We start from the raw sequence: 56,857 nt of genomic DNA on the forward strand, positions 1-56,857 counted from the left end.
TCACCCGGACCGGGCCGTCCCGCGCACGGATCTGGGTGGACGGCTGGGGAGAGTCCTTCTTCGGCTGCCAGGAGCTGCGCTGGGCCGCGTACACCGCGGGCGCCCGGCGCGTCGACGGCCCCGCCGTCCGGCGGTCCGGCGTGTGGGCGTCGGAGGCCGGGGAGGACGGGAGCCGGGCGTGGGAGCGGCGGCCGGGCCCCTGAACGCGGCCGACGCGGGCCGGCCCGGGGACCGCCGCCGGGGAGGCGCGGACGTGCACCCCGGCGTCGCGCGGCTCGCCGCGGCCGTCCCCCCTCCCGCCGGCGTCCGCCCCAGGGACCGGCGGCGGGTGGAGAGCATGCTCGGCACCCCGCTCCCGGCGGACTGCAAGCAGCTCGTGGACCTCTGCGGCGGAGGCGTCTTCGACGACACGGTCCGGCTCCTGGAGCCCGGTTGCGCCAACAGGCACTACGACCTGCTGACCAGGAACGCGAACTGCCCCGGGGAGCTGGAGTCCCTCCGGGAAGCGGGCGAGCCCAGGCCCGCGGAACCCGACGAGCCCGGCAGCCGCCTCGTGTCCTGGGCCGTGACGGGGAACGGCGAGTACCTGGTCTGGCTCGCCCGCCCCGGCCGGCGCCCCGACGACTGGACCGTCATGGTCGACGAGGGACGCGGACCCGAGTGGGAGAGCCACCCGTTGTCGTGCACCGGATTCCTGAACGCCGTCCTCCTGACCGGGGACGCCGAGTCCGAGGCGTTCTACGGCATGCCCTTCGAGCAGCACGGTTTCCGGCCGAGCGCCGACTTCCTCTGACCCCACTCTCCCCCACCGCACCCGCCCCACGAGGAGCCCCGGACCATGCCGCGCACCACTCCCGACCGCCCGGTGGACATCGAGGCGTTGTTCCCCGAACTGTCCCACCACCGGCGCACCGCCACACGCCTCCACCCGCGCCCCGGCACGCCCACCGCGCACCACAGCTCGGTGGGCGGCCCCTTCCTGTGGCCCGCGGACGAGCCGTGGCCGGTGTGCCGGGAGCGCCACCGGCGCAGCCACGGCGAGCGGCCGGCGGACGTCCGGCTCCGCCGGCACGTCCTGGCCGAGGCGTGGAGCCGGCGGACGGAGACCGGTGAGCGACCGGGCCCCACCGAGGCGGAGCGGACGCTCCTCGACGGCCTGGAGCCGGGCGAGCACGCCCCCTGACCGGGGGAGACCGACCCCGTTCCCCTGCTGCCCGTCGCCCAGCTGTTCCGCCGGGACGTCCCCGATCTGAAGGCGCCCAGGGGGTGCGACCTCCTCCAGCTCCTGTGGTGCCCGTACGACGGGCACCGGGAGCTGGGCACCGTCGGCGTCCACCTGCGGTGGCGCGCCGCCTCGGACGTCCTCTTCCGCTGGACGCTCGGCCGTGGCTGAGAGGACACCATGGATCCTGTGATGGAGTACTGGCGGGTCGAGTGGCACCACGACTTCGGCGGGGAGCCCGTGCTCTTCTTCCACGAGATCGGCCCCGACCGGTGGGAGACGCGGAGAGTCCAGGGCTACCAGGACGGCCGTCTGCTGCGGGCGGACGCCGGGCACGAGGCGGGTGACGTCCTCCTCGCCGAAGTCCCGTTCGGCGACATCGCCGACGTGGCGGCCCAGGAGGAGTTCTCCGCCCGCGTGATCGACCGCCACGAGTTCGAGGCCGTCTGGCGGCGGGCCCGTTGGCCGGCGTCCGGCTCCGGCGGGCATCCGGCCGGGGGTCAGCGACCTGCCGTGTAGGACACGAAGCTGTCCCACGCCTCCGGCGTGAAGGCGAGCCGCGGCCCCTGCACGTCCTTGGAGTCGCGGACGTGGACGGTGCCGGGGGTGGCCGCGACCTCGACGCAGTCGGGGCCGTCGTTGCTGCTGTGGCTGCTCTTGATCCACTCCAGCTCGGAGCCGTCTCCGGCGGAAGGCTTGAAGGTCATGTCTCTCCCAGCGCTTTCTCGATGAAGGCCAGCGACTCCCGTGGCGTGAGAGCCTGCGCTCGGATCATTCCGTACCGCATCTCAAGGATCTGGACCTCCTTGGGATCGGAAACCAGGCGGCTTGTGAGCTGGGCTTCCGAGTACCCCACCGCCGAGCCGTCCCTGAGCTTCAGCACACGCAGTTCGCCGGCCATCCCGGCGTGTTCTTCACAGCTCGTCGGCATCACCTGGATCTCGACGTGCCGCAACTGCCCGACTTCCAACAGGCGTTCGAGTTGGCGTCGCAGGACCATTCTGCCCCCGAGCGGGCGTCGGAGCGTGACCTCTTCCTGGACAAAGGTCAGCAGAGGTGCGGGCTGCCGCTCGAAGATCTTCTGTCGGGCCATGCGAGCGGCCACGTGTCGTTCGATGTCGTCCGCGCTGTACGCGGGGCGCCGCATCTCGAACAGCGCCCGCGCGTACTCCTCGGTCTGCAACAGACCGTGCATGTTGTGGTTGCCGTAGGCGCCCAGCTCGACGGCCTCGGCCTCCAGCCTGGCCAGGTCGCGGACCTTCTTGGGGTAGCGGGCCTCCGCCACGTCGTCCTTCAGCGCCGCCAGCTTGCCGCCCGCGTTCAGCACCCGATCCGCCCTGGCCAGGAACTCCGGGTGCGGCAGTCGTTTGGCCCGCTCCACCGCCGAGACCATGCCCAGGCTGTAGCCGATGGCCCTGCCCAGCTCCTCCTGGGTCAGCCCGGCCGCCTCCCGCCACAGCTTGATCTGGCGGCCGGCGGCCCTCACCACCGCCCCGTACTCGTCGTCCCAGCCCTCGCCCCAGGAAGCGCCGTCCGCGCCGTCCGTCGTGTGGTCCGTGCGGCTCGTGTGCTCGTTGTCCACAGTCATGTGCATCAGCCCTCCGTCCGCGCCCGTGTCCAACGGCGTCCGCCCTCGGCCCGTCACCCCGCACAGGCCGCACAGAACCGGACCGCGCCCGCACAACCGCCCCCTGCTCGAACGCCGTTGCCGACCACGTTAGGTGCGGAATCACCGCTTCACGTCACACAGGGCAGGAAATCACCCGAACCGGAAATTCCACTCCCGTCGGGCGCTCACCGCCCGGAACCGTCGTGCGGCCCGGCCCGCCGGGGACGCCCCCGGCGGGCCGGGTGCGGTCCCTCACGGTGCCTCGCGGTGCCTCACTTCGAGGACGGGCCGACGTCCTCCGTGGTCAGCGGTACGCGCGTGACGGAGGGTTCCGCCTCGAACTGCTCGGCCCCGGCGTGCGCGGCCGACGGCCGGGGGCGTCCGTTGATGTCGTTCCTCAACTGCGGGAAGGAGTCCGGCACCCGCCCCACGGCCGGGATCTTCACGGACTCCCGGGTGAGCCGCAGCACCCCCGCCCGGTCGGCCTTCAGCCGGGGGTCGGCCTGCACGCCGCCGGAGGTGGGCAGGTCGCCCTGCGGCTTGGTCGTCACATTGCCCCGCCAGGTGAACCCCTTGGCCGCGGGCACCTGCACCGCCTTGCCGTCGGAGACCAGGATGTTGGCGGCCACCGTCACCGACGACGGCGGCACCTCGCCGCTCTTGACCCGCAGCGCGGCCTGCCCGGCGGTGGCGACGACGGTGTTGTGGACGACGAGCGCCCGCCGGGCCGGCCGGTGCTCCCCCTTGGCGTCCCCGGGACCGATGATCAGCTGGCCCTCGCCCTGGATGTGGTTGTTGAACACCTCGTGGTCGTCGCCGTAGATCCGGATTCCGGCCGTGCCGAGCAGGAAGTTGCCGCTGACCGTGGTGTTGTCGCCCGAGCGCAGCACGATCGACCCGCGGCTGCCGCCGATCACCGTGTTGTTCCGCACCACGTTGCCGGAGCACTTGACGGAGACCACCTCGTCGTCCCCGCTCGCCGCCAGGAAGAGGTTGTCCTCGATCACCGCTTCGGCGACCGCCGGTCCCTTCACCCCGTAGCCCAGCCGGATGGCCTCGCCGCCGTTGCCGCCGGTGAAACGGTGGTCGTGGAAGAGGTTGCGGTCCACCCGCACCCGGCGCGCCACGGTGTCGCCGGGCCCGTCGATCTGGAGGAAGACGCCCTGGGCGGACTTGTGCCGGAAGGCGTTGCGGTCCACGCGGGTGTGGTCGGCCCTCACGATCAGCCAGCTGTTCTTGCCGGCCGGTTCGTCGAACTCGAAGAGGTTGCGGGTGATCCTGATGTGCCGGGCGGTGTGCGGAACCTCCATCGGGGTGCGCTGCCGGAACTGGAACCCCTGGATCACCAGATGCTCGGCCCTGCCGAAGGCGAAGCCCGCCGTCCCGTCGAGGACGGCCTTGCCGCGCCGGGCGGAGGCGACGGTGATGGGCGCCTCCTTCGTGCCGGCCGCCTGGAGCGTCACCGGCTCGTTCCAGCGGTAGCTGCCCGGAGCCAGCTCGACCCGGTCGCCGGGCGCGGCCCCGGCCAGGGCTTTCAGCAGCTCCTTGGCGCTGTCCACCGTGATCGTCCGGCCCGCGGTCGCGCCGGTCGCGGTGGCCACGCCGGCCGCGGTGGTCGTCATGTCGTCCTGGGCGGACGGAGCCTCGGTCATCGGAATTCCCCCTGCTGCGACGGCCGCGTGCACGCGTCCGGCGGCAGGCGTCCTGCGGCGGTCCGGTGCGGTACGGGCGACTCGTGCGGTTTCTGCGGTCCGGGCCATTGTTTCCGGGTCCGCCGCCGTCCTCCCGGGGTTTCACCGGCGCGCCGGGGTTTCCGTCCGCCGGGCCGCCGCCCCACCCGCCACCGGACCCCCGCACCGGGGTCCCGCCGGTTCCGCCTCGCCGCCGCCCGGGCAGACCCCGAGCGGGCACCGAGCGGAACGACGCCGAGTACACCGGGTGCGGCGGAACCCAACCCCGGCGGAACCGCCCGGGAACGGACCGGGTTCCTCCTCGATGATCACGATCGATACGATCCCGCCGCCGGTGGCCGAAACCGTCCGTCGCCGGTTCGCGTGGTGTACGACGCCGACGGAGGAACGCGACGATGACATGGCAGAACACGGCCCAGCCCGGACCCCGTCCCGGCGAGGCGTCCCAGTACGGGGCACCGCGTCCGGAGCCGGCCACGGGCCCGCTGGGCGTCATCGGCCCGTTCTACGTCGCGCGGCTGATCTTCACCCCTTCACGTTCCGACCTGCTCGTGGACCCGCTGCTGAGGAAGGTGCAGCTCCTCCGCGCCTGGACCGGCATCCTGATGACCGTCTGGCTCGCCCACACCTACCGGACCGCGGACTCCACCACCGAGTTCCTGGGTGAACGCCTCAACCAGCTCGGGCTGGGCGTCCTGCTGCTGGCGATCACCTTTCCGCTCGTGATCGGGGCGTTCATCACGGCGGCGCGCCCCCCGCGCCGCGCCCTGTACGCCCGGCGCACCCTCAAACCGCTGGGCGCGCTGCTCGCCTTCGCCGCCTGCTGGGCGTTCTTCAGCGAATTCATGAGGCCCATGGCCGACGCGATCGTGTCGGCCGCGCCCATCATCGGCCACCTGGCGATGGTCGTCGTAGTGCTGTGGTTCGTCCTCTTCACCGTCCGCAGCATGCTGCTGGCCGTCAGCCACGTCCTGCGGGTCGCCGACGTCCACGAGTTGCTGGCACCGCTGCTCAGCACGGTGCTGGTCTGGGAGCTGGCCGTCGCCGACCTGTTCCTCGGCGACTTCGGCGACGCGCCGCTCGCCGTGCGCCTGCTGTTCATACTGGGCGCCCCCCTGTCGGTGACCGCCCTGTCCCTGTGGGAGGCCCGGCGGCTGCAAACCCGCCACGGCATCACCCTGCGCGGTGCCCTGCTGCGCTGAGGGGCGGGAAGGGAGGCGGCGGCCATGCCGGGAACGCCGCCGGGCGCGGAAGTCCTCCGCGTCCCGCGTGTCCGCCGTCATGGGGTTCCGGACAACCCGCGGCACGCCGCCGGTCCGGCCCCGGCGCGCCGCGCACCGCACAGAGCCGCGCACCGCACAGAGCCGCACCGGCGGGCACGCGATTCGACAACCGTCCGCTGACCGCAGGTCACCACTGGCCGGATGCGCCACCGAGCGGCCACGCTGCGTGAGGTGAGCCCAGAGACCACCCGAACCCAAAACCCCGCCCCCGTCCGGGAGTTCACCGTGCTGCTCTCCCCCACCCGCCGGGGCGCCCGGCTGGCCCGGCTCCTCACCGTCGCGCACCTGGCCGACTGGGGACTGCCCACCGAGACGGCCGCGCAGATCGTCGCCGAACTCGCCGGCAACGCCGTCCGCCACGGACGTGTCCCCGGCCGGGACTTCCGCCTCAGACTGCGCGTCACCGGCGACGGCACCCCCCACGTCCTCCGCGTCGAGGTGGCCGACGCGCGCGGCGACCGCCTCCCCGCCGTCCCCCGCCCGCCGGCGCCCGGCGACGCGGAGGGCGGGCGCGGGCTGCTGCTGGTCGAGGCGCTGGCCGACCGCTGGGGCGTCGAGACCGGGCCGGTGCCCCGCAAGACGGTCTGGGCCGAGATCGCCCTCACCCCCTGAGCCGCCCCGCCGCACGCGCACCGCACCGCATCGCACCGCCCCGGGGACATGCCCCCGCAGGGCCTCCGCCACGGGCCCCCACCGGATCGCGGCGGAACGCGAGCCGGTACGGGAGGACCCGGCGGGGCACGGCGTCAAAAGCTTCGAAGAACCGGGAAAGAACCCCACCCGACCCAACCCCCGCCCCCGTCACACGTACGGGTGAGACGAGCCGACTGAGCCGATATGCACGCCGGTCGCCCGGCATAGTCGTCGCCACGACGAGCACCACCACACCCCACACATGCGACGGCCCCCGACGGGACTGGCATCCCGGCCGAGGGCCTGACCACCGAGGAAGAGTAGGACTTCCCCTGATGGCTGAGCCGCAGCTTAGCGCGCCCTCGCGCACACCATCCGGCGTTCCGCGAAGCGGCGTCGTCCATGTCACCGTCCGCCACACCGAGCGCTTCACGGTCGTCGGCAACCACCTCGCCCAGCACGGCGAACTGTCCCTGACCGCGATCGGGCTCGCCGTCCACATCCAGTCCCTCCCCCAGGGCGCGCGGGTGGACATCCGCACCCTCGCCGCCCGCTTCCCCGAGGGCGAGACGCGCATCGCCGCCGCCCTGCGCGAACTGGAGGCCCACGGCTACCTGGAGCGGACGCGGACACGGCTGCCGGGCGGCCGGATCGTCACGCGCACGGTGTCGTACAACAACCCGGCGGCGCGGGCGGGCATCCCGCGATCGTCCGTATGCCTCACCCGGCCTGCGCCGGTGCCGGTTCGGGTGCCGGTGGCGTCCGCCGTTCCGGACCGTCCCGCCGAACCCGCACCCGCGCCCGCCGTGCCCGCGCCCCCACCCGTGCCGCCTTCGCCGCTGCCGGAACCGCGCACCACCGGCAACCCCGTCCGCGAGCGCGCCGCCACCGCGATCCTCGTCGAGCTGCGCCGCGACGACCCCCGGCTGCTGCTCTCCGAACGGGACGTGAGACGCCTCGCCCCCGCCGTCGCGGCCTGGCTGGAACGCGGTGCCGCGCCCGACGCCGTACGCCGCACCCTCACCGCCGGTCTGCCCGCCGAGCCGCTGCGCCACCCCGCCGCCCTGCTCGCCCACCGCCTCACCGCGCTCCTGCCGCCACCGCTCCCGGCCGCCCCGCCGTCCGCGCCGCCGCCACCGCGCCCCGACCCGCTCCGGAACTGCGACGGCTGCGACCGCGCCTTCCGCTCCCCCGACCCCGGCCTCTGCCGCGACTGCCGCGAGACCTCGACGGCCGAACCGCCCCTGGCCGCCTGATGGACACGATCAGGCCATTCATCTGTTGCGACTGTTTCGAATGCTGCGAATAATGGAAGAGTGTCGAAGAAGGCCCCTGCCGGCATACACCCGCACCCGAGGGAGCCACACATGAGCAAGACAGACATCCGCCCCGTCGGCCTCCCCCCGGAGGAGACGGAAACGGCCAACCGAGCCTTGTCCCGGGTCCGCAGCTATCTGGAGAAGCACCGTGACGTGCCGAAAATCGACGTCACAGTCGAAGGGGAAGGAGCCGAACCACTCACACTGCCGCGAGAAGCGGTCGAGCTGCTGGCCACCACGCTCGCCCACCTGGCAGCCGGCCGCAGCGTCTCCATCGTTCCGCAGAACGCGGAACTCACCACCCAGCAGGCAGCCGACCTGCTCAACGTCTCACGCCCCTTCCTCATCGGGCTCCTACAAGCCGGAGAGATCGAGTACCGCAAGGTCGGCAAACACCGGAGGATTCCGGCGTCCTCACTGATGGACTACAAGCGGCGGGACGACGAACGCCGCCGTCAAGCCGCAGAAGAGCTCACCCAACTGGGCCAAGAGATGGGACTGATCTGACGCATGGCCTTCGTTGCCCTGTACGACGCCAACGTGCTGTACCCGAGCACCCTGCGTGACCTGCTCATATCCATGGCGCAGGACGGCCTCGTGCAGGCCAAGTGGACCGATCGCATCCTTGATGAGACGTTCCGCAACCTGAAGGCCAAACGGCCCGATCTCGACCCCGTCCGGCTCGACCGGACCAGGGAGGCCATGATGAGGGCCGTGCGTGACTGCATGGTCAAGGGCTACGAGCCCCTCATCGAGGCCCAGCCAAGCACCCCGACGCGTTCGTCGAGGACCAGATCGACCTGGACCCGGCCGCCATGTACGCGGCGGTGCGTCGGATCGCGGACAGACGGAAGAACCCGCCGGGGACCGTGCAGGACGTGCTCGCCTCGCTGGAGCGAGACGGCATGGTCGCCGCCGCGGCGGCCCTGCGAGCGCTCTGACCCGACCCGAGAGCCCCCTGCCGGCCACCGCCCCCACGACCGCGGCCACCCCTGCCCGCAACGCACGGCCCGACCTCGCCCCTGTCCTCACCCCCGCCCGGACCGCTGGAGGGCACCGTCCCCGGCGAACGCGACCGGGGCCGCCCCTGGCTGGGGCGGCCCCGGTCATGCGTCTGCCGACGGTCACTTGACGTCGACGTAGTCTCCGGTGGCCTTGACGGCCGGAGTGGTGGAGGTGCCGGCGAAGTTCCAGCGCCAGTAGCCGTCCACCGACGCGGTGCGGGTGGTCTTCAGGCTGCCGGTGCTGTCGGTGTACACCGTCTTGAGGGTGGTGTACGTGTCCGTGCCCTTCTTCCGGAACTGCAGCTTCACGGGCTGCTTGGTGTAGCCCTTGTAGGTGCTCGTGTCCCAGTTGGCGCGGGTGAGCTTGCCGGTGATGGTGATGGTCTTGCCCTTGGCCACCGGCTCCGGGGAGGCGTTGACCGTCAGCTTGGAGTAGCGCTGGAGCTTGGTGGTGGCCAGGCCGCTGTCCTGATCGGTGTACCCGACCCGGCTGAGGTCCAGGGGCTCCTCCGGGTTCTGGCCGTTGAAGTCGATCGCGTAGCCGACCGCCTTCCAGGTGGCGGCGTCCTCGTTGAAGAGCTGCTCGTACGGGTAGACGTCGATCGTGCCCTTGCAGTTGGCGACCGTGTCGGAGACCGACGTGCAGGTCGGCCAGTAGTCGCCCTCGAGCACGTTCTCCGCCTCCGCGTACGACGCGCCGCGGTAGATCGCGACGTCCGCGAAGAAGTCCTCGGCGTGGATGTCGACGTCGGCGCCGTGGGTCAGGGTGAAGGAGAGCGGAACGGTCACCTGGTTCTTGGTGCCCGCCACGATCGGCTTGCCGTTGTTCACCTTCACCTTGGAGAAGGTGACGTCGATCGCGTACGGGACGTCGTCCTCCGCGGAGGCGACGCGCGACTTCCCGGTCGTCTCGGGAGAGCCCGTCTGCTGGGCATCGCGGGCGGCCTGTGCGATCTCCGCGACGTCCGCGCGCTCCGGGCGGTCGGAGTCGCCGGCCTGCGCGGCCGGAACGGAGAGAGCGGACAGGGCCAGGGCGCCGGTGACGGCGGCCACGGTGGCACGTATGCGCATGCGATTCCTCGGATGGGAAGAGGCCGCGGCGGAAACTGAGCCGGGCCGGTGATCGGGAGTCTGCTGACTCCACATCACCAGACCAATAACTGTGGCCACTGGTTGCACAGAGGGTGAAGTTTTTGTGTACGGGTCGCCGGAAGCGCGCGGGGCGGCCCGGATGCCCGCGGACGGTCCGGCCGATACGGTCCCGCAGCCGGCGGCTTCGTCCGCCGCCGGCCCCTGCGCGCCGTTCCCGCCGGGCGCCACCGGGCGTTCCCTGCGCGGGCGCCCTGCGGGGCCGAGCGGCACACCGCAGGGCACGGCCCGCTCATCGGGCGGGCCGTGCCCACGCGGACCCCGCGCCGGGAGCGTCCGCTACTTGACCTTGTACTTGCAGCCGGAGACGTCCTTGCCGTCCCCGTTGTCGTCGACCTTCTTCCCGTCGACCTTGATCACGCACGACGCGGCCGTGAGCTGCCCGTCGTCGCCCTGCACCGAGCCGGGCACGATCGTCACCAGGACGCCGACCTTCTGCTCGGCGGGAGTCAGGGAGAGCTCGACCGTCTTGCTCCACGGGAGCGTGACCTGCTCGGTCTTGTTGGTGTCCGCCGTGTAGAAGACCTGGGTCCTGCCGTCACCGCCGACTTCCAGGGTCACCTCGCGCGTGACCTCACCGCCGCCGGACCCGCCGGAACCGCCCTCGGCGCCGTCCTCGGAGGAACCCCCCGAGGCACCGTCCGACGACTCCTCCGCTCCCCCGTCCTGCTGCCCGTCGCCGGCCGAGGGCCGGGCGGACGCCTCGGCCGCGCCGTCCTTCTTCCCCGGCTCCGCGCCCGTGTCCTCACCGCCACCGCCGCCGCAGCCCGCCAGCAGAGCCGCCGCCGCGGCGAGAGCCAGTCCGGTGACCTTCCTGCGCATGTCTCCCCCTCGTGGATCGGAACCGGTCCGGCGATCCTAGCCAGCCGCTCCCGACCGGGCGCGGGGCATCCCGCCCGGAGCCGCACGGATTCCATCGGCATATGCCGCAGCTTCGCACGAGACACCGCAGAGGAACCGATGCCCACCCGTACCCGCAAAACCATCACTTTCCGTCAGTGCCGAGGTGTACGGTCGTCGCCGGTGACGGCACGTCGGGGGGATGGTCGAGGATGGGAATCCGCTACCGGGCCGAGCAGATCGTGCTGGCCGTGATGGCCGCGACGGGCATCGTCGTCGTCCCCGCCGACCTCCTCGGCTGGCTCGACGAACTGGCACCGGGCGGCACCCTCCCGAAGGTCACCCTGCTCATCCTGAGCACGGTCACCCTCTTCCTCTTCCTGGAGTTCGACCGGCTGCGCGTCCTCGACAACGTCAACCTCCAGCTCTCCAAACTCGACATCGACGGCATCGCGCGCGACCTCAGGCAGGAGCACTACGGCGGCGTGGTCCAGGTCCACCGGCGCTTCCCGGAGGAGAGGTTCACCCACCTCCTCGGCGAGGCCGACCGCGAGATATGCGTCCTCCAGACCTGGATCCCCAACCTCCACCGGTTCGACTCGGAACTGGAGAGGGCCGTCACCGAGCGGCGGGCCCGGGTGCGCGTCCTGCTGCTGCACCCGGCCTCGCCCGTGGCGCGGCTGCGCGACGAGGCCCTGCGCACCGTCCGGGACCCGGCCATGGAGGAGGACGTGCGGGCGGGCGTCGAGCGGTGCCTGTCCATCCTGGAGTCCCTCCACCGCGCCCTCCGGGAGGAGGACCGGGAACGCCTCCAGGTGCGCGTGTACAACTCCCTGCCGTCGATCGCCGTGTACAAGACCGACGACCACTACCTGGTCAGCTCGTTCCTCCACGGCCGGCTCGCCATCGACTCCACCCAGCTGGAGATCCGCGGCGGCGACACCGTGATGGGCCGGGAAATCCAGCAGGAGCTGGACACGCTGTGGCGGATCGGCCGCGACGTGGACCTCCGCGACTGGCGCGGCTCGGTCGGCACCATCAACCTGTGATCCGAGAAGAGGTTACGGCCATGCGAGAACTGGACGAGTTCGAGGACGGACTGATCGAACGGTTCCGGGAACACCCGGTCCTGGCGAACATCCCGCTCCTGCCGGACGGCGACTTCGCCGCGCTCCTGCTCCAGCGCCGCTTCGTGTCGCTGGCCTTCACCCCGGCCTACGACCTGGCGATCGACCTGCTCCGCGACGAGACCGGGCTGCGGATCGCCCGGGTCATCCTCCGCGAGGAGTACCCGGACGGCAGCGGAAGCACCCGCTCCCACCGCGAGGACATGAAGGACGACCTCCTCCGGCTGGGAATCCCCCGGCGGGCCCTGGTCGAGAGCAGACCGACCGAGGCGACACGGCGGGTCCTCGACGAGACCTTCGAGCTGATCGCCGACGCGGGCCGCCACGACGACGCCGACCTGCGGCTGCTGACGATCCTGCGGTTCTGGGGCGAGGTCCTGGTCTCGGTCGAGTACGGGCGGCTGTGGGAGCGGATGGAGCCCCTGCTGACGCAGAACGGCGAGAACCGTTCGCGTTTCTACTACCCGCACCACGTCCACGACGCCAAGGCCCACCCGCTCACGGACGCGTCCCTGCTGTCCACCACGCACTCCGACCGGCTCGCCACCCGGATCAGCGAGCTCCTGGCCCGCGGCGAGGGGTCGGCCGACTGCTTCCGCGAGACGGAGGAACGGGCCCTCCGCCTCAAGACGTCCTTCTACGACCAGTTCCTGCCGGCGCTGGAGCGCGCCCCGGCCTGACCCGGCCGGGATCCGGCCGCCCCCGCGCCGAACGGGACGCCGGAGACGCCGAGAGGGCCCGTACGACACGAGGTCGTACGGGCCCTCTCACCAGCCGAGGCTGGGAATCCGCCTAGGGCGGCGTCCCTCCTCCCCTGTTCCGGGCAGGAGGGGACCAGATCACTTGAGGATCTTGGTGACCTGGCCGGCGCCGACGGTCCGGCCACCCTCACGGATGGCGAACTTCAGGCCCTCCTCCATGGCGACCGGCTGGATCAGCTGGACGGTCATGGCGGTGTTGTCGCCCGGCATGACCATCTCGGTGCCCTCGGGGAGGGTCACGACGCCGGTCACGTCGGTGGTCCGGAAGTAGAACTGCGGACGGTAGTTGTTGAAGAACGGGGTGTGGCGGCCACCCTCGTCCTTCGACAGGATGTAGGCCGTGGCCTCGAACTCGGTGTGCGGGGTGACCGAACCCGGCTTGATGATGACCTGGCCGCGCTCGACGTCCTCGCGCTTGACACCACGGAGCAGCAGACCGACGTTCTCACCGGCCTGGCCCTCGTCGAGCAGCTTGCGGAACATCTCGATGCCGGTGACCGTGGTCTTGGTCTTCTCTTCCCGGATGCCGATGATCTCGACTTCCTCGTTCACCTTGAGCACACCGCGCTCGATACGGCCGGTGACGACCGTACCGCGACCGGTGATGGTGAAGACGTCCTCGATCGGCATCAGGAACGGCTTGTCGACCTCGCGCTCCGGCTCCGGGATCGACTCGTCGACGGCCTTCATCAGGTCGAGGACGGACTGCGCCCACTTCTCGTCGCCCTCCAGCGCCTTCAGCGCGGAGACGCGGACGACCGGGACGTCGTCGCCCGGGAACTCGTACTCGGAGAGCAGCTCACGGACCTCGAGCTCGACGAGCTCCATGATCTCCTCGTCGTCCACCATGTCGGCCTTGTTCAGGGCGACGACGATGTAGGGGACGCCGACCTGGCGGGCCAGGAGCACGTGCTCCTTGGTCTGCGGCATCGGGCCGTCGGTGGCGGCGACCACGAGGATGGCGCCGTCCATCTGGGCAGCACCGGTGATCATGTTCTTGATGTAGTCCGCGTGACCCGGGCAGTCGACGTGGGCGTAGTGACGGGACTCCGTCTGGTACTCGACGTGCGCGATGGAGATGGTGATACCGCGCTGACGCTCCTCGGGAGCCTTGTCGATGTTCTCGAACGCCGAGACCTCGTTGATGTCGGGGTAGGCGTCGTGCAGCACCTTGGTGATCGCCGCGGTAAGGGTGGTCTTACCGTGGTCGATGTGACCGATGGTGCCGATGTTGACGTGCGGCTTAGTCCGCTCGAACTTCGCCTTCGCCACTGGGGTCCTCCTGTGGACTGGTGCTGTACTCCCCCGCGCTCTGCGGAGGGGTTCAGGTGGTCGTGCCGAACCGGTCAGGACCCCGAGGGGGACGCCCTTGACCGCTTCGTATCTGGGGCGGGGCGCCGGGGCCCCCGCCACCGGACCGGTACGGTCCGGCGGCGGGACGCCCCGAATGCCTTGTTGTGCTCCAGCCTAATGGGTGGATAGCACCGCGAAACGCGTGCTACTCGCCCTTGGCCTTCGCGACGATCTCCTCGGCGACGTTCCTGGGAACCTCGGCGTAGGAGTCGAACTGCATCGAGTAGCTCGCGCGACCGGAGGTCTTGCTGCGCAGGTCACCGACGTAGCCGAACATCTCCGACAGCGGAACCAGGCCCTTGACGACCTTGGCGCCGGCGCGGTCCTCCATGGCCTGGATCTGGCCACGGCGGGAGTTGATGTCACCGATCACGTCGCCCATGTAGTCCTCGGGCGTGGTGACCTCGACGGCCATCATCGGCTCCAGCAGGGCCGGGCTGGCCTTGCGGGCGGCCTCCTTGAAGGCCATGGAACCGGCGATCTTGAACGCCATCTCGGAGGAGTCGACGTCGTGGTAGGCGCCGTCGAGCAGCGTCACCCGCACACCGGTGAGCGGGTAGCCCGCCAGCACGCCGAACTCCATGGCCTCCTGGCAGCCGGCGTCCACCGAGGGGATGTACTCCTTGGGGATGCGGCCACCGGTGACCTTGTTGACGAACTCGTAGCCGTCGCCCTCGAGAGGCTCGACCGAGATCTGCACCTTCGCGAACTGGCCGGAACCACCAGTCTGCTTCTTGTGCGTGTAGTCGACCTTCTCGACGGCCTTGCGCAGGGTCTCGCGGTAGGCCACCTGCGGCTTGCCGACGTTGGCCTCGACCTTGAACTCGCGCTTCATCCGGTCGACCAGCACATCGAGGTGCAGCTCGCCCATGCCGGCGATGATGGTCTGCCCGGTCTCCTCGTTGGTCTTGACCTGGAAGGACGGGTCCTCCTCGGCCAGACGCTGGATGGCGACACCCAGCTTCTCCTGGTCGCCCTTGGACTTCGGCTCGATGGCGACCTCGATCACCGGGGCCGGGAAGTCCATGGACTCCAGGATCACCGGAGCCGACGCGTCGCAGAGGGTCTCGCCCGTGGTGGTCTGCTTCAGACCCATGACGGCGACGATGTCGCCGGCACCCACGTTGTCGATCTCCTCACGCTTGTTCGCGTGCATCCGGTAGATCTTGCCGATGCGCTCCTTCTTGCCCTTCACGGAGTTCAGCACCTGGGTGCCGGACTCCAGACGGCCCGAGTAGACCCGGATGAAGGTGAGCTTGCCCAGGTGCGGGTCGCTCGCGATCTTGAAGGCCAGCGCGGAGAGCGGCTCCTCGTCGGACGGCTTCCGCTTGACGATCTCGTCGGCGTCGGACGGGGACTGGCCCTCGATCGCCTCGATGTCGACCGGCGACGGCAGGTACCGCACGACCGCGTCGAGCAGGGGCTGGACGCCCTTGTTCTTGAACGCGGTGCCGCAGAACACCGGGGTGACGGTGGTGCCGCCGCCCTTGCCGGAGTCGATGGTGATGCGGCGGATCGCCGCGTACAGCTGCTCCTCGCTGGGCTCCTCGCCCTCGAGGTACAGCTCCATCAGCTCCTCGTCGTTCTCGGCGACGGCCTCGACGAGCTTGCTCCGCCACTCCGCGGCGGTGTCGGCGAGGTCGGCCGGGATGTCGACGACGTCGTACATCTCGCCCTTGGCGGCCTCGGCGGACCAGACCAGGGCCTTCATGCGGACCAGGTCCACGACGCCCTGGAAGTCGGCCTCGGCGCCGATCGGGACCTGCATGACCAGCGGCTGCGCGCCGAGGCGGTCCACGATCATCTGGACGCAGCGGAAGAAGTCCGCACCGGTGCGGTCCAGCTTGTTGACGAAGCAGATGCGCGGAACGCCGTAGCGGTCCGCCTGACGCCACACCGTCTCGGACTGCGGCTCGACACCGGCCACGCCGTCGAACACCGTCACGGCACCGTCGAGCACGCGCAGCGAGCGCTCCACCTCGACGGTGAAGTCGACGTGGCCCGGGGTGTCGATGATGTTGATGGTGTGGTCCACGTCGTCGAGCGACCAGTGACAGGTCGTGGCCGCCGACGTGATGGTGATGCCGCGCTCCTGCTCCTGCTCCATCCAGTCCATGGTGGCGGAGCCCTCGTGGGTCTCACCGATCTTGTAGTTCACACCGGTGTAGAACAGGATCCGCTCGGTGGTGGTCGTCTTGCCCGCGTCGATGTGGGCCATGATCCCGATGTTCCGGACCTTGGCCAGGTCAAGTGAAGTGGTAGCCATAAGGCTCAGTCTTCTCTCGGTTCTCGATGGGGAAGCGACTACCAGCGGTAGTGCGCGAAGGCCTTGTTGGACTCGGCCATCTTGTGCGTGTCCTCGCGCTTCTTCACGGCGGCGCCGAGGCCGTTGGAGGCATCGAGCAGCTCGTTCATCAGACGCTCGGTCATGGTCTTCTCACGGCGCGCGCGGGCGTAGCCCACGATCCAGCGCAGCGCGAGAGTGGAGGAACGGCCGGGGCGGACCTCGACCGGAACCTGGTAGGTGGCGCCACCGACGCGGCGGGAGCGGACCTCGAGGGTCGGCTTCACGTTCTCGAGCGCGCGCTTGAGCGTGATGACCGGGTCGTTGCCGGTCTTCTCACGCAGGCCCTCCATGGCGCCGTACACGATGCGCTCGGCGGTGGAGCGCTTGCCGTGCAGCAGCACCTTGTTGATGAGGGAGGTCACCAGAGGAGAGCCGTAGACCGGGTCGACGATGACCGGCCGCTTCGGGGCGGGGCCCTTACGAGGCATGCTTACTTCTCCTTCTTGGCGCCGTAGCGGCTGCGAGCCTGCTTGCGGTTCTTGACGCCCTGGGTGTCGAGGGAGCCGCGGATGATCTTGTAACGAACACCCGGCAGGTCCTTCACACGGCCACCGCGCACGAGCACGATGGAGTGCTCCTGCAGGTTGTGGCCCTCACCCGGAATGTAAGCGGTGACCTCGATGCCGCTGGTCAGACGCACACGCGCGACCTTACGGAGGGCCGAGTTCGGCTTCTTGGGGGTGGTGGTGAAAACGCGCGTGCAGACGCCGCGGCGCTGGGGCGAACCCTCGAGTGCGGGCGTCTTGTTCTTCTCGACCTTGTCCTGCCGGCCCTTGCGGACCAACTGCTGGATCGTAGGCACCGTTTCTCCGGTTTCTGTGTGCCAGTCTCGGTACAACTAACCCGGGCCACTCGCCGACCCACGCGGTCGGGCGTGTCGAAGGCTGCACACTCCCGTCAGCACGGGGCCCTCTGGGTGAGAAGCATGCAGATTTCGGTGTCCCCGTTCTCACTTCCCTGCGCGTCGTGGCGCGTACGGGAGCGCAGGGGATACCCCAGGCACAAGGTCAGAGCGTACCTACCGCATCGGCTCCGGTCAAAACAAATGCCCATGCCACCGTAGTCGGCGCGGAGCGGCGGGGGAAGGGCTCCCCGACCGCCCCCGGCGCTTCCCGCGAGCCGTCCGCTCCGGGTCTTCGAAGCCTCCCCGAGGCCGTTGTCCGGCCCCTCCGTCAGGGGCCGGCGGCCACTACCAGCACCAGGACGAGGAGAGCGAAGAACCCGATCGCCAGCCAGCCCAGGACCAGCCCGGCCATGGCCAGCCCGTCGCCCTTCTCGCCCGTCCGCCGGATCTCCGCACGCGCCTTGTGACCGAGGATCACCGCGGGGATGGCGGTGACCCCGTAGAAGGGGGTGAGCACACCGCAGATCAGGGCCGCGGTGGCGGAGTTGTTCGTCTGGGGAGGAGGCGGCAGGAAGGTGCGCGGCACCGCCTGCTGGTACGGCTGCGCGTACTGCTGCGGCGCGGGCGCCGGCACCGCCATCGGCCCCTGCGGCAGATCGGCGATGAGCGTGTGCAACTCCCCGTACGTCTGCGCCTGCTGGGCGCGGACCAGGCGCTGCTCGTACTCCGTCTTGCCCAGCCGCCCCTCGACGAAACCGGCCTTGAGCACGTCGATCGTGCGCTCGCGGTCCGCATGGGACGCCCTCATCATCGGCATCTGGCTCGACACCTGCTGGGCCTGCCGCGGATACGGGCCCGAACCCGCCTGCCCCGGCGGACCGGGTCTGCCCCATGGCTGCGGCTGGTACGACACCGGCTTCACCTCCCCGCTTCCGAACGTCTCCCCATCATCCATGACGTTCGTGCGCCATGGGGAGTTCCGGGCGGTAACGAGCGCCGTGACGGCGCCCCGCGGCGACGACACCGCGGGGCGGCCCCCGGAAAGGGGACCGCCCCGCGGGCGTCACAGGACCGTACCGCCGGCCTCAGCCGTTGTACGGGCCGTAGTCGTAGTCCTCCAGCGGAACCGCCTGGCCGGAGCCCGTGCCGAAGGGCGAGTAGTCGATGTCGTCGTACCCGACGGCCGAGTACATCGCCGCCTTGGCCTCCTCGGTCGGCTCGACCCGGATGTTGCGGTAGCGGGACAGGCCCGTACCGGCCGGGATGAGCTTACCGATGATGACGTTCTCCTTGAGGCCGATCAGGGAGTCCGACTTGGCGTTGATCGCCGCGTCGGTCAGGACCCTGGTCGTCTCCTGGAAGGACGCCGCCGACAGCCACGACTCGGTGGCCAGCGAGGCCTTGGTGATACCCATGAGCTGCGGACGTCCGGAAGCCGGCTGGCCGCCCTCCGCCACGACGCGGCGGTTCTCGGCCTCGAACTTCGAACGCTCCACCAGCTCGCCGGGCAGCAGCTCGGCGTCGCCGGACTCGATGATCGTCACACGGCGCAGCATCTGCCGGATGATGATCTCGATGTGCTTGTCGTGGATCGACACACCCTGCGAGTTGTAGACCTTCTGAACCTCCCCCACCAGGTGCACCTGGACCGCGCGCTGGCCGAGGATGCGCAGCACGTCGTGCGGGTTGGTGGCACCGACGGTCAGCGGCTGGCCGACCTCGACGTGGTCGCCCTCGGAGACCAGCAGACGGGCGCGCTTGGAGACGCCGTAGGAGGTCTCGTCGGAACCGTCGTCGGGGGTGACGACGATCTTCTTGGTCTTCTCGGTCTCCTCGATCCGGACGCGGCCGGCCGCCTCCGAGATCGGGGCGACACCCTTGGGCGTACGGGCCTCGAAGAGCTCGACGACACGCGGCAGACCCTGGGTGATGTCGTCACCGGCCACACCACCGGTGTGGAAGGTGCGCATCGTCAGCTGGGTGCCGGGCTCACCGATGGACTGGGCGGCGATGATGCCGACGGCCTCGCCGATGTCCACCAGCTTGCCGGTCGCCAGCGAGCGGCCGTAGCACATGGCGCAGGTGCCGACGGCGGACTCGCAGGTGAGGACCGAGCGGGTCTTGACCGTCTCCACCCCGTGCTGGATGAGCTCGTCGATGAGCACGTCGCCCAGGTCGGTGCCGGCCGGGGCCAGCACCTTGCCGTCGACGACGACGTCCTCGGCGAGGCAGCGGGCGTACACGCTGGTCTCGACGTTGTCCTCCTTGCGGAGCACGCCGTCGGCGCCCCTGCTCGCGATCACCAGGCGCAGACCGCGGTCGGTGCCGCAGTCCTCCTCGCGGATGATCACGTCCTGCGAGACGTCCACCAGACGACGGGTGAGGTAACCCGAGTCGGCGGTGCGCAGCGCGGTGTCCGCCAGACCCTTTCGGGCACCGTGCGTGGAGATGAAGTACTCCAGCACGGACAGACCCTCGCGGAACGACGCCTTGATCGGACGCGGGATGGTCTCGTTCTTGGCGTTGGACACCAGACCGCGCATACCGGCGATCTGGCGCATCTGCATCATGTTTCCGCGCGCGCCCGAGTCGACCATCATGAAGATCGGGTTGGTCTTCGGGAAGTTCTCCGACATCGCCTCGGCGACCTCGTTGGTCGCCTTGGTCCAGATGGCGATGAGCTCCTGGGACCGCTCGTCCTTCGTGATCAGACCGCGCTCGTACTGCTTCTGGACCTTCTCGTCCTGGGCCTCGTACCTCGCGATGATCTCCTTCTTGGCCTCGGGGACCACGACGTCGGAGATGGCGATGGTGACGCCGGAACGGGTCGCCCAGTGGAAACCGGCCGACTTGAGGTTGTCCAGCGTGGCCGCGACGACGACCTTGGGGTAGCGCTCGGCGAGGTCGTTGACGATCCCGGAGAGCTGCTTCTTGCCCACGGTCTGGTCGACGAACGGGTAGTCCTCGGGCAGCAGCTCGTTGAAGAGCGCGCGGCCCAGGGTCGTCCGCAGCCGGAACGGGTCGCCGGGCTGCCACTCGCCCGCGGGGCCGCTGCCGTCCGCGGCGCCCTCCTCGGCGGCCGGCGGGGTCCAGCCGCGGGGCGGGACCGAGCCGACGGGGAAGCGGATGTCGATCTTCGCCTGGAGCGACAGCTCCTTGGCGTCGAACGCCATGATCGCCTCGGCGACCGAGTTGAAGGACCGCCCCTCGCCCTTGAGTTCGCCCTCCACCTCGTCGGTGGTGAGGAAGAACAGGCCCAGCACCATGTCCTGGGTCGGCATGGTCACGGGGCGGCCGTCGGCCGGCTTGAGGATGTTGTTCGAGGACAGCATCAGGATGCGGGCCTCGGCCTGGGCCTCCGCCGACAGCGGCAGGTGCACGGCCATCTGGTCGCCGTCGAAGTCCGCGTTGAACGCGGTGCACACGAGCGGGTGGATCTGGATGGCCTTGCCCTCGACCAGCTGCGGCTCGAAGGCCTGGATGCCCAGACGGTGCAGGGTCGGCGCACGGTTGAGCAGCACCGGGTGCTCGGCGATGACCTCTTCCAGCACGTCGTACACGACCGTGCGGCCGCGCTCGACCATGCGCTTGGCCGACTTGATGTTCTGCGCGTGGTTGAGGTCCACCAGGCGCTTCATCACGAACGGCTTGAACAGCTCCAGCGCCATGGCCTTGGGCAGACCGCACTGGTGCAGCTTCAGCTGCGGGCCGACGACGATCACGGAACGGGCCGAGTAGTCGACGCGCTTGCCCAGCAGGTTCTGGCGGAAGCGGCCCTGCTTGCCCTTGAGCATGTCGGACAGCGACTTCAGCGGGCGGTTGCCCGGACCCGTCACCGGCCGGCCGCGGCGGCCGTTGTCGAACAGCGCGTCGACGGCCTCCTGGAGCATCCGCTTCTCGTTGTTCACGATGATCTCGGGCGCGCCGAGGTCGAGAAGCCGCTTCAGGCGGTTGTTGCGGTTGATGACGCGGCGGTACAGGTCGTTGAGGTCACTGGTCGCGAAGCGGCCACCGTCGAGCTGCACCATCGGGCGCAGGTCCGGCGGGATGACCGGAACGCAGTCCAGCACCATGCCCTTGGGGCTGTTGCGGGTGTTCAGGAAGGCGGAGACGACCTTGAGGCGCTTGAGCGCACGGGTCTTCTTCTGGCCCTTGCCCGTGCGGATGATCTCGCGGAGCTTCTCGGCCTCCTCCTCCAGGTCGAAGGTCTCCAGGCGCTTCTGCAGCGCCGCGGCACCCATCGAGCCGTCGAAGTAGGTCCCGAAGCGGTCGCGCAGCTCGCGGTAGAGCAGCTCGTCGCCCTCCAGGTCCTGGACCTTGAGGTTCTTGAAGCGGTTCCACACCTCGTCCAGGCGGTCGATCTCGCGCTGGGCGCGGTCGCGGATCTGCTTCATCTCCCGCTCGGCGCTCTCGCGCACCTTGCGGCGGGCGTCGGCCTTGGCGCCCTCGGCCTCCAGCTCGGCCAGGTCCGACTCGAGCTTCTTGGCGCGGGCCTCCAGGTCGGCGTCGCGGCGCTGCTCGATCTGCTGGCGCTCCACGGAGACGTGGGCCTCCAGCGAGGGCAGGTCGCGCTGGCGGCGCTCCTCGTCCACCCACGTGATCATGTAGGCGGCGAAGTAGATGACCTTCTCCAGGTCCTTCGGGGCGAGGTCGAGGAGGTAGCCCAGACGGGAGGGCACGCCCTTGAAGTACCAGATGTGGGTGACGGGGGCGGCCAGTTCGATGTGGCCCATCCGCTCACGGCGCACCTTGGCGCGGGTCACCTCGACGCCGCAGCGCTCACAGATGATGCCCTTGAAGCGGACGCGCTTGTACTTGCCGCAGTAGCACTCCCAGTCCCGGGTGGGGCCGAAGATCTTCTCGCAGAAGAGCCCGTCCTTTTCCGGCTTGAGGGTGCGGTAGTTGATGGTCTCCGGCTTCTTGACCTCGCCGTGGGACCACTGACGGATGTCGTCAGCGGTGGCCAGGCCGATTCGCAGCTCGTCGAAGAAGTTGACGTCGAGCACTCTCGTCAATCCCTCTCAGGGTTGTGCCCCTCGCGTCAGCGAGGCAAGGGGCTCTGTAATGGTCTGAACGGGGGTCCCGGGGAGGCCGGAGAGCCGCCCTTCCTCCCCCGGTGGGGAGGGGTGCGGCGCTCCGGCCGACCCGTCAGACCTCTTCGACGCTGCTCGGCTCCCGCCGGGACAGGTCGATACCGAGCTCTTCCGCGGCGCGGAAGACGTCCTCGTCGGTGTCACGCATCTCGATGGACATACCGTCGCTGGACAGCACCTCCACGTTGAGGCACAGGGACTGCATCTCCTTGATGAGCACCTTGAAGGACTCGGGAATTCCCGGCTCGGGGATGTTCTCGCCCTTGACGATGGCCTCGTAGACCTTCACGCGGCCGGTGACGTCGTCGGACTTGATCGTCAGCAGCTCCTGGAGGGCGTACGCCGCGCCATAGGCCTCCAGCGCCCACACCTCCATCTCACCGAAGCGCTGGCCACCGAACTGGGCCTTACCACCCAGCGGCTGCTGGGTGATCATCGAGTACGGACCGGTCGAGCGGGCGTGCAGCTTGTCGTCGACCAGGTGGTGCAGCTTCAGGATGTACATGTAGCCGACCGAGATCGGCTCCGGGAACGGCTCGCCGGAGCGGCCGTCGAAGAGCCGGGCCTTGCCGGACGGCAGGACCAGCCGGTCCCCGTCGCGGTTCGGCAGGGTGGCCTCGAAGAGACCGGCGATCTCGTCCTCGCGGGCACCGTCGAACACCGGGGTGGCGACGTTGGTGCGCGGGGCGACCTCGTCGGCGCCGATCGCGGCCAGGCGCTTCTTCCACTCCTCTTCGATGCCCTCGACCTTCCAGCCCTGGGAGGCGAGCCAGCCCAGGTGGATCTCCAGGACCTGGCCCGGGTTCATCCGGGACGGGACGCCGAGCGGGTTGAGGATGACGTCGACCGGGGTGCCGTCCTCCATGAACGGCATGTCCTCGATCGGCAGGATCTTGGAGATGACGCCCTTGTTGCCGTGGCGGCCCGCGAGCTTGTCACCGTCGGTGATCTTGCGCTTCTGGGCCACGTAGACGCGGACGAGCTGGTTGACGCCCGGGGGCAGTTCGTCGCCCTCCTCGCGGTCGAAGACGCGGACGCCGATGACCTTGCCGGTCTCGCCGTGCGGCACCTTCAGCGAGGTGTCGCGGACCTCGCGGGCCTTCTCGCCGAAGATCGCGCGGAGCAGACGCTCCTCCGGGGTCAGCTCGGTCTCACCCTTCGGGGTGACCTTGCCGACCAGGATGTCGCCGGCCTCGACCTCGGCGCCGATGCGGATGATGCCGCGCTCGTCGAGGTCGGCCAGGACCTCCTCGGAGACGTTCGGGATGTCCCGGGTGATCTCCTCGGGGCCGAGCTTGGTGTCACGGGCGTCGACCTCGTGCTCCTCGATGTGGATCGAGGAGAGGACGTCGTCCTGGACGAGGCGCTGCGACAGGATGATCGCGTCCTCGTAGTTGTGGCCCTCCCACGGCATGAACGCCACGAGCAGGTTCTTGCCGAGCGCCATCTCGCCCTGGTCGGTCGAGGGGCCGTCGGCGAGGACCTGGCCGGTGACCACGCGGTCGCCCTCGTCCACGATCACCTTCTGGTTGAAGGAGGTGCCCTGGTTGGAGCGGAAGAACTTGGCGACCCGGTACGTGGTGTACGTGCCGTCGTCGTTGGCCACCGTGATGTAGTCGGCGGAGACCTCCTGGACCACGCCGTCCTTCTCGGCCTTGATGACGTCACCGGCGTCGACCGCGGAGCGGTACTCCATGCCGGTGCCGACCAGCGGGGCCTCGGCCCGGATCAGCGGGACGGCCTGGCGCATCATGTTCGAGCCCATGAGCGCGCGGTTGGCGTCGTCGTGCTCCAGGAACGGGATCATGGCGGTCGCGACCGACACCATCTGGCGCGGCGAGACGTCCATGTAGTCGACCTCGTCGCCGGGGACGTAGTCGACCTCGCCGCCGCGGCGGCGGACCAGCACACGGCCCTCGGCGAACCGCATGTCCTCGGTCAGCGGCGCGTTGGCCTGCGCGATGACGTAGCGGTCCTCCTCGTCGGCGGTCAGGTAGTGCACCTCGTCGGTGACCTGGCCGTCGACGACCTTGCGGTACGGGGTCTCGACGAAACCGAACGCGTTGACCCGGCCGTAGGAGGCGAGCGAGCCGATCAGGCCGATGTTCGGGCCTTCAGGGGTCTCGATCGGGCACATGCGGCCGTAGTGCGACGGGTGCACGTCGCGGACCTCGAAGCCCGCCCGCTCACGGGACAGACCGCCCGGGCCCAGCGCCGACAGGCGGCGCTTGTGGGTCAGACCCGACAGCGGGTTCGTCTGGTCCATGAACTGGGAGAGCTGGCTGGTGCCGAAGAACTCCTTGATGGAGGCGACGACCGGCCGGATGTTGATCAGGGTCTGCGGCGTGATCGCCTCGACGTCCTGGGTCGTCATCCGCTCGCGGACGACGCGCTCCATACGGGCCAGACCGGTGCGGACCTGGTTCTGGATCAGCTCGCCGACGTTGCGCAGGCGGCGGTTGCCGAAGTGGTCGATGTCGTCGGTCTCGACGACGACCGTCTGGCCGCTGTCGCCGGCCATCTCGGTCTCACCGGCGTGCAGCTTCACCAGGTACTTGATCGTCGCGATGATGTCCTCGACGGTCAGCACGCCGGCGTCCAGCGGCTGGTCGATGCCCAGCTTCCGGTTGACCTTGTAACGGCCGACCTTGGCCAGGTCGTAGCGCTTGGGGTTGAAGTACAGGTTGTCCAGCAGCGTCTGCGCGGCCTCGCGCGTCGGGGGCTCGCCCGGACGGAGCTTGCGGTAGATGTCGAGCAGCGCGTCGTCCTGGCCCTGGGTGTGGTCCTTCTCCAGGGTGGCGCGCATGGACTCGTACTGGCCGAACTCCTCCAGGATCTGGTCGGTGGTCCAGCCCAGGGCCTTGAGGAGGACGGTGACGGACTGCTTGCGCTTGCGGTCGATGCGGACACCGACCATGTCGCGCTTGTCGATCTCCATCTCCAGCCAGGCGCCCCGCGAGGGGATGATCTTGGCGGAGAAGATGTCCTTGTCGGACGTCTTGTCGATGCTGCTGTCGAAGTACACGCCGGGCGAGCGCACCAGCTGCGAGACGACGACACGCTCGGTGCCGTTGATGACGAAGGTGCCCTTGTTGGTCATGAGCGGGAAGTCGCCCATGAAGACCGTCTGGGACTTGATCTCGCCGGTCTCGTTGTTGGTGAACTCGGCGGTGACGAACAGCGGCGCGGCGTAGGTGAAGTCGCGCTCCTTGCACTCGTCGATCGAGTTCTTCGGCGGCTCGAAGCGGTGGTCGCGGAAGGTGAGCGACATCGACCCGGAGAAGTCCTCGATCGGGGAGATCTCCTCGAAGATCTCCTCCAGACCGGACTTGGTGGGGACATCCTCACCGCGGGCCAGCGCGGCCTCGACGCGAGCCTTCCATGCGTCGTTGCCGAGCAGCCAGTCAAAACTCTCGGTCTGCAGCGCAAGGAGGTTCGGAACCTCGAGGGGCTCCTTGATCTTCGCAAAGGAGATACGCAGCGGGGCGGTGCTGGCGCCGTTGGTCGAATTGGCGGTCGAGGCGTTGCGCGAGGCGGCCAAGAGGGGGTCCTTCCGAGGGCTCGGACTCACTACGCGCATGCCGTGCCCCTGGTGACGGGCAGGGGGCAGTTAATAGGCAGCGCAAAGGGTCAGTGTAGCCATAAGGCCCACTGATGTCCAGTACGGAACCCGGAGACCGGCAGCGCGTACCAATCTCTCCCTCCGGAGGGGCGAGCCCCTCGTTGTTCAACACCTGCCGCAAGGTTTCCCGCTTCGTCGGCGATCCATGCCTCGGATCGTGGATCGATGTGACGACGCGTCCCGAGAATTGCGCGCTACGTGCTGTTCGTCAAGGCCCCCACCCCCGTGGGCGTCACCGGGAGGCGTATGGCCGGGCAGCGGTGATCACCTTACCTGCCGTGCTCGGCCAGGCAAGACGACAGCCGCGGAAACGGCCGGAGGCGACCACCCGCATGGGTGGCCGCCTCCGGTGAACGCGGAGTCAGCGGACTCCGGGTGTGACCGAAGTCACCGGGGAGTGCCCGAGGTCACTTGACCTCGACGGAGGCGCCGGCGCCCTCCAGGGCCTCCTTGGCCTTGTCCGCGGCCTCCTTGTTGACCTTCTCCAGGACGGGCTTCGGAGCACCGTCGACCAGGTCCTTGGCCTCCTTCAGGCCCAGGGAGGTCAGCTCGCGCACGACCTTGATGACCTGGATCTTCTTGTCGCCGGCGCCGGCGAGGATGACGTCGAACTCGTCCTTCTCCTCGGCGGCGGCGGCACCCTCGCCACCACCCTGGGCGGGAGCGGCGGCGACGGCGACCGGGGCGGCGGCCTCGACGTCGAACTTCTCCTCGAAGGCCTTCACGAACTCGGAGAGCTCGATGAGGGTCATCTCCTCGAACTGCGCGAGCAGCTCTTCCTGGCTGAGCTTCGCCATGATGGCGGTCCTTCCACTAAGTCGGCTGGTGCCGGGTTGTACATGTCGGCGGGCGTACTGTGGCCCGCTGCGACCGAGTGCGCCGTGTGGTTACTCGGCCTCGGCGGGAGCCGGCGTACCGGCACCGCCCTGCTCGACCTTGCTGCGAAGGGCGTCCGCGGTGCGGACGAACTTCGAGAGCGGGGCCTGGAAGGTCGCCGCGGCCTTCGCCATGGACGCCTTCATGCCACCGGCCAGCTTGGCGAGCAGCACCTCGCGGGACTCGAGGTCCGCGAGCTTCTTGATGTCGTCCGCGGACAGCGCCTTGCCCTCAAGGACACCGCCCTTGATGACGAGCTGAGGGTTGTCCTTGGCGAAGTCACGGAGACTCTTCGCCGCCTCGACCGGGTCACCGGTCACGAACGCGACAGCGGTGGAGCCGACGAAGAACTCGTCGAGCTCGGTGACCCCGGCCTCGTTGGCCGCGATCTTGGTCAGCGTGTTCTTCGCCACGCGGTACTGGGCGTTCTCACCGAGAGAACGGCGCAGTGCCTTGAGCTGCGCGACGCTGAGACCGGTGTACGCGGTCACAACGGCGGCGGTGGAGTTCTGGAACTCCTCCTTGATCTCCGCGACAGTCGCGACCTTGTCGGGACTCGCCATGAGCCTCGGCCCTCCTTTCCGGGTGATGCGATCCTCGACCGGCCTTTCGGCCGGCCATGACGCCGGACCGCCCACGTCGGGCGCACGAGGAAGGGGGCTTGCGCAAAACGAAACGCCCCGGCGCAGGGCACGGGGCGTGACTCGACCGGACAGACGTCCGGGAGTCCTCCACTGTCACCTGCGCAGGTCGCCCGCTCCAAGCGGATCCTTCGGCCACCGCGCTCCGGATCTGTACAGATACCTGGAGGCACGGCAACGACCAGCGGTCTTTGGCTTCCGTGGAAGAGTACGCGAACGCCGTCGCGTCGGGCAAATCCGGGATCACGGCACCGCCGGGCCGCTCCGCCGCCGCCCGGAATCCCGTCCTCGCCCACGGCCTGCTCCCGGGCTCCCGCCGGCCGCGCCGGACGCCGGCTCGGCCCCGGCGCTCCCGGCCCCTTCCTGCCCCTCCGGGGCCGTCCGGGGAGGCCCGGAGGACGGCCGTGCGGGGGCCCGAGGCCCCGCGTCCGCCCCCCGCCGCCGGAGCAGCCCGGAAGGCACCGCCGCCCCCCGGACACGGCCCGGTGTGCGAGGACGCGCGGTCCCCCGGCGCTGCGGCGTCGGACGCGTCCCCGCGACGGCGCCGGCCGCAGATGCGCACCCGGACGCGAAAGAGGCCGGGCCCCGCTCCAACTCGGAAGCGGGGCCCGGCCGTTGCCCTTGAGGACGCGCCTGGATCAGGCGGCGACCTCCTCCTCCGCCAGGAGGTTGCGGGTGCGGTTGGGGTCGACCGGGATACCGGGGCCCATCGTCGTGGTGACGACGGCCTTCTTGATGTACCGGCCCTTGGCGGCGGACGGCTTCAGACGCAGGACCTCCTCCAGCGCCGCCGCGTAGTTCTCCACCAGCTGCTTCTCGTCGAACGAGACCTTGCCGATGATGAAGTGGAGGTTGGCGTGCTTGTCCACGCGGAACTCGATCTTGCCGCCCTTGATGTCGGTGACGGCCTTGGCGACGTCCGGGGTGACGGTGCCGGTCTTCGGGTTCGGCATCAGACCACGGGGACCGAGCACGCGGCCCAGACGGCCGACCTTGCCCATCAGGTCCGGGGTGGCGACGACGGCGTCGAAGTCCAGACGGCCGCCGGCGACCTCCTCGATCAGTTCGTCGGAGCCGACGATGTCGGCGCCGGCGGCTTCCGCGGCCGCGGCACGGTCGCCGGTCGCGAAGACCAGGACCCGGGCGGTCTTACCGGTGCCGTGCGGGAGGTTCACGGTGCCGCGCACCATCTGGTCGGCCTTGCGCGGGTCGACGCCCAGGCGCATGGCGACCTCGACGGTCGCGTCGAACTTGGTCGGAGAGGTCTCCTTGGCGAGACGGATGGCCTCCAGCGGGGCGTACAGCCGCGTCCGGTCGACCTTGGCGTCCGCACTGCGGAAAGCCTTGCTGCGCTTCACTTCTGCTCCAGTTGTCTTCAGGTTGAGGAGTCGTGGTCCAGGGGGCCAGCGCCTGACCCTGCCACTCTCTTGTTCTGTGCCCGGTCCGCCTCCGTGCGCTCCGGCCCGGCTCCGGCGCTTCCACGGCTTCTCTCCGCCCCGGCTTTCCGCCCGGGAGGCACCGCCATACGCCTCCGGCACCGGCACGCCCTTCGGCTCACCCGCTTCACGGGTCCCGTGGAACGGGCCCGGCATGCACGTCGCGGGGTACCGCGAGGAGAGCGGATCAGCCCTCGACGGTGACGCCCATGGAACGGGCGGTGCCCGCGATGATCTTCTCCGCGGCGTCGAGGTCGTTGGCGTTGAGGTCGGGCATCTTGGTGGTGGCGATCTCCCGCACCTGCTCGCGCGTGATCTTCGCGACCTTCTTGGTGTGCGGCTCGCCGGAGCCCTTCTCGATGCCGGCGGCCTTGAGGATCATCTTCGCGGCCGGGGGCGTCTTGGTGACGAAGGTGAAGGAGCGGTCCTCGTAGACCGTGATCTCCACCGGGATGACCCAGCCGCGCTGCGACTCGGTCGCGGCGTTGTAGGCCTTGCAGAACTCCATGATGTTGACGCCGTGCTGACCCAGCGCGGGGCCGACCGGCGGGGCCGGGTTCGCGGCACCGGCCTGGATCTGGAGCTTGATCAGCCCCGTGACCTTCTTCTTCTTGGGAGGCATGTTCTCTCCGGGTCCTAGTGAGAGGTGGTGATCCCCACGACGGGCGAATCCACCCGCACGGAGGCATACCGCACCACGATAGCCGGTACCGCGGCGCGGCAGGAAACCGGCCAGGTCAGGCTCACCCGAAGGCGCACCTGACCTGGCCGGAAGCGGTTGACCGGAAGAACCGTCAGTTCTTCTGGATCTGGTCGAAGCTCAGCTCGACCGGGGTCTCGCGGCCGAAGATCTCGACGAGGCCCTTGACCTTCTTCGAGTCGGGGTTGATCTCGTTGATCGTGGCCTGGAGGGTCGCGAACGGGCCGTCGGTGACCGTGACCGAGTCTCCGACCTCGAAGTCCAGCACCTGGACCTCGACCTTGCGGGCCGGCGCGGCGCCCTCGCCGCCCTCCGCGGCGGCCTTCCGCTCGGCCTCGGGGGCGAGCATCTTGACGACCTCGTCCAGGGTCAGCGGGTACGGGTCGTAGGCGTTGCCCACGAAGCCGGTGACGCCAGGGGTGTTGCGGACGACGCCCCAGGACTCGTTCGTCAGGTCCATGCGCACCAGGACGTAGCCCGGGAGCTTGTTCTGACGGACGTTCTTGCGCTCGCCGTTCTTGATCTGGACGATCTCTTCCTCGGGCACCTCGGCCTGGTAGATGTAGTCCTCGACGTTCAGCGAGACGGCGCGCTGCTCCAGGTTGGCCTTCACGCGCTTCTCGTAGCCCGCGTACGTGTGGATGACGTACCACTCGCCGGGGAGGTGCTTCAGCTCCTCGCGGAGCGCCTCGGCCGGGTCGACCGGCTCCTCCTCCGCCTCCTCCGTCCCGTCGGCGGACTCGGCCCCGGTCTCACCCGCCTCGTCGGCGTCGGACTCGTCGGACTCGGCCTCTTCCCCGGCCTGCTCGGCAGGGGTGCCCTCGGTGGTGTCGGCAGCTTCGGCCTGGTCGACGCTGTCCGTCGCCTCGACGACGTCGGGCGCGGTGTCATCGCCCTCGGCAGGGTCGACGGCGTCGTTCAGGTTCGGGTCAGACACGGTGGCTGCTTCTTCCTGGCTTCAAGGGGTCGAACATGCGGAAAGGTGCCCGGGAGGCTCCCTCCGCGGGCGGATCAGCCGAAGACGTACGTGACGGCCTTCGTGAATCCCCAGTCAATCACGGTCACCAGGCCGATGACGATGACGACGAAGGCGATCACCACGGTGGTGTACGTCGACAACTGACGCTTCGTGGGCCAGACGACCTTGCGCAGCTCCGCGACGATCTGCCGGTAGAACAGCGCGAGACGGCCCAGGGGGCCCTTCTTTCCGCGCTTGCCGCCGCGCCGGGGCTTCTTGTCGTCCTGGGACCGCCCGGGCTCGGGGACCTCGATGGAGTCCGTGATCTCCGCCACTCGTCCTCACCTGCATCCGGGTCCTGGCCGCGTGCCGTGCCGCGTCCGGCCCGGCCGTACGGCGGTGCGTCCAGCTACGTACACGTGCACGCACCTGCTCCAGATGCGTGTAGCAGGGCCGGAGGGACTTGAACCCCCAACCGCCGGTTTTGGAGACCGGTGCTCTACCAATTGAGCTACGACCCTTTGTCGTCCCCCAACCTACAGCATCCGGACGGTCCCGCGGAGTACGCGGTCCACCGGATGATCGGCCGGGACCAACGACGGTGAGTGTACGTGCTTCGCGCGCCGCCGTCGAACGGGTAACCCCGGATCGCCCCGAACATCTTCCGCTCCCCCGGCTCCTCCCGGCTTCCCCCGGAGGTTTCCTTCCGCCCTGAACCACGCGCAACCCGCGTGCCCGGGCGGTCCCCCGTCTGCAACGATGCCCCCATGACCGCTGCAAACCCTCCCCACCAGTCACCCACCGAGCGCCGGGTCTCGGCCCGGATCGGCTCGATCTCCGAGTCCGCGACGCTCGCCGTCGACGCCAAGGCCAAGGCCCTCAAGGCCGCCGGACGTCCGGTGATCGGCTTCGGCGCGGGCGAGCCCGACTTCCCCACGCCCGACTACATCGTCGAGGCCGCCGTGGAGGCCTGCCGGAACCCGCGCTTCCACCGCTACACCCCGGCCGGCGGGCTCCCCGAGCTGAAGGAGGCCATCGCCGCGAAGACGCTGCGCGACTCCGGCTACTCGGTCGACGCCTCCCAGGTGCTGGTCACCAACGGCGGCAAGCAGGCCATCTACGAGGCCTTCGCGGCGATCCTCGACCCGGGTGACGAGGTCATCGTCCCGGCCCCGTACTGGACCACCTACCCCGAGTCGATCAGGCTCGCGGGCGGCGTGCCGGTGCCCGTGGTCGCCGACGAGACCAGCGGCTACCGCGTCACCGTGGAGCAGCTGGAGGCGGCCCGCACCGAGCGCACCAAGGTGCTGCTGTTCGTCTCCCCCTCCAACCCGACCGGCGCGGTCTACTCCCGCGCGCAGGCCGAGGAGATCGGCCGCTGGGCCGCAGGGCACGGGCTGTGGGTGCTCACCGACGAGATCTACGAGCACCTGGTCTACGGCGACGCGGAGTTCTCCTCGCTGCCGGTGCTCGTCCCGGAGCTGGCCGACAAGTGCGTCGTGGTCAACGGCGTGGCCAAGACGTACGCCATGACCGGCTGGCGCGTGGGCTGGGTCATCGGCCCCAAGGACGTGGTGAAGGCCGCCACCAACCTCCAGTCGCACGCCACCTCCAACGTCTCCAACGTGGCGCAGGCCGCCGCGCTGGCGGCCGTCTCCGGCGGCCTGGAGGCCGTGGCCGAGATGCGCGAGGCCTTCGACCGGCGCCGGAGGACGATCGTGCGGATGCTGAACGAGATCGCGGGCGTCACCTGCCCCGAGCCGGAGGGCGCCTTCTACGTCTACCCGTCGGTCAAGGGCCTGCTCGGCAAGGAGATCCGGGGCAGGCGGCCGGCCACGAGCGTGGAGATGGCCGAGGTGATCCTGGAGGAGGCCGAGGTCGCGGTCGTCCCGGGCGAGGCGTTCGGCACCCCGGGCTACCTGAGGCTGTCGTACGCACTGGGCGACGAGGACCTGGTCGAGGGCGTCTCCCGGATCCAGAAGCTGCTGGCCGAGGCACGGGACTGACCCCGGCGGCACGGACGGGCGGGCCCCTCGGAGCGTGCTCCGAAGGGTCCGCCCGCGCGTTCGGGCAGCTCCCCGATCGTGGCCCGGGGTTTCCGGGTGTGTCGCCGCGTACGGCAAAATCTCGGGATGGAGAGTGTTCGCGACGTCCGCAGACTGCCCAAGGCCCACCTGCACCTGCACTTCACCGGATCGATGCGCCCCAGCACCATGCTGGAGCTCGCCGACAAGTACGGCGTCCACCTGCCGGACGCCCTGAGCAGCGGCCGGCCCCCCAGACTGCGGGCCACGGACGAGCGGGGCTGGTTCCGCTTCCAGCGGCTGTACGACATCGCGCGCTCCTGCCTGCGCTCGCCCGAGGACATCCAGCGGCTGGTCCGCGAGGCGGCCGAGGAGGACGTACGGGACGGGTCGCGGTGGCTGGAGATCCAGGTCGACCCCACCTCGTACGCGCCGCGGCTGGGCGGGCTGATCCCGGCGCTGGAGATCATCCTGGACGCGGTGGAGACCGCCGCCCGGGAGACCGGGCTCGGCATGCGGGTGCTGGTCGCCGCGAACCGCGTCAAGCACCCCCTGGACGCCCGCACCCTGGCCCGTCTGGCCGTGCGCTACGCCGACCGCGGGGTCGTCGGCTTCGGGCTGTCCAACGACGAACGGCGCGGTTTCGCCCGCGACTTCGACCGGGCCTTCGCCATCGCGCGCGGAGGCGGCCTGCTGTCCGCCCCGCACGGCGGCGAGCTGTCGGGCCCGTCCAGCGTCGCCGACTGCCTGGACGACCTCCGCGCGAACCGCATCGGGCACGGGGTGCGGGCCGCCGAGGACCCGCGGCTGCTGAAGCGGCTGGCCGACCAGCAGGTGACCTGCGAGGTCTGCCCGGCGTCCAACGTGGCGCTGGGCGTCTACGACAAGCACGAGGACGTTCCGCTGCGGACGCTGTTCGAGGCGGGCGTGCCGCTGGCGCTGGGCGCCGACGACCCGCTGCTGTTCGGTTCACGGCTGGCCGCGCAGTACGAGATCGCGCGCAGGCACCACGGCTTCACGGACGCGGAGCTGGCGGAGCTGGCCCGGCAGTCGGTGCGCGGCTCGTGCGCGCCGGAGGACGTCCGCAAGGAGATCCTGACGGACATCGACGCCTGGCTGGCGGAGCCGCCGACCCAGGGGTGAGCGCGGCGCGGCGGCGGGGTCCGGCTACTCCGCACCTGCGCAGGGCGGTCCGGAGCGGGTACCGGGCGGGAGGAGCTTTTGCTCGGCGGCGGTGTGGTCGCGGCCCACCGCCCGGCACAGCTCCCGGAACCAGACCCCGGGGCGCAGGTCGAACTCCTGGCGCCAGCCCTCGGACTCCGTGATCAGCCGGTCGCCGCGGAAGTGCTCCGTGGCACCGATGACCGCGGAGATTCTGCCGATCTGGGCACCGGTCCCGGCTCGGCGCAGTTCGTAGTGGCTGCCCTCCTCCGGCGGCTGCGTGACCACGACGCCCCCGTTCGTCATGCCGATGAGGCCGTCGTCGTCGAGCGTGATGCGCGGGCCCGTGATCCTGCGCGCGTCCACCCGCCAGCGATACGCATGACCGTTGGTGTACCGCACCAGCAGTTCCTCGCCGTCCGGTGAGAAAACCACGGGCTTCATGACCTCCCCCAGCTCGTACCTGCTGTGGACCGCGCCGGCTTCCTCGCTGGCGAGCACCCCGATACGGGCGCGGCTTCCGAGGTCCCACAGCTCCACCGCCTCGCGGCGCTCCACATCGGGTCCGGGTGCCACCGCGACCTGGTACGGACGGCCGGGACGGGCGGCGATCCTGCCGGTCGCCTCGTAGAACTGGTCGGAGTCGGCCGTGCCGAGCCCCGTCCGCAGCGGCGCACCCACCTGTGCGCCCCGCTCCGGGTCCACCCGCAGCAGAGCGCCGCCGGCTGTCAGCACCGCCACGTCCCCACCGGTCAGCGGAGCGACCGCGTCGATCCTCCCGGCGGGTTTTCGGGTGTCCCCGCCCGCGTCCAGCCGCACCTCTCTCCGGTCATCCAGGTCGCGGGGGTCGTACACGTACAGCCGTGTACCGCTCCGCTTCCAGACGACCAGCCGGGTGTCCCGCGCCGTCCAGGCAGCCTTCCACTCATGGAGCTGGGACCCCTCCTTGCGGGGAAGGTCAACAGTCTGCCCGCCACCGCGCACCAGGTCCGCCACCTCCAGCCGACGCAGATCGCGGTACAACACCGAGAAGGGCGCGTACACCCGCGCCACACGCCGACCGTCGGACGTCAGCGCGACGGCCTCCTGGCTCGACTGCGAGGCCTCCGTCTCCGCCACGACACCGGGCAGCGTCCTGGCCGCCACCAAGGCGTCACCCACGGCGGCCAGCACCACCGGGCCGCCGTCCCCGCGCGGTACGACGGCGATCAACAGGGCCCTGTGGCCCGGTGCCCCGCCGACCGGCACCCGGGTGCGATGGGTGTGGCCGGTGGCCAGCCGGGTCACCAGGACCTCGGTGTACTCGCCCCGAGCAGAATCCTGGGTCTCGTACTTGTAGGTGTACTCGCCTCCCCCGTCCGCCCACAGCCCGCCTTTCGCCTTCCGGGATTCGCCCGTGGCGGTGTCGTAGACGCCGAGCACCGTTACCGGGTACGTCAAACTCCGCTCCCGGTAGGCGAGCGCACCACCGCCTCCGAGACTGAACTCACCGCCCTCCGCCCGATCGACGATCCGGCGCACCAGGCGGCCGGTGCCCAGCTCCCGCACCGTGACCTCGCTGCTCAGCTCGTTCCCCTTCTGGCTCCGGACCGTCACCACGGTGTCCGGATCCCGGCCGAACGCCGCTTCCGAGGGCAGGAAATCGCGGGGGATCACGTCTCTTCCCACGGGTAGGGGCTCGCCGTCGGCGGTGTCCCACGCCTCCAAGAGGCCCCCTCGGCCCTCGTCTTCGGGCCGAGGCTCCAGGAATGTGGCCAACCGGAGCAGGCGGCGCCCGTCCTCGCTGAAGTCCAGGACCACCCAGGCGACCTTGTGGCCCACCTCTCCACCACGCGCCAGCACCGTGGGCCTCCGGTCCCGTCGGTCCAGCCTCCACAGGTACACGGCGCCGTCCGGGGTGGCCACCGCGTAGTACCGGCCGTCCGGGCTGACGGCGGTGCGAAGCTCGTCCCCGCCGGGCACACCGCGCAGGACGTGACGGCGCCGCGGCTCGCCCTCGGGCGCTCCGGTGATCACGGTCGCCTCGGGCGGGTCACCGCCGCCCGGCTCGGACACCACCACCAGGGTGCGGGCGTCCGGGGTGGCGGTCAGTCTCACCGGCTGCCCGCGCCACAGGCCCTCGTGGCTGCCGCGCAGGTACTGCCCCCGCACGTACTGTCCCAGCAGCGCCGCCTCGGCCCGCGGGGTCCGCTCGGTGTGCCAGGCGGCCAGGGCGAGTTGCATCGCCGTGCCGGGATCCCGTGCGGACAGGCGGTCCGCCCTCTCGGCGAGGGTGCTGGAAGCGAGGGTGCGCAGGTTCCTCTCGGTCTCCCGTTGGCTGCGCACGGCGACCGCCGCCAGTACCGTCGCCACCAACGCCAGGACCGTCAAGCCCGCGACCGCAGCCTGTCGGCGCCGCACGCCGCGCCGCTGGTGCCGCCACCCGGCCTCGATGTACGCGCGTTCGGCGGCGGTGACGTCTTCAGGGCGGCGGTCCAACCAGTCGGCGGCGGCCGTCAGCAGCCGACCGCGCAGCAGTCCCTCCGGCTCCCGGCCGCCGGCCTCCCAGCGGGCCAGGTCACCGCGGAGCTGCTCCTGCCAGGCGCGGAACTCCCGGCTGTCCTCCAGCCAGCCTCGCAGCCTCGGCCACAACCGGGTGAGCGCCTCGTGGGCCAGGTCCACGACCTCGGTGCCCTCGGCGGTGCGGCTCAGGACGAGGAGTTTTCCGGCCGCCAGGCGGCGCGCGAGTCTCGCGGCGGCCGGATCGAGATCGGTGAGCGGAGTGGCGCGGCGGCCGAAGCCGCCACGGTCGTCCGGGCGGGCCAGCTGAACGAACAGCCGCCGGGTCACTGACTCCTCACCGGGCGGCACATGGTCGCTCACGGTGTCCTCGGCATAGCCGACCAGCGCGCCCGCGACGCCGCCGAGCTCCTCGTAGGCGGCGTGCGTGAGCATGGCACCCGTGCGGCGCTCCCAAAGCCGGGTCAGTGCGAACTCCACCAGCGGCATCCGTCCCGGCTCGTCCGCCGCGTCCACCACGATGCGCTCCGCGAGCCGGGGCTCCAGCCAGAGTCCGGGGACGGCGTCGACAGGCCCGGTGACCGCGTCCAGCAGGTCGTCGGCGGCGAGCGGGGCCAGTAGTAGTACGGCGTCGCTCAGGACGCCGGAGGTCTCGGACGTCACCAGCGCGTCAAGGGTCTCGGCGCGGGCGGTGGCCACCACGCGCGGGCCGCCCGGTTCCCCGGCCAGAGCGATGAGCAGGGAGAACAGTTCGCGGGCCGCTTCCGGGTCGGCGGCGGCGTACTCCTCCAGCTGGTCCACGAACACCAGGAGTCCGCCCTCTCCGCAGCGCTCCCGCAGAGCGGCGCGGAGCCCGGCGAAGATGCCGTCCGCACCGTCGCCGCGCAGCAGTCCCGCCAGTCTCGCGACCTTGCTCAGGCGCTCCACCTCCCCGGCGTCCGGCTCCAGCACCGGGACCAGCACCTGCGCCAGGACGGCCGCCGGCCGTACGCCCGCAACGGGCCGCAGGACGGACACGGCCGTGCCGTCCGCCCGCAGACGGGGCAGCAGTCCGGCGCGGACCAGCGAGGACTTGCCGCATCCGGACGGGCCCGCCACCACCGTGACCGGGCGCCGTACGACCGCCTCGTATAGCCGCTCGGTGTCGGCCGCCCGGCCGTGGAAGAACTCCGCGTCCTCCTCACCGAACGGCTCCAGGCCGCGGAACGGGCACGTCGGCCGCAGGACCTCCTCGTCCATCAGGGCGGCGGAAGGCACCAGATAGGCGGTCCCGTCGAGCCGGCCGCGGCCCGCGGCCACGGTCATCCCCACAACGCCGCCCTGCTCGTCGTCCCACGCCGCGGCGCCGCTGAAGCCCGCCGAGATCCGCACGCCACCGGGCCGGGCGTCCATCTGGAGCCAGCCCGCCCCCTGGACGGCCCGCAGCACGCCGGAGGCCCACACCCCGTACTCGGCGCCGTCCGGGAAGCCGTACGCCCGGAACTCGTGGCCCCACACCCTCGTCCCGTCCACCAGCGGCACCGGTCGCGCCGACGGTACGGGACGTGCCAGGCGGAGCAGTGCCACATCGCCGCCGTCGGGCCGGACCGGCCGCCAGGACACGACCCGGGCGGGGACGGAGGGGATTGTTCCGTCCGCGTCGCGCAGCAGCGGGAAGTCGACGAGTACGGCGCCGCCCGGTGCGTCGGGAGTGTCCCGGGGAAGCCCCAGTACGTCGGCGACCACGTGTGCACAGGTGCACACGGTGTTCGGAGCGATGAGGAACCCGGCCCCCGCCGTGCTGCCGGCATCCGTCCGTAACCGGACCAGGCCTGACTCGGGGGATGTGTCAGAGCGCGGAGGCGCCATGCGGCTCACCCGCCGGTCCTCGTCCGTCCCGCTGGGGGGCCACCGTGAAGTGGGCCTCGGTAGCCGCCTCCACCACCACGGCCCCGGCCTCCGAGGCCGTCTTGACGCCGAGCTCGCCGATGACGGAGCCCGGGGCCCGGGCCATGCCGCGTACGTTCCGGGCGACGGTCTCCAGCGCGGGGTGGTCGTGGGTCAGAGGCCCCCGGAGGATCTCGGCGGAGCCCCGGCCGACGCCGGGCCCGCGGCCCACCCGGTCGATCCCACTGCCGTCCTGCTCGTCGACCTCGACCTGCACGGCAGTGCCTTCGCCGAGCAGCATCTCCCCGCCCCGCGTCATTCCGCCCCCCGGAACGCCCCGCGAACCCGTGTTCGCCGGTCTGCCGAGCAGAGTAGGACGGCTCGGGAAGGGGTTCAACTCCCCGACCGGTGCGGACTCCCCGGTGTCGGCGGTCCCTACAGGGCGCAGCCGACGGTCACCGGCTCGTTGACCAGCGTCACGCCGAAGGCCGCGTACACGCCGTCGCGGACCTCGCGGGCGAGGGCGAGCAGGTCCGCGGTGGTGGCCGAGCCCCGGTTGGTCAGGGCGAGGGTGTGCTTGGTGGAGATCCGGGCCGGGCCGTCCCCGTACCCCTTGGGGAAGCCGGCCCTGTCGATCAGCCAGGCCGCGGAGGTCTTCACCAGGCCGTCCCCGGCCGGGTAGGCGGGCGGGACGACGTCCGGCCCCAGCCGCTCCGCGACACGGGTGAGGAAGGCCTCGTACTCGTCCGCGCCGAGGACGGGGTTGGTGAAGAAGGATCCGGCGGACCAGGTGTCGTGGTCCTCGGGGTCGAGGACCATGCCCTTGCCGGCGCGGAGCTTGAGGACGGTCTCGCGGGCCCTGGCCACGGGGACCCGCTCGCCCACCTCCACGCCCAGCGCGCGGGCGGTCTCGGCGTAGCGGATGGGGGCCGAGAGCCCGTCCGCGTCCTCCAGCTCGAAACGGACGCGCAGGACGACGAAGCGGGCGGGGTCGGCCTTGAAGCGGCTGTGCCGGTAGGAGAAGCCGCACTCGGCGGCGGGAATGGTGACGGTCTCGCCGCCGCGGCGGTCGTAGGCGACGACCTCGGTGATCGTCGCGGAGACCTCCTGCCCGTAGGCGCCGACGTTCTGGATGGGCGTGGCGCCCGCGGAACCGGGGATCCCGGCCATGCACTCGATGCCCGCGAGCCCCGCCTCGACCGTGCGGGCCACGGCGTCGGACCAGTTCTCGCCCGCGGCCAGCTCCAGCCGGGTGCCCTCCAGACGGAAGCCGGTGGTGGCGATGCGCAGGGCTGTGCCGTCGAAGCCCTCGTCGGCGATGAGGAGGTTGCTGCCTCCGCCGACGAGGAGCAGCGGTGTGCCGTCGGCGTCGGCGGCCCGGACCGCCTCGGTCACCTCCTCGTCGGTGGTGGCCGTGACCAGGCGTCTCGCCGGGCCGCCCAGCCGGAAGGTGGTCAGCGGGGCGAGGGGGGCGTCGTGGAGTTCCTGCACGGGCCCAAGACTACGAGAGCGGCCGTGCGCCCATCCGCACGGCCGTCTCCCGTGGCGCCCGAGCCGGGTCCGGATTCGGGTTCGGGTCAGGCGAGCCGGACCACCGCGCGGGACATGCCCAGCACCTTCTGCCCGGCGCTCGTCACGGTGAGGTCCACCCGGACGGTGCGCTCCTCGTCGTCCAGCTTGGCGGCGACCTTCCCGGAGACCTCGATGACGGCGCCCTTGTCATCGTCGGGGACGACGACGGGCTTGGTGAAGCGCACCCCGTACTCCACCAGGGCGCCCGGGTCGCCGGCCCAGTCGGTGACCACGCGGGCGGCCTCGGCCATGGTGAACATGCCGTGCGCGATGACGTCGGGGAGACCGACCTCACGTGCGAACCGCTCGTTCCAGTGGATCGGGTTGAAGTCGCCGGAGGCGCCCGCGTACCGCACGAGTGTGGCGCGTGTCACGGGGAAGCTCCGGGCGGGCAGTTCGGTGCCCACCTCGACGTCCGCGTACGCGATCTTCGCTGCCATTCGCGTCACTCCCCCTGTTCCCGCGCCGGCTCGTCCTCCGGCGCACGGGCCACCAGCTTGGTCCAGGCGGTCACCACGTGCTCGCCCGCCTCGTCGTGCACCTCGCCGCGGATGTCCAGGACGTCGTTCCCCGCGAGCGACTTGACCGACTCGATCGTGGGGGTGACCGTGAGCCGGTCCCCGGCGCGCACCGGCCGCGTGTAGGCGAACCTCTGGTCGCCGTGCACCACCCGGCTGTAGTCCAGTCCGAGCCGCGGGTCCTCGATCACCGCCCTGGCCGCCTTGAAGGTGATGGCGAAGACGAAGGTGGGCGGGGCGATCACATCGGGGTGGCCGAGTTCTCCGGCCGCCTCCGGATCGGTGTACGCGGGGTGGAGGTCCCCGATGGCCTCGGCGAACTCGCGGATCTTCTCCCTGCCGACTTCGTACGGCGCGGTGGGCGGATAGCTCCGCCCCACGAAGGACTGGTCGAGCGCCATGTCCCGGTACCTCCATACGGCTTGCTGGTGGACGATTCTGGTCGGTGCGTGCCCTGCCCTCCGCACCCCCCGCAACGCGACGAGGCCGCCCCCCGCAACGGGGACGGCCTCGTGCTGACGTCTGGAACGCGGCGGCCTTGCCGTCGCGGCTCAGCGCGTCTCGCGGTGCGCGGTGTGCGCGTTGCAACGCGGGCAGTGCTTCTTCATCTCAAGACGGTCCGGGTTGTTGCGCCGGTTCTTCTTGGTGATGTAGTTCCGCTCCTTGCACTCCACGCAGGCCAGCGTGATCTTCGGGCGGACGTCGGTGGCAGCCACGTGAGTGCTCCTTGACGAACGAGACGGTTTAACGCAGGAATAGTAGCCGATCGGAGGACCGACCCCGCAATCGGCTACTGGATGAGGTAGCGGTGACCGGACTCGAACCGGTGACACAACGATTATGAGCCGTTTGCTCTACCGACTGAGCTACACCGCCGCGATGCGGGTGCCCCCCGCCGAAACGGGGGACTCTCACATCAGAGCCCCAATACGGAATCGAACCGTAGACCTTCTCCTTACCATGGAGACGCTCTGCCGACTGAGCTATTGGGGCGAGCGATGAAGACATTACACGGTCCGGGCCCCGAACGTGAAATCCGTATCGGCCACGCCCTCGTCCGGACGTCTCCGCATCCCCCGGACGGGGGACACCAGGGGCCATCGGTACGACTTATCCCGGCTTCCGTGCGCTGCCGCCGCCCCGCCGCACCGGCCCGGTCCTAGGCTCGGTCCACACCAGCGATCATGAGCGAACCGCGGGAGCCCCATGCCCGACAGCCAGCCGCAGGAACCGGCGGAGCACGATCGCGGCGCCGCCCCCGGAACGACCGCGCTCCTCCTGTGCAACGCCCGGCTCGCCGACGGACGCACCGTGGACGTACGGATCGGCGGCGGCCGGATCGAGGCGGTCGGCGCCGCGGGCGGCGTGCCGCCCCCGCCCGCGTCCCGGCCGCCCTCGCGGACCGTCCGGGTCGACCTCACCGGCTACCTCCTGCTGCCGGCGCCCGCCGAGCCCCACGCCCACTACGACACCGCGCTGACCGCCGACCCCGGACACGCCCCGCCCCCGGACGCCTCCCGGGGGCCCTGCGATCCCCGCCGCGTCCAGCGGCGCGCCGCCGAGGCCGCCCTGCTCCAGCTGAGCCACGGGGCCACCGCGCTGCGCACCCACGTACGGGTCGGCGACGCCGCCGGGCTGCGCGTCCTCGACGCCGTGCTCCGGGCCCGGCGGGCCCTGCGGGGCCTGGCGGACCTCGGCGTCGTCGCGGTGCCCGGGGTGCTGACCGGCACGGCCGGGACGGACGGACTGGCGGTGCTGCGCGAGGCGGTGGAGATGGGCGCGGAGGCGGTGGGCGGCCGGCCGGACCTCGATCCCGACCCGGCGGGCCACCTGGAGGCCGTGCTGGCGGTGGCGGCCGAGTACGGCCGCGCGGTGGACCTGCACGTCCGCGGCGGGGAACCGGCCCGGCTGGCCCGGTTCGCCGCACTGGCGGGCGGCCTGCCGGCGGGGGTGGTCATCGGCCCCTGCGACGGCCTGGCGCGGCTCCCCCACCGGGTCGCGGCCCGGACCGCCGAGGCGCTGGCGGCGTCCGGGATCACGGTGGTCTGCCTGCCGCAGGGCGGCTGCGGGATGCTGCGCGTCCGCCACACGACGCCCGTGCGGCTGCTGGAGGCGGCCGGCGTACGGGTCGCCGCGGGCGGCGGTGCGCTGCGGGACACGGCCAACCCGGTGGGGCGCGGTGATCCGCTGGAGGCCGCCCACCTGCTGGTCTCGCGCGACCGGGCCCGTCCCGAGGCGGCGTACGAGGCGGTGAGCACGCGGGCCCGCCAAGCCCTGGGGCTGCCCCCGGCGCGGATCGAGGCCGGTTCCCCGGCGGAGCTGCTGGCCGTGCGCGGCGACACGCTCGCCGGGGCGCTGTCCCTGGCGTACAGCCGCCTGGTCGTCCACCGCGGCCGGGTGGTGGCCCGCACCAGCGCGGTGCGGGAGTACTGCGACCCCGTCGGCGCGGCGGACGGCCGCACCGCCGAACCGGGGCTTCCCCGCCAGTCACAGCGCTGACCGGGCCCCGGCGGCGTACGGTCGGAGCATGCGCACAGTCATCGCTGGTGGACACGGTCAGATCGCGCTGCGGCTGGAGCGGCTGCTCGCCGGGCGCGGGGACGAGGTCGCAGGGCTCATCCGGCGGCCCGAGCACGCGGACGACCTGCGCTCGGCGGGAGCCGAGCCGATCGTCTGCGACCTGGAGTCGGCCTCCGTGGAGGAGGTCGCCCGCCATCTGGAGGGCGCCGACGCCGCGGTCTTCGCGGCGGGCGCCGGTCCGGGCAGCGGCGCGGCCCGCAAGGACACCGTGGATCGCGCGGCCGCCGTCCTCTTCGCGGACGCCGCCGAGCGCGCCGGGGTGCGCCGTTTCGTCCTCGTCTCCTCGATGGGCGCGGACCGGGAGCCCCCGGAGGGCACGGAGCCCGTCTTCGCCGCCTATCTGCGCGCCAAGCGGGCCGCCGAGGAGGACCTCCACCGCCGCCTCGACCTGGACTGGACGATCCTGCGCCCCGGCCGGCTCACCAACGAGCCGGGCACCGGCCTCGTGAGGCTGGAGGCCCAGGTGGAGCGCGGCGACGTCACGCGCGACGACGTGGCGGCCGTCCTCCTCGCCCTGCTGGACGATCCCCGCACCGTGCGGGTGACGCTGGAGCTGACCGGCGGCCACACCCCGGTCGACCAGGCGGTCGCGACGCTGGGCGTGCAGGCCACGGAGGTGCCGGACTGAGGATCCGCCCGCCCGGCGCGGGGGCGCCGGGCGGGCGGTACGGACCCGGAATGCGGAACGGCCCCCGACCAGTCGACTGGTCGGGGGCCGTTCCCGGAAAGTGGCGGCGCTAGGATTCGAACCTAGGAAGGCTGAGCCGGCAGATTTACAGTCTGCTCCCTTTGGCCACTCGGGCACACCGCCTGGTTTGCCGCCCGGGGTTTGTTCCCCGTGGCAACGCGCATAACCATACCCGATGGTGGGGGGTGGTTCGCCACCTGGTTGTCCGGCGGTGAACCGCCGTGTCGCGTGGTTAGGCTGGCGGGCGCGTGCCGCGCGCGGCCGCACCCTGACGGATCTACGCACGAGGAGCCAATCCACGATGGCCGACTCCAGTTTCGACATCGTCTCGAAGGTCGAGCGGCAGGAGGTCGACAACGCCCTCAACCAGGCCGCCAAGGAGATCTCCCAGCGCTACGACTTCAAGGGCGTGGGCGCCTCCATCGCCTGGTCGGGCGAGAAGATCGAGATGCGCGCCAACTCCGAGGAGCGGGTCAAGGCGATCCTCGACGTCTTCCAGTCCAAGCTGATCAAGCGCGGCATCTCGCTGAAGTCGCTGGACGCCGGGGAGCCCCAGGCGTCCGGCAAGGAGTACAAGCTCTTCGCGTCGATCCAGGAGGGCATCTCCCAGGAGAACGCCAAGAAGATCGCGAAGATCATCCGCGACGAGGGACCCAAGGGCGTCAAGGCGCAGGTGCAGGGCGACGAACTGCGGGTGAGCTCCAAGAGCCGGGACGCGCTGCAGGAGGTCATCGCCCTGCTCAAGGGCAAGGACTTCGACTTCGCGATCCAGTTCGTGAACTACCGCTGAGCGGCGGGGCCGGCCCGGCGGACGTCCGGGCCGGCCCCGCCGGCCGGGCGCGGGTGCCCGGCCGGCGTCTCAGCCTTCGGCGGCCACCGGCTCCGGCGCCGCTTCCTTCCGGGCCTCCCCCGCCGTTTCCTTCGTCTCCTTCCCGGACCGGTGTCCGGGAAGGAGACGGCCCAGCCCCCGGGCGAACCAGCGGGAGCGGCCGGCGGCCAGCGGGGCGAGCACGGCGAGGACCAGGACGTAGCCCGCGATGAACGGGGAGAGCCGCTCGTCCAGGCCCGCGCTCGCGGCCATGGTGGCCAGGATGAGCGCGAACTCGCCGCGTGCCGTCAGGGTGATGGCCACATTGGCCGTCGGCTCGGGACCGAAGCCGTACATCCGGGCGGTGAACAGACCGGAGAGCAGGTTCATCGCCAGCGTGACGACCACCGCGACCAGGACGGGCAGCAGCACGCTCGGCAGGTCGCCGGGGTCGATGGACAGGCCGAAGGCGAAGAAGAAGATCGCGGCGAAGGCGTCCCTGAGCGGGTTGACCAGCTCCCGGATCCGGTCCCCCGAGGACGTGCTGCCGAGCATCAGGCCGACCATGAAGGCGCCGATGACGTCGGCCACGCCGAACTCCTCGGCGACGCCCGCCATCAGCACCGCGGCGCCGAGGAACGAGATCACCAGCAGTTCGTTGTCCCTGGTCGCGATGAGCCGTCCGATCAGACCGGTCCCCCAGCGGACCAGGGTGGCGAGCACCAGCAGGAAGCCGAAGGCCCTGCCCGCCTGGGCGGCGGCGGACGCCATGCTGTCGGCACCGGATATCACCGGCTGGAGCGCGGCCAGGTAGACGGCCAGGAAGATGTCGTCGATGACGATGATGCCGAGGATGGCCTTGGTCTCGGGATTGCCGATGCGCCCGAGGTCGACCAGGACCTTGGTGATGATCGCCGACGACGAGATGCCCAGCACACCGGCGAGGACGAACGCCTCCGAGGTGCCCCATCCCAGGGCGAAGCCGAACAGCAGGCCGGCGCCCACGTTCAGGATCAGGTAGACGATTCCGGCCAGGGTGAGTTTCCTGCCCCCGGCCTTGAGGTCGTCGAGGTGGAACTCCAGGCCCAGGTAGAAGAGCAGCAGCACCAGGCCGAGGGCCGAGAGCATCTCCAGTTCGTGCGGGTCGTCCACCAGCACGAAACCGGGGGTGTGCGGGCCGAGGAGCGCCCCGGCGAGGATGAACAGGGGGATCGTCGGAAGCCCGATCCGGCTTCCGAGTCTGGCGAGAACGGCGGCGGCGACGAAGGCGCCGCCCATGGCGAGCAGGGTGTCCGCGTGTCCCATGGGGCGGTCACCTCCCGGGTGCGACGGCGGAGAGCGGGCGGGGACCGGGTCGGGCGGGCGTCAGCGAGTGAATGGGTTCCTCCTGTGCGTCCGGACGGGTCGGTCAATCAGAGGTCAAGAGATGTCCAAAAGTTAGTTTACCAAACTACTTTTTTCGCCTTTAGCGCATAAGCGACATACTTCTATGTTTCCATCCTCCAAGCCTTCGCGGTCGACTTCCCGGCCGCGGCCTCCCGGCCGACCGGTGAACGGGGCTCCGGAGGTTGGGAGGCGCACGCTCCCGGGCACTCGGGGGCGGACCGTCCCGCGCTCACGCGCTCTGGAGGACGTATGAGGAAGAGGACCACACGGACCGCCCTGCCGGCCGTGCTGCTGTGCGGCACGTTCGCACTCGCCGCCTGCGGAGGCGACGGAGGGAACAACGAGCTCACCGGCGCCGCCGTCCGCACCGCCGCGGCCCAGGCCGGGGAGGCGGCCTTCGACCAGGCCGGGCACCCCATCGACGGCGGCCTCGACTGCACCGACGAGGGCAGCGGCGACAACCTCCGCCTGACCTGCGACGGGAAGACCCAGGACGGCCAGGACGCCAGGATGACCGCCGAGGCCGACAGGAATCCGGAGATCAACACCGACGGCGGGGTCAGGATCGAGGGCTTCGAGGTCGTCGGCACGGTGGGCGGCAATCAGGTGATCAAGAAGAAGGGCTGCATCGGCGTCGGCTGCTGACGGCGGCGCCCCGCTGTTGAAGGCGGTGATACCGGGGCAGACGGCAGTAACGATCTGTCCGAACCGCCGGGAGGATCACCGCCGATGGCCACACCCGCCCGCCGTACGCGCCCCAGGGGCCGCGGTCCCGCCTTCGACCTGCGGCGGACGACCCTGGCCTTCGTCCTGGCCGCGATCCTCCTGGTCTGCGCGGGACTCACGGTGCGCGCGCTGGCCGCAGCGGCCGGGCGGCACCCGGCCGCTGTCGTCGCCGTCTGCCTGCTCTGCGCGCCGGTCGCCCTGGCCGTCCTGCGCGGCGGACGCCGCTTCCGCGCCGCCAGGGCCGCCCGCCGGACCGTCGGGGCCCTGACCGAGGGCGCCGAGACCGCCCTGGAGACGCTGGAGGCCACGGCTCCCCCGGCGGCCGGGCACACCGCCGGACATCCCGCCGGGCCCGCCCCCGGACACGCTCCTCCCCGGCCCGCGGTCGACTACGCCGCCCTGGAGTCGGAGGAGTTCGAGCAGGCGGTCGCCGCCCTGTGCGAACGGGACGGCTGCCGGGACGTGGAGGTCGTCGGCGGCGCCGGCGACCTCGGCGCCGACGTCGTCGCCACCGCCCCGGACGGACGGCGCGTCGTCATCCAGTGCAAGCGGTACGGCGAGACCAACAAGGTCGGCTCGCAGGACGTGCAGCGCTTCGGCGGCACCTGCTGGACCGTCCACGGGGCCCAGGTGGCGGCCGTGGTGACCACCAGCGGCTTCACGGCGCCCGCCGTCGAGTACGCGCGGCAGTGCGGGATCCTGTGCGTCGACCGCGACGCCCTCGCCGCATGGAGCGACGGCACCGGCCCGGCGCCGTGGGCCGGTGCCGCGGCGCCGGAACCCTAGGCGACCGGGTTCCGGTCCCAGCGGTACGAGGGGTACGCGGTGTCGCTGCGGACGATCTCCCGGCCCAGCGGCGTCAGCGAGACGGGGACCATCTTGAAGTGGGCGATCCCGAACGGGATGCCGACGACCGTCAGGCAGAACCCGACGCCGGCGGCGATGTGCCCCAGCGTCAGCCATATCCCGGCGAAGACCAGCCAGACGACGTTGCCCGCCCCGGAGGCGAGGCCCGCGTCGCGCCGCGGGGCGACCCGGCGGCCGAAGGGCCACAGGGCGTAGGCGGCGATCCGGAAGCAGGCGATCCCCCAGGGGATCGTGACGACCAGCACCAGGCAGACCAGGCCCGCGACCGCGTACCCGAGGGCCATCCACAGCCCGGAGAGGAGCAGCCAGACGAGGTTGAGGAGGGTCCTCACGAGTCCCACCCCGCCATCTTCTCCAGCCTGGCGATGCGGTCGGTCATCGGCGGATGGGTGGAGAACAGCCTGGACAGCCCGTCACCGGGGCGGAACGGGTTGGCGATCATCATGTGGCTCGCCGTCTCCAGCCGGGGCTCGGGCGGCAGCGGAAGCCTCCTCGTACCGGCCTCCAGCTTGCCCAGGGCCGAGGCGAGGGCGAGCGGATCGCCGGTGAGGCGGGCTCCGGAGGCGTCCGCCTCGTACTCCCGGGAACGGCTGACCGCGAGCCGGATCAGCGACGCGGCGACCGGCCCCAGCAGCATGATCAGCAACATGCCGGCCAGACCGGGGCCCTCGTCGTCGTCCGACCGGCCCACCGGGATCAGCCAGGCGAAGTTGACCAGGAACATCACCACCGAGGCCAGCGCGCCCGCGACGGACGAGACGAGGATGTCGCGGTTGTAGACGTGGCTGAGCTCGTGCCCGATGACGCCGCGCAGCTCGCGCTCGTCGAGGATCCGCAGGATCCCCTCGGTGCAGCAGACCGCGGCGTTGCGCGGGTTGCGGCCGGTGGCGAACGCGTTGGGCGCCTGGGTCGGCGAGATGTACAGGCGCGGCATGGGCTGCCGGGCCGCCGTGGACAGCTCCCGGACCATGCGGAAGAGCTCCGGCGCCTCGAACTCGCTGACCGGCCGGGCCCGCATCGCGCGCAGGGCCAGCTTGTCGCTGTTCCACCAGGCGTAGGCGTTCGTGCCGATGGCGACGGCCAGCGCCGCGATCAGGCCCGTACGGCCGAAGAAGCCGCCGATGACGATGATGAGCGCGGACAGTCCCCCGAGAAGCAGGGCCGTCTTCAGCCCGTTGTGCCGGCGGTGCACGGTACGCCCTCCAGGTGGTGCGGCGGGGAACCCCTCGGTACGGCCCCGCGTGGCCCCTCTTGTGCTGGTGTCTCCGCCTTTTGACGGATTCGGCGGACCCTTTCCTGAAAGGTCAACGCCACGCGGGGATGCTGGGTTCCCGGCGCCCCGCCGCCTAAAGCAGCACGTCGGCGGCGAAGCGCATGACGAGCTGGGGAGCACCCGAAAGGACGAGGCCCGAGGCGGCGGCCGTCCCGATCGCGGCGGTGAGCGGCCCGTCCATGCGCGGACGGGCGCCGGCCCCCGCCGGAACCGGTCCGGCGGGAGGGCGGAAGAGCACCGCCGTCCACGCCAGGTAGTAGTACAGGGCGATCACGACGTTCACCGCCATCACCACGGCCAGCCAGCCCAGGCCCGCGTCCACGGCCGCCGAGAAGACCGCGACCTTGGCGAACAGGCCGACGACCCCCGGCGGCAGACCGGCCAGGCACAGCAGGAAGAACGCCAGGGCGAGGGCGGCCGCGGGGTGGGCGGCGTACAGGCCGCGGTAGTCGGCGATCCGGTTGGCGGAGGCGGTGCGGCCCACATGGGCGGCGACCCCGAAGGCGCCGAGGTTCACCGCGGCGTACATCAGGGCGTAGGCGACGGTCGCGCCCACGGCCCTCCCCGGCTCGTCCGCGTACGCGGCGGCGGCGACCGGCACCAGCAGGTAGCCGGCCTGTCCCACGGAGGACCAGGCCAGCAGGCGCACCGCGCCGTGCGCGCGGTCGGGGCGCTGCCGCAGCGCGGCCACGTTGCCCGCGGTCATGGTGAGGGCCGCCAGGACGGCCAGGACCGGGCCCCAGAGCCGGCCGTACGCCGGGAACGCCTCGACGGTCACCAGGACCAGCCCGGAGAAGCCCACCGCCTTGCCGATGACGGACAGGTAGGCGGCCACCGGCAGCGGCGCGCCGGCGTAGGTGTCCGGCACCCAGAAGTGGAAGGGGACGGCGGCGGTCTTGAAGGCGAAGCCGACGAGGGTGAGGACGACACCGGCGGCGGCCAGCGTCTCCAGGTCCGCGCCGATGTCGCGCAGCCCGTCGGCGACCTCGCTCAGGTGCATCGAGCCGGTGGCGGCGTAGACGAAGCTCACGCCCAGCAGGCTCACGGCGGTGGCGGTGACCGAGGAGAGGAAGAACTTCAGGGCCGCCTCGGAGGAGCGCCCGTCCCCGCGGCGCAGCCCCACCAGGGCGAACGACGGCAGGGAGGCGACCTCCAGGGCCACGATCAGGGTCGCCAGGTCGCGGGAGGCGGGCAGCAGCGCGGCGCCGGCGGTGGAGGACAGCAGCAGGAACCAGTACTCGCCGGCCGGCAGCCCCTCGTCCCGCACGGCCGTCATCGACAGCAGGGCGGCCAGTGCCGCGGCGCCGAGCACCAGGAGCTGGACGGCCACGGCGAACGGGTCGGCGACGTAGGAGCACACCCCCGGGTCGGCGGTGAGGCAGAACGTCGCGCGGTCCCCGGCGGCCGACGGCAGCAGGGAGAGCGCGGCGAGCACCAGGAAGGCGGTCGCGATCCGGCCGAGCAGCGGCTTGCGGTGCCCGGGCAGGAAGAGGTCGGCGACCAGGACGGCCAGGGCGCCCAGCGCGGCGAGGACGGGCGGGGCGATCGCGAGCCAGTCGACGGACTGGACCGCGTTCCCGGCGGACTCCTGGGCGAGCACGGTCATCGGCTGACTCCCGGCAGGAGGTTCTGCACGGCCGGTTCGGTGAGCCCGAGGAGGAGCGCGGGCCACAGTCCGGCCAGGACGGTGAGGACGGCCAGCGGCGTCCAGGCGGCGAACTCGTGGGCGCGGACGTCCGCCAGGGCGAGGGTCGCCCCCGAGGTGGGCGGCTGCCCCATGCAGACCCGGCGGACGACCACGAGCAGGTAGGCGGCGGTCAGCAGGGTGCCCAGCGCGCCGACGGCCATGTAGACCAGGTACGCCGGGCGGCTGAGGCCGTCGGCGGGGTGGTAGGCGCCGAGCAGCGCCAGCATCTCGCCCCAGAACCCGGCGAGCCCGGGCAGCCCCAGGGAGGCCACCGCGGCGAAGGCGAGCAGTCCGCCGAGCCGGGGGGCGCGCCCGTACAGCGCGGCGCCGCTCCCGTCGCCGTCGAGTGCGAGCCGGTCCAGGTTCGTGGTGCCGGTGCGCTCCTTGACCGCGCCGACGAGGAAGAACAGCAGGCCGGTGATCAGGCCGTGGGCGACGTTGGCGAACAGCGCGCCGTTGACGCCGGCGCGGGTGAGGGTGGCGATGCCCAGCAGCACGAAGCCCATGTGGCCCACGGAGGAGTAGGCGATCAGCCGCTTGAGGTCGCCGCCGTTGCCGTGCCGCGCCAGGAAGAGGCAGGCCAGCGAACCGTAGACGATGCCCGTCACCGCGAAGGCCCCCAGGTACGGGGCGAGGGCGTGGATGCCGTCGGGCGCCATGGGCAGGACGATCCGGACCAGGCCGTAGGTGCCCATCTTCAGCAGGACGCCCGCCAGCAGGACCGAGCCGGCGGTCGGCGCCGCGGTGTGGGCGTCCGGCAGCCAGCTGTGCAGCGGCCACATCGGCGTCTTGACGGCCAGGCCGATCCCGATCGCGAGGGCCGCCAGGAACTGGACGGTACGGCTCACGTCCCGGCCGTGGTTCGCGGCGAGCGCCGTCATGTCGAAGGTGGGGCCGCCGGGCGCGTTCAGGCCGAGCAGCAGCAGCCCGAGCAGCATCACCACGGAGCCCAGCAGCGTGTAGAGGACGAACTTCCGCGCGGCGGCCTCCCGTCCCTCGCCGCCCCAGCGGGCGATGAGGAAGTACATCGGGATCAGGACCGTCTCGAAGGCGAGGAAGAACAGCATCAGGTCCAGCACGGCGAAGGCCGCCAGCGTTCCCGCCTCCAGGACCAGCAGGAGCGCGACGAACGCCGCCGGGCGCGGGCCGTCGGGCACGCGCCGGTAGCTGTACAGCGCGCACAGGAAGAACAACAGCGCGGTCAGCACGACCAGCGGGAGCGAGACGCCGTCGACGCCCAGGTGGAGCCGGATGTCCAGTGCCGGGATCCAGGAGACGTCGGTCTCGGCCTGCACGGTGCCCGGACGGCCGTGGTCGAAGCCGGCCGCCAGCAGGACGGCGGCGGCGAGGACGGCTCCGGTGACGGTGACCCCGTGGCGCAGCACGGCCTGCTCGGGGCTCCTGCCCTTCAGCCCGGGCGGGGCGGGCAGGAGGGCGGCGACCGCGCCGATCAGGGGCAGCACGACGACGGCCACGAGGAGCTGCGCCAGGGTGTCGTTCAGGGGGATCACGGGTCACGCTCCGGCGGCGACGAGGACGGCGGCCACGGCCAGGACGAGGGAGCCGGCGAGGAGGACGCCGAGGTAGGTCTGCACGTTGCCGGTCTGGGCGCGGCGCACGGCCGCGCCCAGCAGCCGGGCGGTGCCGCCCGCGCCGTTCACATAGGCGTCGACGACCTCGCGGTCGAGGAAGCGGACGAGCCGCGCGGCGGCCCGGACGGGGCGCACGGCGACGGCCGCGTACACGGCGTCGAGGTGGAAGCCGCGGGCGGCGTGGCGGTGGAGGGGGCCCAGCAGGACGCGGCCGGGGTCGGCGGGGTCGTCGGCCGCCGCGATGTCGCCGTAGGCGGGCCGGTGGGTGGCGACGGCCTCGGCCTCCGACGTCGAGAACTGCGGCGCGGGACGCCCCGGCGAGGGCCGTCCGGGCGACGGGCGGTCGGGGGCCGCGTCCGGGTGGGCCGCCAGGGCTCCGAGCGGGACGCGCGCGGCGGCCTTCGCCGTGGTGTGCCGCCAGGCGGCGTAGGTGATCAGGGCGCCGGCGGCGGCCAGGCCGGTGGCCAGGACGGAGGTGGTGAGGGTGGGGGCGAGGCTGCCGCCGTCGAACCAGTCGGGCAGGGCGCCGTAGAGGAGTCCGGCGGCGATGGTGGGCCCGGCCAGCACCCACAGCACGGTGTTCATCGCGGCCGGCGGGCGCTCGTGCTCGGGGGCCTCGTACACGGCGGATGCGGCGGACCCGGCGCCGCCGTGGAAGGCGAGCAGCCACAGGCGCGCGGCGTACGCGGCGGTGAGGAGGGCGGTCAGCAGCCCGGCGAGCAGGACGGTCCAGCCCGCGGCGGCCGGAACGGCGTGGCTCGCCGGAGCGGTGGGGTCGAGGGCGGCGTGCTCGGCGGCGCCCAGGACGGCCTCCTTGGAGAAGAAGCCCGCGAAGGGCGGCACGGCGGCGAGCGCCAGCAGGGCGACGGTCATCGTCCAGTAGGCGTCGGGGACCCGCTTCGCCAGACCCCGCATGCGCGACATCGCGGCGAGGGAGTTGGTGCCGGCGGCGTGGATGAGCACGCCCGCGGCGAGGAAGAGCAGCGCCTTGAACACGCCGTGCGAGATCAGGTGGAAGACGGCGGCGCCGCGGTCGGCGACGGCCAGGGCGCCGGTCATGTAGCCGAGCTGGCCGACGGTGGAGTAGGCCAGGACGCGTTTGACGTCGTCCTGGGCGAGGGCGGCCAGCGCCGAGCCGACCATGGTGACGGCGGCCAGCGCGGCGAGGACGGCGAGCGCGGTGGCGGAGGCGGTGAAGACGGGCAGCAGCCGCGCGACGAAGTAGACGCCGGCCGCGACCATGGTGGCGGCGTGGATCAGCGCGGAGACCGGCGTCGGGCCCGCCATCGCGTCCGGCAGCCAGGTGTGCAGCGGGAACTGCGCGGACTTGCCCGCGACCCCGGCGAGCAGCAGCAGCGCGACGGCGGTGGGGTGATCGAGTTCGAAGGAGGACAGCGGGGAGGTGAGGCGGGTGACGATCGTGGAGATGCGGAACGTCCCCGCTTCGGAGCCCAGCGCCAGGATGCCGATGACGAACGGCACGTCGCCGAGCTTGGTGACGAGGAACGCCTTGAGGGAGGCGGCGCGGGCGGCCGGGGTCTCCCAGTAGTGGCCCACCAGGAAGTACGAGCAGATGCCCATGACCTCCCAGCCGACCAGCAGCACGATCAGGTCGTCGCTGTAGACGACCAGCAGCATCGCGGCGGTGAAGAGGGAGACCAGCGCGGCGTAGGAGGGGTAGCGCGGGTCGTCGCGCAGGTAGCCGGTGGAGTAGACCTGCACGCAGGTGGCGACGGTCCCGACGAGGACCGCGACGAGGGCGGCGAAGCCGTCGAGGTGGAAGGCGAGTTCGACGGGCAGCGCGTCGTTGCCCGTGGGGGTGAGGAGGGCGGCGCCGGTCAGGGCGTCCCCGCCGCCCTGGCGGAGGGCGACGGCGACGGCGAGCAGGGCCGAGACGAGGGTGGGGAGGACGGCCAGGGGACGCGTGCAGGCGGGGAGGCGGCGGCCGAGGAGGAGACCGGCGAGGGCGCCGAGGAAGGGCAGCAGCGGGACGAGGACGGCGAGGGTCGTGGTGGTCACGCGGTGGCCTCTCCCCTGGTCGGACGCGTGTCGGCGGGCTTGTCGGCGGCGGCTGCCGCCCCGGCGCCGCCGCTCCCCGTGTGCTCCCTGTCCCCCGTGTTCTCCCTGTCTTCCGTGTCTTCCCGGCCGGCGCCCTCGCCGGTCTCGGCGAGGGCGCGGAGCCGGTCGATGTCGGAGGTGCCCCGGTTGCGGTACACGAGCAGCACGATGGCCAGGCCGATGCCGATCTCGGCGGCGGCGACGGCGATGGTGAAGAGGGTGAGGGCCTGGCCCGCGTGGAGGGCGTCGCGGAGCCAGACGTCGAAGGCGACGAGGTTGAGGTTGACGGCGTTGAGCATCAGCTCGACCGACATCAGGACGAGGATCGCGTTGCGCCGGGCGAGGACGCCGTACAGGCCGGTGCAGAACAGCAGGACGGCGAGGACGGCGGGGTAGGCGAGGTGCATCAGCGGTCCCCTCCGTTCGCCCCGCCGCCCCCCGGGCCGTTCCCCGCGGCCCGGCCGTCCTTCCGGCGGGACAGGACGATCGCCCCGACGAGCGCGGCGAGCAGCAGCACGGAGAGGGCCTCGAAGGGCAGCACCCAGTGCCGGAAGAGGATCTCCCCGGTGACGCGGGTGGTGCCCTGCGGCCCGCCGGCGTCCAGGTCGATCCAGGTGGCGCGGAAGGCGTCCACCACCACCGTGACCAGGACGGCGGCGGCGGTGACGGCCACCGCGAGGGCGACGGGACGGTTGCCGGAGTCGGCGTCCGGCGAGCGGCCGATGGGCGCCTTGGTGAGCATCAGGCCGAAGAGGAGGAGGACCACCACGGACCCGACGTAGATCAGGACCTGCACCCAGGCGATGAACTCGGCGGACAGCAGCAGGTACTCCACGGCGATCCCGCCGAGCGCCACCACCAGCCACAGCGCGGCGTGGACGAGCTGTCTGCTGGTGACGGAGACGACGGCGGCGCCCAGGGTGAGGACGCCGACGAGGAGGAAGAGGATCTCGACGCCGGTGGGCGACAGGAAGCCGGGGGCGTCGGCCGCGAGCCGCGCTGCGGTGGCGGTGCTCACGCGTCGCCCTCCTGCCGCCCGGCCTCCCGCTGCCGCTTCTCGGCGGCCTTGCGGGCGGCGGCGATCTCCTTGGGCTCCTCGGCCGCCGGGTCGAGCGGGGGCGGGGCGGGGACCGTCCACATCCACTCGCGGAGCCGGTCGCGTTCGTGGGTGAGGTCGCGGATGTCGGTCTCGGCGTACTCGAACTCCGGCGACCAGAACAGCGCGTCGAAGGGGCAGACCTCGACGCAGATGCCGCAGTACATGCACAGCGCGAAGTCGATGGCGAAGCGGTCGAGGACGTTGCGGCTGCGCTCGCGTCCACCGGGGGCGGCGGGCGGCACCGTCTCCTTGTGGGAGTCGATGTAGATGCACCAGTCGGGGCACTCGCGGGCGCACAGCATGCACACCGTGCAGTTCTCCTCGAACAGCCCGATCACCCCCCGGCTGCGCGGGGGCAGCTCGGGCTGGACGTCCGGGTAGTGCGCGGTGACCGTGCGCCGGGTCATGGTGCGGAGGGTGACGGCCAGGCCCTTGGCCAGGCCGCTGCCGGGGAGGGCCATTACTGGATCACCACCTTGATCACACCGGTGAGCGCGATCTGCAGGAGGGCGAGGGGGACGAGCACGGTCCAGGCGAACCGCTGGATCTGGTCCTCGCGCAGCCGGGGGTAGCTCACCCGCAGCCAGATGACGACGAAGGCGAGGAGAGCCGTCTTCAGCAGCGTCCACAGCCAGCCGAGGTCGCCGGCGAACGGGCCGTGCCAGCCGCCGAGGAACAGCACCGCGGTCAGCGCGGAGAGGACGACGATGCCCGCGTACTCGGCGAGCAGGAAGAAGGCGAAGCGCAGACCGGTGTACTCGGTGTACGCGCCGAAGATGATCTCGGAGTCGGCGACGGGCGCGTCGAAGGGCGGACGCTGGAGTTCGGCGAGCCCCGCGGTGAAGAAGACGAAGGCGCCGACGATCTGCCACGGCACCCACCACCACTGGAACGCCTCCAGGATGCCGGTGAGCGAGACGGTGCCCGCGGCCATGGCGACGGAGGCGGCGGCGAGCAGCAGCGGCAGCTCGTACGCCATGAGCTGGGCGGCCGTCCTGAGACCCCCCAGCAGGGAGAACTTGTTGGCCGAGGCCCAGCCGCCCATGAGGGAGCCGAGCACGCCGACGCCCATCACGGCGAGGACGAAGAAGATCCCCGCGTCGACGGCCTGGCCGACCATGCCGTCCGGTCCGACCGGGATCGCGACCAGCACCAGCAGGTACGGGAGGAGGGCGACGGCGGGCGCGAGCCGGAAGATCCCGCGGTCGGCGTCCGCCGGGACGATGTCCTCCTTCTGGGCGAACTTCACCCCGTCGGCGACGAGCTGGGCCCAGCCGTGGAAGCCGCCCGCGTACATCGGGCCGACCCTGCCCTGCATGTGGGCCATGACCTTGTGCTCGGTCTGTCCCACCAGCAGGGGCAGGGTGAGGAAGGCGAGGAGGACGGCCAGCAGCCGCCAGGCGACGTCGAGCACGTCCATCAGGCGCCGCCTCCCGTCGTCCCGTCCTGCTCGCCGCCGCTGCCGTTCCCCTTGCCGCTGCCGTCCTCGCCGCTGCCGTCCTCGGGCTCCGGGGCGGGCCGTGCGGCGGCGGCCCGGTTCCCCTGCGGGCCGGCCGGGTCCTCGGGGGCGTTGGCGGCGGAGGCGCCGCCGCCCTCGGCGAGCGGCGTTCCGGCCCGCTCGCCGCGTCCGTGGACGCGGTGGGCCGCCTCGTCCGACGTCTCGCCGGCCGGTTCGACCGGTCCGCCCGGTCCGGCGGCCTTGAGCCAGGGGGCGTCCGTGCTGCGGCGCCCCGGTTCCCCTGCGGGCCGGCCGGCGGCCCGCTGACTGGCCGAGCCCTCCGACGCGCTGCGCATCCGGCGCGGCGCCCGGTCCGGCCGCCCGGCCGGGGCGCCCGCCGCCCGCTGACTGGCCGAACCCTCCGACGCGCTGCGCATCCGGCGCGGCGCGGAGGTCTCCGAGCCTCCCGGGGACTCCGCGGCCCCGGCGGCGCGCTGGCTCGCCGAT

At 71.5% G+C, this 56,857-nt stretch carries 52 protein-coding genes, 4 tRNA genes and 1 pseudogene (1 of these 57 cut by a window edge); 18 read left to right on the plus strand and 39 right to left on the minus strand.

Annotated features, from left to right (window positions below):
• The 4 genes and pseudogenes from ABD358_RS21440 to ABD358_RS21455 form a co-directional block, all read left to right on the plus strand.
• Positions 1-203 (plus strand): annotated as a pseudogene (locus ABD358_RS21440) (hypothetical protein); the annotation flags it as partial.
• 50 nt (positions 204-253) lie between these two features.
• Positions 254-793 (plus strand): hypothetical protein, encoded by a 540-nt coding sequence (locus tag ABD358_RS21445; RefSeq protein WP_344632732.1) that lies wholly within the window; start codon positions 254-256, stop codon positions 791-793.
• A gap of 45 nt (positions 794-838) precedes the next feature.
• The gene (locus tag ABD358_RS21450; protein ID WP_344632733.1) at positions 839-1,183 is read left to right on the plus strand and encodes a hypothetical protein; all 345 of its coding nucleotides are present in this window, start codon (positions 839-841) and stop codon (positions 1,181-1,183) included.
• Positions 1,184-1,402: 219 nt separating this feature from the next.
• Positions 1,403-1,741, plus strand: a complete 339-nt coding sequence (locus ABD358_RS21455) for a DUF6881 domain-containing protein (protein WP_344632734.1) — start codon at positions 1,403-1,405, stop codon at positions 1,739-1,741.
• Here the strand turns inward: ABD358_RS21455 and ABD358_RS21460 are convergent.
• The 3 genes from ABD358_RS21460 to ABD358_RS21470 form a co-directional block, all read right to left on the minus strand.
• On the minus strand, positions 1,723-1,929 hold the full coding sequence (locus tag ABD358_RS21460) for a DUF397 domain-containing protein (RefSeq protein WP_344632735.1): 207 nt from the start codon (positions 1,927-1,929) through the stop codon (positions 1,723-1,725). The genes ABD358_RS21455 and ABD358_RS21460 overlap by 19 nt on opposite strands.
• Positions 1,926-2,810, minus strand: coding sequence for a helix-turn-helix domain-containing protein (locus ABD358_RS21465; RefSeq protein ID WP_344632809.1), 885 nt, complete (start codon positions 2,808-2,810; stop codon positions 1,926-1,928). Before ABD358_RS21465 ends, ABD358_RS21460 begins: the two co-directional genes overlap by 4 nt.
• 293 nt (positions 2,811-3,103) lie before the next feature.
• A complete protein-coding gene (locus ABD358_RS21470; RefSeq protein ID WP_344632736.1) occupies positions 3,104-4,483 on the minus strand; it encodes a polysaccharide lyase 6 family protein in 1,380 nt (459 codons plus the stop codon).
• A gap of 434 nt (positions 4,484-4,917) precedes the next feature.
• On the opposite strand from ABD358_RS21470, the gene ABD358_RS21475 reads away from it, so the two are divergent.
• The 5 genes from ABD358_RS21475 (at position 4,918) to ABD358_RS28545 (ending at position 8,698) form a co-directional block, all read left to right on the plus strand.
• A complete protein-coding gene (locus ABD358_RS21475; protein WP_344632737.1) occupies positions 4,918-5,724 on the plus strand; it encodes a hypothetical protein in 807 nt (268 codons plus the stop codon).
• A 252-nt stretch (positions 5,725-5,976) separates the two neighbouring features.
• Positions 5,977-6,417: an ATP-binding protein gene (locus ABD358_RS21480; RefSeq protein WP_344632738.1), complete on the plus strand. Its 441-nt coding sequence runs from the start codon at positions 5,977-5,979 to the stop codon at positions 6,415-6,417.
• Between the two features lie 356 nt (positions 6,418-6,773).
• Positions 6,774-7,694 carry a helix-turn-helix domain-containing protein gene (locus tag ABD358_RS21485; protein ID WP_344632739.1) on the plus strand — a complete coding sequence of 307 codons (921 nt, stop codon included), beginning with the start codon at positions 6,774-6,776 and terminating at the stop codon, positions 7,692-7,694.
• 111 nt (positions 7,695-7,805) lie between these two features.
• Complete coding sequence (locus ABD358_RS21490) at positions 7,806-8,264, plus strand: helix-turn-helix domain-containing protein (RefSeq protein WP_344632740.1); 459 nt, start codon at positions 7,806-7,808, stop codon at positions 8,262-8,264.
• Positions 8,265-8,584: 320 nt separating this feature from the next.
• Complete coding sequence (locus tag ABD358_RS28545; protein ID WP_486388654.1) at positions 8,585-8,698, plus strand: VapC50 family PIN domain-containing toxin; 114 nt, start codon at positions 8,585-8,587, stop codon at positions 8,696-8,698.
• 183 nt (positions 8,699-8,881) lie between these two features.
• Here the strand turns inward: ABD358_RS28545 and ABD358_RS21495 are convergent, their stop codons facing one another.
• Positions 8,882-9,832: a hypothetical protein gene (locus ABD358_RS21495; RefSeq protein WP_344632741.1), complete on the minus strand. Its 951-nt coding sequence runs from the start codon at positions 9,830-9,832 to the stop codon at positions 8,882-8,884.
• A gap of 357 nt (positions 9,833-10,189) precedes the next feature.
• On the minus strand, positions 10,190-10,732 hold the full coding sequence (locus ABD358_RS21500) for a hypothetical protein (protein WP_344632742.1): 543 nt from the start codon (positions 10,730-10,732) through the stop codon (positions 10,190-10,192).
• 230 nt (positions 10,733-10,962) lie between these two features.
• On the opposite strand from ABD358_RS21500, the gene ABD358_RS21505 reads away from it, so the two are divergent.
• Both ABD358_RS21505 and ABD358_RS21510 read left to right on the plus strand, forming a co-directional pair.
• Positions 10,963-11,799 carry a hypothetical protein gene (locus ABD358_RS21505; protein WP_344632743.1) on the plus strand — a complete coding sequence of 279 codons (837 nt, stop codon included), beginning with the start codon at positions 10,963-10,965 and terminating at the stop codon, positions 11,797-11,799.
• Between the two features lie 20 nt (positions 11,800-11,819).
• Positions 11,820-12,557: a hypothetical protein gene (locus tag ABD358_RS21510; RefSeq protein WP_344632744.1), complete on the plus strand. Its 738-nt coding sequence runs from the start codon at positions 11,820-11,822 to the stop codon at positions 12,555-12,557.
• Between the two features lie 159 nt (positions 12,558-12,716).
• Here ABD358_RS21510 and tuf read toward each other — a convergent pair whose 3' ends face one another.
• The 14 genes from tuf to ABD358_RS21580 form a co-directional block, all read right to left on the minus strand.
• Entirely contained in the window at positions 12,717-13,910 is a 1,194-nt protein-coding gene (gene tuf / locus ABD358_RS21515) for an elongation factor Tu (protein WP_344632745.1), read from the minus strand.
• 226 nt (positions 13,911-14,136) lie between these two features.
• Entirely contained in the window at positions 14,137-16,257 is a 2,121-nt protein-coding gene (gene fusA / locus ABD358_RS21520; protein ID WP_344632746.1) for an elongation factor G, read from the minus strand.
• Positions 16,258-16,295: 38 nt separating this feature from the next.
• The gene (gene rpsG, locus ABD358_RS21525) at positions 16,296-16,766 is read right to left on the minus strand and encodes a 30S ribosomal protein S7 (protein ID WP_031510640.1); all 471 of its coding nucleotides are present in this window, start codon (positions 16,764-16,766) and stop codon (positions 16,296-16,298) included.
• 2 nt (positions 16,767-16,768) lie between these two features.
• Positions 16,769-17,140 carry a 30S ribosomal protein S12 gene (gene rpsL / locus ABD358_RS21530; RefSeq protein ID WP_003948652.1) on the minus strand — a complete coding sequence of 124 codons (372 nt, stop codon included), beginning with the start codon at positions 17,138-17,140 and terminating at the stop codon, positions 16,769-16,771.
• A 370-nt stretch (positions 17,141-17,510) separates the two neighbouring features.
• Positions 17,511-17,990: a DUF1707 and DUF4190 domain-containing protein gene (locus tag ABD358_RS21535; protein ID WP_344632810.1), complete on the minus strand. Its 480-nt coding sequence runs from the start codon at positions 17,988-17,990 to the stop codon at positions 17,511-17,513.
• A 277-nt stretch (positions 17,991-18,267) separates the two neighbouring features.
• Positions 18,268-22,188, minus strand: coding sequence for a DNA-directed RNA polymerase subunit beta' (locus tag ABD358_RS21540; protein WP_344632747.1), 3,921 nt, complete (start codon positions 22,186-22,188; stop codon positions 18,268-18,270).
• A gap of 142 nt (positions 22,189-22,330) precedes the next feature.
• Complete coding sequence (rpoB, locus tag ABD358_RS21545; RefSeq protein ID WP_344632748.1) at positions 22,331-25,816, minus strand: DNA-directed RNA polymerase subunit beta; 3,486 nt, start codon at positions 25,814-25,816, stop codon at positions 22,331-22,333.
• A gap of 488 nt (positions 25,817-26,304) precedes the next feature.
• Complete coding sequence (gene rplL / locus ABD358_RS21550; RefSeq protein WP_344632749.1) at positions 26,305-26,694, minus strand: 50S ribosomal protein L7/L12; 390 nt, start codon at positions 26,692-26,694, stop codon at positions 26,305-26,307.
• 90 nt (positions 26,695-26,784) lie between these two features.
• Positions 26,785-27,336 carry a 50S ribosomal protein L10 gene (gene rplJ, locus ABD358_RS21555; RefSeq protein WP_344632750.1) on the minus strand — a complete coding sequence of 184 codons (552 nt, stop codon included), beginning with the start codon at positions 27,334-27,336 and terminating at the stop codon, positions 26,785-26,787.
• A gap of 716 nt (positions 27,337-28,052) precedes the next feature.
• On the minus strand, positions 28,053-28,772 hold the full coding sequence (rplA, locus tag ABD358_RS21560; RefSeq protein ID WP_344632751.1) for a 50S ribosomal protein L1: 720 nt from the start codon (positions 28,770-28,772) through the stop codon (positions 28,053-28,055).
• Between the two features lie 265 nt (positions 28,773-29,037).
• Positions 29,038-29,472, minus strand: a complete 435-nt coding sequence (rplK, locus tag ABD358_RS21565) for a 50S ribosomal protein L11 (RefSeq protein ID WP_344632752.1) — start codon at positions 29,470-29,472, stop codon at positions 29,038-29,040.
• A gap of 172 nt (positions 29,473-29,644) precedes the next feature.
• The gene (nusG, locus tag ABD358_RS21570; RefSeq protein ID WP_344632753.1) at positions 29,645-30,487 is read right to left on the minus strand and encodes a transcription termination/antitermination protein NusG; all 843 of its coding nucleotides are present in this window, start codon (positions 30,485-30,487) and stop codon (positions 29,645-29,647) included.
• Between the two features lie 74 nt (positions 30,488-30,561).
• Positions 30,562-30,843 (minus strand): preprotein translocase subunit SecE, encoded by a 282-nt coding sequence (secE, locus tag ABD358_RS21575; protein WP_344632754.1) that lies wholly within the window; start codon positions 30,841-30,843, stop codon positions 30,562-30,564.
• A gap of 113 nt (positions 30,844-30,956) precedes the next feature.
• A tRNA-Trp gene (locus ABD358_RS21580) sits at positions 30,957-31,029 on the minus strand.
• Between the two features lie 246 nt (positions 31,030-31,275).
• Between ABD358_RS21580 and ABD358_RS21585 the strand changes: the two genes are divergently transcribed.
• Positions 31,276-32,514, plus strand: coding sequence for a pyridoxal phosphate-dependent aminotransferase (locus ABD358_RS21585; protein WP_344632755.1), 1,239 nt, complete (start codon positions 31,276-31,278; stop codon positions 32,512-32,514).
• A gap of 126 nt (positions 32,515-32,640) precedes the next feature.
• Positions 32,641-33,675 (plus strand): adenosine deaminase, encoded by a 1,035-nt coding sequence (locus ABD358_RS21590; RefSeq protein WP_344632756.1) that lies wholly within the window; start codon positions 32,641-32,643, stop codon positions 33,673-33,675.
• 24 nt (positions 33,676-33,699) lie between these two features.
• On the opposite strand, the gene ABD358_RS21595 is transcribed toward ABD358_RS21590, so the two are convergent.
• The 8 genes from ABD358_RS21595 to ABD358_RS21630 form a co-directional block, all read right to left on the minus strand.
• Entirely contained in the window at positions 33,700-37,917 is a 4,218-nt protein-coding gene (locus tag ABD358_RS21595) for a serine protease (RefSeq protein WP_344632757.1), read from the minus strand.
• A gap of 103 nt (positions 37,918-38,020) precedes the next feature.
• Positions 38,021-38,359 (minus strand): CU044_2847 family protein, encoded by a 339-nt coding sequence (locus ABD358_RS21600; RefSeq protein ID WP_344632758.1) that lies wholly within the window; start codon positions 38,357-38,359, stop codon positions 38,021-38,023.
• Between the two features lie 134 nt (positions 38,360-38,493).
• A complete protein-coding gene (locus ABD358_RS21605) occupies positions 38,494-39,549 on the minus strand; it encodes a UDP-N-acetylmuramate dehydrogenase (RefSeq protein WP_344632759.1) in 1,056 nt (351 codons plus the stop codon).
• Between the two features lie 86 nt (positions 39,550-39,635).
• Positions 39,636-40,070 (minus strand): MaoC family dehydratase, encoded by a 435-nt coding sequence (locus ABD358_RS21610; RefSeq protein WP_344632760.1) that lies wholly within the window; start codon positions 40,068-40,070, stop codon positions 39,636-39,638.
• 5 nt (positions 40,071-40,075) lie between these two features.
• Positions 40,076-40,549 carry an FAS1-like dehydratase domain-containing protein gene (locus ABD358_RS21615; RefSeq protein ID WP_344632761.1) on the minus strand — a complete coding sequence of 158 codons (474 nt, stop codon included), beginning with the start codon at positions 40,547-40,549 and terminating at the stop codon, positions 40,076-40,078.
• Between the two features lie 150 nt (positions 40,550-40,699).
• On the minus strand, positions 40,700-40,864 hold the full coding sequence (gene rpmG, locus ABD358_RS21620; RefSeq protein WP_003948671.1) for a 50S ribosomal protein L33: 165 nt from the start codon (positions 40,862-40,864) through the stop codon (positions 40,700-40,702).
• 87 nt (positions 40,865-40,951) lie between these two features.
• Positions 40,952-41,024 (minus strand) — tRNA-Met (locus ABD358_RS21625).
• Positions 41,025-41,068: 44 nt separating this feature from the next.
• Positions 41,069-41,141: transfer RNA gene (locus ABD358_RS21630), tRNA-Thr, on the minus strand.
• Positions 41,142-41,354: 213 nt separating this feature from the next.
• On the opposite strand from ABD358_RS21630, the gene ABD358_RS21635 reads away from it, so the two are divergent.
• Positions 41,355-42,647, plus strand: a complete 1,293-nt coding sequence (locus ABD358_RS21635) for an amidohydrolase family protein (RefSeq protein ID WP_344632762.1) — start codon at positions 41,355-41,357, stop codon at positions 42,645-42,647.
• 28 nt (positions 42,648-42,675) lie between these two features.
• Complete coding sequence (locus ABD358_RS21640; protein WP_344632763.1) at positions 42,676-43,356, plus strand: NAD(P)H-binding protein; 681 nt, start codon at positions 42,676-42,678, stop codon at positions 43,354-43,356.
• Between the two features lie 101 nt (positions 43,357-43,457).
• On the opposite strand, the gene ABD358_RS21645 is transcribed toward ABD358_RS21640, so the two are convergent.
• Positions 43,458-43,539 (minus strand) — tRNA-Tyr (locus tag ABD358_RS21645).
• A 178-nt stretch (positions 43,540-43,717) separates the two neighbouring features.
• Here ABD358_RS21645 and ABD358_RS21650 point away from each other — a divergent pair.
• Positions 43,718-44,206, plus strand: a complete 489-nt coding sequence (locus ABD358_RS21650; protein ID WP_344632764.1) for a YajQ family cyclic di-GMP-binding protein — start codon at positions 43,718-43,720, stop codon at positions 44,204-44,206.
• Between the two features lie 69 nt (positions 44,207-44,275).
• Here ABD358_RS21650 and ABD358_RS21655 read toward each other — a convergent pair whose 3' ends face one another.
• Positions 44,276-45,502 (minus strand): cation:proton antiporter, encoded by a 1,227-nt coding sequence (locus tag ABD358_RS21655; RefSeq protein WP_344632811.1) that lies wholly within the window; start codon positions 45,500-45,502, stop codon positions 44,276-44,278.
• A gap of 357 nt (positions 45,503-45,859) precedes the next feature.
• Between ABD358_RS21655 and ABD358_RS21660 the strand changes: the two genes are divergently transcribed.
• Both ABD358_RS21660 and ABD358_RS21665 read left to right on the plus strand, forming a co-directional pair.
• A complete protein-coding gene (locus ABD358_RS21660; RefSeq protein WP_344632765.1) occupies positions 45,860-46,255 on the plus strand; it encodes a hypothetical protein in 396 nt (131 codons plus the stop codon).
• Positions 46,256-46,339: 84 nt separating this feature from the next.
• A complete protein-coding gene (locus tag ABD358_RS21665) occupies positions 46,340-47,122 on the plus strand; it encodes a restriction endonuclease (RefSeq protein ID WP_344632766.1) in 783 nt (260 codons plus the stop codon).
• Here the strand turns inward: ABD358_RS21665 and ABD358_RS21670 are convergent.
• The 10 genes from ABD358_RS21670 to ABD358_RS21715 form a co-directional block, all read right to left on the minus strand.
• Positions 47,119-47,535: a YccF domain-containing protein gene (locus tag ABD358_RS21670; protein ID WP_344632812.1), complete on the minus strand. Its 417-nt coding sequence runs from the start codon at positions 47,533-47,535 to the stop codon at positions 47,119-47,121. The two genes, ABD358_RS21665 and ABD358_RS21670, sit on opposite strands and share 4 nt — an antisense overlap.
• Positions 47,532-48,395 carry a zinc metalloprotease HtpX gene (htpX, locus tag ABD358_RS21675; protein ID WP_344632767.1) on the minus strand — a complete coding sequence of 288 codons (864 nt, stop codon included), beginning with the start codon at positions 48,393-48,395 and terminating at the stop codon, positions 47,532-47,534. Before htpX ends, ABD358_RS21670 begins: the two co-directional genes overlap by 4 nt.
• Before the next feature lie 154 nt (positions 48,396-48,549).
• Positions 48,550-50,082, minus strand: coding sequence for an NADH-quinone oxidoreductase subunit N (locus ABD358_RS21680; RefSeq protein WP_344632768.1), 1,533 nt, complete (start codon positions 50,080-50,082; stop codon positions 48,550-48,552).
• Positions 50,079-51,674: a complex I subunit 4 family protein gene (locus ABD358_RS21685; protein ID WP_344632769.1), complete on the minus strand. Its 1,596-nt coding sequence runs from the start codon at positions 51,672-51,674 to the stop codon at positions 50,079-50,081. Before ABD358_RS21685 ends, ABD358_RS21680 begins: the two co-directional genes overlap by 4 nt.
• Before the next feature lie 3 nt (positions 51,675-51,677).
• Positions 51,678-53,774, minus strand: coding sequence for an NADH-quinone oxidoreductase subunit 5 family protein (locus ABD358_RS21690; protein ID WP_344632770.1), 2,097 nt, complete (start codon positions 53,772-53,774; stop codon positions 51,678-51,680).
• A complete protein-coding gene (gene nuoK / locus ABD358_RS21695; RefSeq protein ID WP_344632771.1) occupies positions 53,771-54,220 on the minus strand; it encodes an NADH-quinone oxidoreductase subunit NuoK in 450 nt (149 codons plus the stop codon). The genes ABD358_RS21690 and nuoK overlap by 4 nt, the downstream gene beginning before the upstream one ends.
• Entirely contained in the window at positions 54,220-54,831 is a 612-nt protein-coding gene (locus ABD358_RS21700; protein ID WP_344632772.1) for an NADH-quinone oxidoreductase subunit J family protein, read from the minus strand. The genes nuoK and ABD358_RS21700 overlap by 1 nt, the downstream gene beginning before the upstream one ends.
• Entirely contained in the window at positions 54,828-55,373 is a 546-nt protein-coding gene (locus ABD358_RS21705; RefSeq protein WP_344632773.1) for a NuoI/complex I 23 kDa subunit family protein, read from the minus strand. Before ABD358_RS21705 ends, ABD358_RS21700 begins: the two co-directional genes overlap by 4 nt.
• A complete protein-coding gene (locus ABD358_RS21710) occupies positions 55,373-56,335 on the minus strand; it encodes a complex I subunit 1/NuoH family protein (RefSeq protein ID WP_344632813.1) in 963 nt (320 codons plus the stop codon). The genes ABD358_RS21705 and ABD358_RS21710 overlap by 1 nt, the downstream gene beginning before the upstream one ends.
• On the minus strand, positions 56,332-56,857 hold the final stretch of the coding sequence (locus ABD358_RS21715) for an NADH-quinone oxidoreductase subunit C (protein WP_344632774.1). It continues 707 nt past the right edge of the window; 526 of the gene's 1,233 nt are visible here — the last part of the coding sequence; the start codon falls outside the window, past its right edge; it ends in the stop codon at positions 56,332-56,334. Before ABD358_RS21715 ends, ABD358_RS21710 begins: the two co-directional genes overlap by 4 nt.

Origin of the sequence: Streptomyces glaucosporus, from assembly GCF_039533345.1 — a bacterium.
Lineage (GTDB): Bacteria > Actinomycetota > Actinomycetes > Streptomycetales > Streptomycetaceae > Streptomyces > Streptomyces glaucosporus.

Bases quoted from the DNA above. Each gene is read 5' to 3' on its own strand.
- ABD358_RS21590 (WP_344632756.1), top strand. From the start codon at position 32,641: ATGGAGAGTGTTCGCGACGTCCGCAGACTGCCCAAGGCCCACCTGCAC.
- ABD358_RS21585 (WP_344632755.1), top strand. From the start codon at position 31,276: ATGACCGCTGCAAACCCTCCCCACCAGTCACCCACCGAGCGCCGGGTC.
- ABD358_RS21485 (WP_344632739.1), top strand. From the start codon at position 6,774: ATGGCTGAGCCGCAGCTTAGCGCGCCCTCGCGCACACCATCCGGCGTT.
- nuoK (WP_344632771.1), bottom strand. From the start codon at position 54,220: ATGCACCTCGCCTACCCCGCCGTCCTCGCCGTCCTGCTGTTCTGCACC.
- ABD358_RS21455 (WP_344632734.1), top strand. From the start codon at position 1,403: ATGGATCCTGTGATGGAGTACTGGCGGGTCGAGTGGCACCACGACTTC.
- ABD358_RS21500 (WP_344632742.1), bottom strand. From the start codon at position 10,732: ATGCGCAGGAAGGTCACCGGACTGGCTCTCGCCGCGGCGGCGGCTCTG.
- rplL (WP_344632749.1), bottom strand. From the start codon at position 26,694: ATGGCGAAGCTCAGCCAGGAAGAGCTGCTCGCGCAGTTCGAGGAGATG.
- ABD358_RS21495 (WP_344632741.1), bottom strand. From the start codon at position 9,832: ATGCGCATACGTGCCACCGTGGCCGCCGTCACCGGCGCCCTGGCCCTG.
- rplK (WP_344632752.1), bottom strand. From the start codon at position 29,472: ATGCCTCCCAAGAAGAAGAAGGTCACGGGGCTGATCAAGCTCCAGATC.
- ABD358_RS21460 (WP_344632735.1), bottom strand. From the start codon at position 1,929: ATGACCTTCAAGCCTTCCGCCGGAGACGGCTCCGAGCTGGAGTGGATC.
- ABD358_RS21610 (WP_344632760.1), bottom strand. From the start codon at position 40,070: ATGGCAGCGAAGATCGCGTACGCGGACGTCGAGGTGGGCACCGAACTG.
- ABD358_RS21665 (WP_344632766.1), top strand. From the start codon at position 46,340: ATGGCCACACCCGCCCGCCGTACGCGCCCCAGGGGCCGCGGTCCCGCC.
- ABD358_RS21640 (WP_344632763.1), top strand. From the start codon at position 42,676: ATGCGCACAGTCATCGCTGGTGGACACGGTCAGATCGCGCTGCGGCTG.
- ABD358_RS21615 (WP_344632761.1), bottom strand. From the start codon at position 40,549: ATGGCGCTCGACCAGTCCTTCGTGGGGCGGAGCTATCCGCCCACCGCG.
- ABD358_RS21660 (WP_344632765.1), top strand. From the start codon at position 45,860: ATGAGGAAGAGGACCACACGGACCGCCCTGCCGGCCGTGCTGCTGTGC.
- ABD358_RS21505 (WP_344632743.1), top strand. From the start codon at position 10,963: ATGGGAATCCGCTACCGGGCCGAGCAGATCGTGCTGGCCGTGATGGCC.
- fusA (WP_344632746.1), bottom strand. From the start codon at position 16,257: ATGGCTACCACTTCACTTGACCTGGCCAAGGTCCGGAACATCGGGATC.
- ABD358_RS21490 (WP_344632740.1), top strand. From the start codon at position 7,806: ATGAGCAAGACAGACATCCGCCCCGTCGGCCTCCCCCCGGAGGAGACG.
- ABD358_RS21465 (WP_344632809.1), bottom strand. From the start codon at position 2,810: ATGACTGTGGACAACGAGCACACGAGCCGCACGGACCACACGACGGAC.
- ABD358_RS21635 (WP_344632762.1), top strand. From the start codon at position 41,355: ATGCCCGACAGCCAGCCGCAGGAACCGGCGGAGCACGATCGCGGCGCC.
- ABD358_RS21510 (WP_344632744.1), top strand. From the start codon at position 11,820: ATGCGAGAACTGGACGAGTTCGAGGACGGACTGATCGAACGGTTCCGG.
- ABD358_RS21705 (WP_344632773.1), bottom strand. From the start codon at position 55,373: ATGGCCCTCCCCGGCAGCGGCCTGGCCAAGGGCCTGGCCGTCACCCTC.
- ABD358_RS21470 (WP_344632736.1), bottom strand. From the start codon at position 4,483: ATGACCGAGGCTCCGTCCGCCCAGGACGACATGACGACCACCGCGGCC.
- ABD358_RS21680 (WP_344632768.1), bottom strand. From the start codon at position 50,082: ATGACCGTGCTCGCCCAGGAGTCCGCCGGGAACGCGGTCCAGTCCGTC.
- ABD358_RS21535 (WP_344632810.1), bottom strand. From the start codon at position 17,990: ATGAGGGCGTCCCATGCGGACCGCGAGCGCACGATCGACGTGCTCAAG.
- rpsG (WP_031510640.1), bottom strand. From the start codon at position 16,766: ATGCCTCGTAAGGGCCCCGCCCCGAAGCGGCCGGTCATCGTCGACCCG.
- ABD358_RS21655 (WP_344632811.1), bottom strand. From the start codon at position 45,502: ATGGGCGGCGCCTTCGTCGCCGCCGCCGTTCTCGCCAGACTCGGAAGC.
- ABD358_RS21450 (WP_344632733.1), top strand. From the start codon at position 839: ATGCCGCGCACCACTCCCGACCGCCCGGTGGACATCGAGGCGTTGTTC.
- rplJ (WP_344632750.1), bottom strand. From the start codon at position 27,336: ATGGCGAGTCCCGACAAGGTCGCGACTGTCGCGGAGATCAAGGAGGAG.
- ABD358_RS21475 (WP_344632737.1), top strand. From the start codon at position 4,918: ATGACATGGCAGAACACGGCCCAGCCCGGACCCCGTCCCGGCGAGGCG.
- ABD358_RS21600 (WP_344632758.1), bottom strand. From the start codon at position 38,359: ATGCTGCTCGGCGAAGGCACTGCCGTGCAGGTCGAGGTCGACGAGCAG.
- ABD358_RS21650 (WP_344632764.1), top strand. From the start codon at position 43,718: ATGGCCGACTCCAGTTTCGACATCGTCTCGAAGGTCGAGCGGCAGGAG.